Here is a 46,144-nt window from a genome sequence, read left to right on the forward strand (position 1 = left end):
TGGCACCGTACGGCTGGGTGTCGAAGTTGAAGACGATGTAGCGGATCTCACCGCCGGGACCGTCCACGACCTTGACCTTGTCGTCGGTCTTGAGGTCCGCGATGTCCGTCGCCGAGAGGCTGCGGAACGCCACGTCGATGTTCCCCTCCTGGACGTCCAGCTTGAGGTTCGACGAGTCCGCGTAGTACTTGACGTTGACCTCGTCGGTCTTCGCGGGGGGCAGGACGCCCTTGTAGTCGGGGTTCGCCTTGTACGAGACCAGCGAGTTGAAGTCGTAGCCGGTGATCGTGTACTGCCCGGCGAACGCGTTGCCGTCGACGATCGCGTTGTCCGGCGTCACCGCGTCGGGCGAGAAGACCTCTTCGTCGACGATCGGGCCCGCGGGGCTGGACAGGATCTGGGGGAAGATCTGGTCGTTCTCCGACTTCAGGTGGAAGACCACCGTGGTGTCGTCGACGGCCTCGGTGCTGTCCAGGTTGTAGAGCAGCGACGACGGCCCGTTCTCGTCCGCGATCTTCAGCTGCCGGTCGAACGAGAACTTCACGTCGGACGACGTCAGGTCGTGGCCGTTGGCCCACTTCAGGCCCGGCTTGAGCTTGACGGTGTACTCCGTCGGCGCGGTGAACTCCGCCGAGACGGCGATGTCCGGCTCCACGTCCGGGCTGCCGTACGGGGTGTTCATGAGGAACGGGAACACCTGGTTCATGACGGCGAACGAGCCGTTGTCGTACGACCCCGCGGGGTCCAGCGTGGTGACCTTGTCGGTGGTGCCGATGGTGAGGGCACCTCCGGCGGACGTGCTGCCGCCGTCACCGCTTCCGTTGTTGCTGGTGCCCGAGCACGCGGTCAGCACGAGTGCCGTGGCCGCGAGTCCCGCGGTCGCCGCGAGGACGCGGCGACGGGATGGTGCGAGGGAGGACATGCGCTACCTCTTCTGTCGGAGCCGCGGGCACGTTGGGCCACCCGTCGGCTGGGTTCTCAGTGGGCTATGGGTAGCACACAGATGTAACAGGCATCACGAGGGTCTTACCGGTAAGTAACATCCACGTCTCGGGATGGTCACGATCCGTTGGGGATTCTGGGCTCGACGACGCCCGCCAGCTCCCGGCGCATGACGACGCGCGGGCGGCCGCCACTGTGCCCCGTCGTCGGCGCCGCCACGGTGAAACCGGCGGCCTCGAACAGGCGGCGGGTCCCCACGTAACCCGAGATGACGTCCACCCGGTCGCCCGCGCCGACGTCGACGGGGTAGCCCTCGACGACCGTCGCGCCGCACGCCCGGGCGTGGGCGACCGCCCCCTCGAGCAGCTCGTGCATGAGGCCCTGGTGCCGGAAGTCGGGCCGGACGACGAAGCAGACGACGCTCCAGGCGTCCCGCTCGTCGACGAACGGGAGGGTGCGCGAGTGCATGAGGCGCCGGTAGGTGCTGCGGGGCGCCACCGAGCACCAGCCGGCCACCTCGTGGTCGACGTACGCGAGCACGCCCGGCCCGGGCTCGCGGGCGCACTCGTCGCGCATGTACGCGGCGCGCCCCTCGTTCGGCACGCGGCTGTCGCGGTACGACATGCACCAGCACCCGGCGCCGCCCGGCTTCTTGACGCCGACCACCTCGACGAAGTCGACGTAGCGCCCGACCGCGGACAGCACGTCGACCGTCACGGCGCGGCCCCCGCCGTGACCGCCCGGAGCTGGGCGAGCGAGGCCTCGATCGTCGCGGCGAGGGTGTCCGACGACGTGCCCGTGACCCAGGCCTCGAAGCCCACGGAGAACACGGCCACGCCCGCCTGCGCGGCGAGCCCGGCCGCGGGGTCCGGCACGCCCCGGGCCCGCAGCGCCGTCGTCGCCGCGGCGGCCAGGCCGGCCATCTTGAGCAGCTCGCGCTCCTGCAGCGCGGGGTTGGCGGCGATCACGGCGGACCGCCGCCGCGCGTGGTCCCGCCGGTCCTCCAGCATCGACCCCGCGGCCGCGAACGCCCGGCCGACCACGTCGATCGGCGACAACCCGTCCGGTGCGCCGGCGATCGCGTCGACGAGCCCCTGCTGCAGCGCGCCCGAGCCGTCGAACAGCACCTCGCGCTTGTCGGCGAAGTGCCGGAAGAAGGTGCGCTCGGTGACGCCGGCGCGCTCGGCGATGTCCTCGACGGTCGTCTGCTCGAACCCGCGCTCGGCGTAGAGCTCGAGCGCGACCCGCGCCAGGCGGCCCCGCGCGTCCGGTTCCCATCGACCCATGGGCAGGAGTGTAGTGATGACAGCGGCTGTCATCGGGTCTACTGTTGGTGATGACAGCAACTGACATCACCTGCAAGGAGCAGCACATGCGCGTCTTCGTCACCGGGGCCTCCGGCTGGATCGGCTCCGCCGTCGTCCCCGAGCTCCTCGACGCGGGGCACAAGGTGGTAGGGCTCGCCCGGTCCACGCGGTCCGCCGACGCCCTGGCGGCGGCCGGCGCGGAGCCGCACCCGGGCAGCCTCGACGACCTCGACAGCCTGCGCGCCGGCGCCGAGGCGGCCGACGCCGTGATCCACCTCGGGTTCAAGCACGACTTCTCCGACATGGCCGGTGCGTGGCGCACCGAGCGCGCCGTGGTCCAGGGGTTCCTCGACGTGCTCGAGGGCTCCGACCGCCCGTTCCTGCTGGCCTCGGGCGTCGCGGGGCTCACGCCCGGCCGCGTGGCCACCGAGGCCGACGAGGCGCCGATGCACGGGCCCGACTCGCCCCGCGGCGGCGCCGAGAACCTCGCGCTGTCGTACGCCGACCGCGGCGTGCGCGCCGTGAGCCTGCGCTTCTCCCCGACCGTGCACGGCGAGGGCGACCACGGCTTCGTCGCGGCGCTGGCCGGCATCGCCCGCGCGACGGGGGTGGCCGGCTACGTCGGCGACGGCGCCTCCCGGTGGCCCGCCGTGCACCGGCTGGACGCCGCGCGGCTGGTGGCGCTCGCGCTCGAGGGCGCGACCGCCGGGTCGCGGGTGCACGCCGTCGCGGAGGAGGGCGTGCCGTCCCGGGCGATCGCCGAGGCCCTCGGGCGCGGGCTCGGCGTCCCGGCGGTCTCGATCGCCGCCGACGCCGCCGCTGAGCACTTCGGGTGGATCGGCCAGTTCTTCGCGCTCGACATCCCGGCGTCCAGCGCCGTCACGCGCGGCCTGCTGGGCTGGGCGCCGACGCACCCGGGGCTGCTCGCGGACCTCGAGGCGGGGTACTACACCGGCCCGGCCTAGGTGCCAGCCTCCTGGACGCCGCCCGCACGAGAGGTGCAGGCTTGAGGGCGCTCGGGGCGACCGAGAGTCGCCGCTCGGACGACGAAGGTGTTCCGGGATGGCTGAGTTCGTCGACATCGCGTTGACCGATGAGGTACGACTCCCCTACGTCGAGGGCGCCGAGAGCGCGCTGGCCGACCTCGACCCCGCGTTCGCCGCCGCCTGGGACGCCCTGGCCGCCGCGTTCCCAGGCATCACCCTGCAGCCGTTGATCGACGCGCTGCCGGTGGACGACCTCCGGGCGATGGTCGACGGTGCGCGGGAGCGTTCGGGGGAGGAACCGCCGGACCCCGTCGCGTGGTTCGCCGTCCCGATCGAGGACGGGGCGGCGGCCGACGCGCTGGTCGCGGCCATCGTGGAGCTGCCGTTCGTGTCCGAGGCGTCGCGGCGGCTGCCCGTCGTCCCGGCCGCCGTGCCGCTCTGGGGCAGCACCGCCCAGGGCGAGCGCGAGCTGCAGGTCCTGCCACCCCCGCGCGGGGTGGACGCGGTCTGGGCCTGGCACGTGCCCGGCGGCACGGCGCCGGGGGTCCGCATCGCCGACATCGAGACCGCATGGGACCTGACCCACGAGGAGCTCCGGAGCGCCCGGGTCACGCCCTCGTCGGTGTTCGGCGTCGACACCCCGGAGCACGGCACGAGCGTCGCCGGCATCGTGGTCGGGGCCGACGACGGCGTGGGCACGGTCGGCATCGCGCCCGGCGCCGAGCTGCTGCTCGTCACGGCCGACCGCGGTGCGGGGGCCGCGAACACCGCGGCCGCGGTCCTCGCGGCCGCGGCGGCCGTGGGCGTCGACGGGATCGTGCTGATCGAGCTGGCCTCGCCGTTCGGTGCGGACAACGGCCCGGCGGCACCGGTCGAGCTCGACCGAGCGGTCCAGCGCGCCATCCGGTTCGTCGCGCTCTTCGGGGTCGCGGTCGTGGAGCCGGCGGGCAACGGCCACCTCGATCTCGACGACTCCCCGGCGTTCGCGCACCTCAACCCCGCGTCCGGCACGTTCGTCGACTCCCGTGCCGTCGTGGTGGGCGCCGGCCGGCCCGCGGGCGAGCACAACGAGCTCTGGGAGCGGGCGGCCGACTTCTCCAACTTCGGCGCCCGGGTCGACTGCTTCGGACCGGGGCTGTTCGTGCGGGCGCCGGGGACCGCGCCGGACACCTACGTCGACTTCTCGGGCACCTCCGCGGCCTCGGCCGTCGTCGCGGGTGTCGCCGCCGCGGTGCAGGGCATGTCGACGGCCGACGCCGGCCAGGTGCTCGACGTGATCGACCTGCGCCGCGTGCTCAGCGACCCGGCGCTCGGGACGACGATCCCGGACGGGCGCCCCGCCGGCATCGGGCCCATGCCCGACCTGCGCGCCATCGCGCTCAGCCGGGGCTGGCCGCGGATCGTGCCGCCGGCGATCACGACGCTGGGCGGCGACGCCGTGCTCGCGGCGTTCCTCGACACCACCAACCACCTGGTCCGGCGTGGGTGGCAGTTCTTCCTCGACTGGCTGGACCCGGCCGCGTTCTCGCCGGACGAGTTCGACCACGCGGTGACCACCGGTGCCCCGGTGGTGACGGCGCGGCAGGAGCAGGACCCCCTCGCGCGCCTGGTGCAGGACGCGTTCCTGGTCGGCCCGTCCGGCCTCGAGCACATCTGGTGGGACGACCAGGGTCAGACCGGCACCCTGAAGTCCGTCGCCGGCCGGGACCACGTCGCGCAGGGGACCAGGCCCGCGGTCGCGGTCACGGGGGAGAAGGAGGTCGCCGTCGCGTCGGTGTCCCCCGACGGCCAGCTGCTCGCGATGGTCGGCGACGCCGGGCTGCACCTCCCCGGCGGGCTCACCGCCGGCGTCCCGCTCGATCCGGGGAACCTCTACCGGCGCCTGCGCGGCCCGGCGATCTGCAGCCGGGCGGCGGGCACCGCCGACGTGGTGGCCATCGACGACGGGGGCACGTTCCGCTGGTTCACCGGCGTCACCACCGCGACAGTGGGCACGGGGTGGCAGCCCGGCGTGGCCGACACCGGCGGGGCGGTGTTCGACGGCGGCGCGGGCACCGTCGTGCTGGCCGTCGGTCCGGAGGACGCGCGCACGCTCGTGGCGCTCGGGGTGGGCCGGGACGGTCTGCTGCGCGCCGTCGACATCGACCCCGCGCAGGGCGTCGTCTCGTCGGTCTTCCTGGTGGGGACCGCGGACATCGGGCTGGAAGGCGCCGTCGCGCTCGGGCTCGCCGACGAGAGCCTGGTGGCGCTGGCCGTGAACAGCGGCGGGACACTCCTCGCGGCCACCCGGGCCGTGGGCGGAGGGCCCTGGACCGACCAGACGATGGTGAACGACGCGACCGTGATGCCCTCCGCCGGGGTCGTCGCGACCTCGATCGACACCGGGGTCATGGCGCTCGTCGTGGACATCAAGGGCACGGTCATCGCGACGAGCTCGCGCGACGGCCTCGACTGGACCCCGTACCAGGACGTGTCCGAATGACCGAGCTGCTGATCGTGCGGCCCGACGACCTCGTGGTCCTCGGCGTCACCGCGACGGGCTGCACGATCGTCGGCGACAGCCTGGTGGCCGGCGACGGCGCGTCGTTGACGGTCCGCTTCCCGCCGCAGGCCGTGAGCGAGACCAAGGCCGAGGAGGCCGTCATCCAGGGCGGTCTGCAGGCGCGCAGCAGCGAGATCGGCTACGACCTGCCGGTGGGCACCGCGGTCCGGCTCGATGTCGCCGGCGTCCTGGACGCGCTGGCGGGGCTCGACATCCCGGGCGTGGCGAGCACCCGGATCGAGCTGCCCGCCGGCCTGATCCAGCGCCCGGCGGTGGCGGCGCGCGGCTCCGGCCCCTCCCAGCCGCTCGCGCGCGCCGGCGTGACGGCGCTCTGGGAGTACGTGGTCCGGGCCACCGGGCAGGGTCCGCTCCTGCTCCTCGCCCACGACGTGCTCGGCGACGACCAGGGCAGCGACGTCGAGCCTCTCGACTTCAGCGAGCGGAGCACGATCTTGGTCACCGGCGTCGCCGCGGAGGTCGAACGGCTCCGGCTGTCGGCGCTCGGCGGCACCCTCACGTCGCACCTGGCGACGGCTGCGCTGCGGTGGGACCACGTGACGGCGCTCGGCAGGGACCAGCGGGTCCGGTGGGAGCAGCCCGGCGTGCTGTTCCCGTTCGGGCACCCGGCGGTGCTCGAGTCGACCGTCGTGCGCCGCGTCGGTCGCGACCAGACGGCGTCCCTGCACCGCGAGACCGTCCTGCGCGTGGTCCAGCCCGTGCACCACCTGCCACCGGTGGAGTTCCTCGCGGCCCGGGCGTTCCCCTTCAGCCAGGCGGAGATGCTGGTCACCACGCTGGGGGACATCGACCACAGCCAGCCGGTCGACACGTTCACGCGGCCGCCGGAGGTGGTCGACGCGATCACCCAGCGGCGGCGGACCATCGAGGACACGGAGCTGCCGACGGCGCGCGCGGCGTTCGCCGACCGGTTCCGGCAGCCGATCCCGCTCACCGAGTGGGGTCTGGTGGACCACCCGCTGGACACGGGCAACGCCGCGGACGTGCGGGCGGCCGACACGGAGATCGGGGACCTGAGGAGTCAGCAGGATCAGATCCTCGAGGACGGCAAGGTCGTGACCGACGACATCCCGCCCACGTTCTTCATCCCGCAGTCGGTCGCCGACGCGGCGAACGCTCTCCAGCCCCGGATCAACGAGCTCACGGCACAGCGCGAGGCGTCGCACCAGCGGTTCGTCGCCAACGACGTGCCGTTCCTGCAGAGCGCCCAGCCGACCCCCGCGGAGCTGGCCGACCCCGACCTCTACGCCCGCCGGATGATGGACGCGGACATCATCCGCCTCCTGGACGAGCTGGCCGACATCCTGCGGCTGCTGGGCCCCGACGCGACGGTCACCACCGTGTCGCGCGTGCTCGACCCGCCCGGCGGCGGCTCCTGGCCCGTGCGCTGCACGGGGAGCCTGGGCGACGTCGTCCTGCAGGTGCCGCTGTTCTTCGTGCACGACGTGCGCGTGCCGGCGGACGCGTTCTTCGAGGGCTACTCGAGCCTCGACGACCGGTCGGTCCTGGGGCGCGTCCCCGAGGTCACGTGCGCGCTGCCGGGCACCCCGATCGACGTCGTCCGCCGCCCGGAGGGCCCGCGCACGACCGACGTGCAGGAGGTGCACGGGATCAGGCTCCACGCAGAGATGTCGGACCGCGAGCTGCGCCCGGTGCTGCGCTCGTTCGAGGTCGAGCTGCCCGAGCTTCGCACCCTGCTGCCCGAGGGGGCGCCTCAGCGGGTGACCGCCCGGCTGGACTCGCGGTACCTCGAGGGCGGCCCGATCAAGGACGTGATCCGGCTCGACCCGCCCGTCAAGGCCGACTTCGACGCCCAGGCCGACCGCGGCGGCGCGCTGGTCACGCCGACGTTCCACGCCGACGTCGTCTCGGACGAGTTCGGCCCCGTGGACGGGCGGGTGCTCCCGGGTGGCGGCGACCCGCTCGCGGCGCTCGCGGACATGCGGCTGTTCGGCATCCCGCTGGCGTCGCTGCTGAGCGGGTTCGACGCGCCACCGTCGATCCTCCAGATCGCCGGGCCGGACGGCGTCCCGCGCGGCGCGCGGATGACGTGGCCCGAGCAGAGGCTCCAGTCGCGGGAGACCTTCGTCGCCCACGGGCCCGACCCCATCGACGCGCCCGACACGACGACCGTGCGGCTCACGGTCTCCCAGGACCTGGCCGTCCGGAGCACCGAGTGCGTCCTGACCGCGTTCACGCTGCGCCTGCCGACCCCGCAGACCGAGGTGCTGCGCCTGTGGTTCGACGGCCTCACCTTCCGCGAGGGCTCGGGCCGGCCGCCGACGTTCGACGTCTCGCACATGGACTTCTCGTTCGAGGGCTCCCTGCGCCTGCTCAAGGACCTCCAGGAGAAGGCGTCTTCGGTGCTCGGCGCGGCGAAGCCGCAGATCGCGCTGCGGGAGGACGGGGTCACCGCGACCTTCGCGATCCAGGTGCCCGACGCCAGCTCCGGCGCGTTCCTGATGCGCAACATCGTGGTGCACATCCAGGTGCACATCCCCTTCCGGGGCGGCTCACCGGGCGTGCGGCTCGCGTTCGCCAGCCGCGAGGCGCCCTTCCAGCTGAGCATCCCGCCGTTCGGCGGCGGGGGGTACGCGGCGGTCGCCATCGAGGGGTCGACCCTCAAGGAGCTCGACATCTCCATGGAGTTCGGCGGCATGATCAGCGCCGACTTCACGGTCGTGAAGGCCGAGGTGCACGCGCTGGGTGGCGTCCGCACGGCGCTCGTCGGCAACGACGTCCAGATCGGCGGGTACCTGCGTCTGGGCGGCAGCGTGTCGCTCTTCGGGCTCGCCTCGGTGTCGCTCGAGATGAGGATCGAGCTCGTCTACGACGGGGTCCGCAACCAGCTGGCCGGCCGCGCCACGCTGGTCCTCGAGATCGACCTCACGCTCTACTCCGACTCCGTCGAGCTGGACAGCGGCCTGTGGGTGCTCGCCGGTGGCTCGAGCCCGCCCCCGCCGCCGGACCTCGGGTCGCAGGTGGCCCAGGACGGCTGGCACGGCTATCAGCAGGCGTACGCATGAGCCGCGCGATGTGGATCGCGGTGCCGGGCGGACGGACCGCGGACGGCGGCGGCGTGCTGCGGGTGGTCGTCGTCCCGGTGCTCGACGGCGGCGGGACGCTGGCCGAGGAGGGGATGGCGTCCTGGCCGCCGCCCGAGCTGACCGCGGACGACGGGCGCCTCGTGGTCGACGCAGCGACCGACGTCGGCGCGGACCCGGCCGTGAGCCTCTCGTTGCGGCCGTCTGTCGCGGCGGTCCCGGGGCTGTGGGAACGGTTCTTCGGCTCGATCGACGTGCGGCCGCCCGTGGGGGCCGTCGTGCGCGGGCTGGACGTGCAGCCGACGACGATGCAGGCCGACGCCATCATCACCGCGTACAGCGAGGTCGCGCGCGGCCTCACGGACGAGGACGGCCGGGCCGAGTTCGCGACGATGTCGCGCGGCCGCGCGTCGGAGCTCGCCGGCATCGCCCCGCCGCCGCCCCCGACCGAGGGCACGGGCACCCCGTCGGGCCGGCCGATCGACTTCCACCTCGCGACGTCGGTCCTCCGCGAGCACCCCGCGGTGCTCCGGGCGCTCGGGCTGATCCTCGAGCTCACCGTGACGGCGTCCGACGTCGCGCGGCTGCCCGAGCGGGGCGTGCTGCGGGTCGGCTGGCCGACGGCGCCGCCGGGGATCCCCGCGGTGGACCCTCGGTCGACCAGCTACCTGCGCGACCGGTTCCTGCCGGCCCCCGGTCCGGGCTCCGACCTGGCCGACGCCGGCGGCATGGTGGCCCTCGCCCGCGAGACCGGCGACGGGCCTGTCTGGCGGCTCCACACGGTCGACGTCGACCACGCCGCACGCGGTCTGGCCGCGGTCGCGGCGGCCGGTCCGACGCCGGAGTCGGACGGGGCCCTGCCCGCGCTGCGCACGGCCGGCGTGCTGCTGGCGCGCGTGGGCCGGGCCGCGGACCTGGCCGACCGCGGCGCCCGCAACGGTCGACCGGCCGACGACGTCCTCGTCGCGGAGCACCTGACCCTCGGGTACCGGGTCGACGTGCGCATCGTCGGGCTCGACTGGCACTCGCTGTGCCGGCGGGAGGCCCGGTACGCCGTGAACGGGGTCGCGTTCCCGACTCCGCCGACCGAGGAGGGGCACGTCAAGGTCGGCGGCGGCATCGACCGCGGCGACAACATGCTGCGCACCGACGAGGTGGTCGCCCGGTGGGACGGTTGGAGCCTCGCGGTGCCCCGGCCGGAGCTGCGCGACCGCCCGGCAGGCGCGGGGACGCCGTCGGTGCCCCTGCCGTTCGTCCTCGACACATCGGGCGTGACCGTCGAGCCCGGGACCCTGCTGCGCCTGAGGTTCGGCGACGACTACCAGGTGCGCGCCCGAGTCGCGGACGTGGCCGGCGGCGGACCGGTGCTGGAGGAGCCGTCGCTCGACGGGTGCGACTCCGAGCTGGTGAGGTTCCGACGCCACGAACCGGTGCTGCCGCCCGACGTCCGGGTGCCCGCCGGCGCCGGGCCGTTCGGGCCGGGCGCCTCGCCGACCGCGCTGGTCGTCCGCTCGGCGGAGGGGATCGCGGACGCGCTCGCCGACAGCGCCCGGGACCTCGTGCCGCCGTCCGCGACCTTCGAGGTGATCGAGCGGCACGGCCGCCTCGACGGAGACGAGGCCCTCACCCTCCTCGCCCGCACGGACCTGCCCGATCCGGCCGCGGGCGGTGTCGTCGGGTTCGTGCGGGGCGACCCGGGGGAGCCGCCGCGCGACCTCGAGCCGGAGAACTGGACGTCGAGCCGGCCCGGCCCGCACCCGGACGGCACGTGGCCCGACCTGCAGCCCAAGAGCCTGGAGCTGCGCGCGCGGGTGGGCGCCGAGCCCACGCTGCAGTGGGAGGACGGCGGCGTGCTCGTTGTGCGCCTCGCGCCGGCCGAGGAGGCGACGGTGCAGATCTCCTCGCTGATCGGCGAGGATGCACGCGGGGCGTTCTCCATCTCCGACTGGCTCACGGGCGGCGGCGACGGCACCCCGGGTACGACGTCGGCGGCCGAGGACCTGTTCGCGGCCGGGCGGCACCCCATGGCCACGCCGGCGCGCAGCGTCACCGTCCGGCACGCGGTCCGGGCCCCGCGGGGCACGCCGCAGGGCCGGCTCGCGGTGTCGCGGACCGAGGGGGCCACCACGGGGCTGGTCCACGTGGCCGAGGACGGCGACCCGCGCGCCGGCATCGACCCGCCGAGCACGCTCGCGGTCGACGTGGCGGCGTCGTGGAGCCCCGTCGACGACCGCGGCGACCCGCCCGCCGACCGCCGGCCGGTGGGCCGGATCGCCGTCGGTCGCGCCGACGCGCGGCTGGGCACCCTGACCCAGGAGTTCGGCGACACCAAGCACCGCGCGGTGACGTACTCGCTGACGGCGATGAGCCGGTTCCGCGACTGCTTCGCGCCGTCCGAGGACGGCGGAGCGTTCCAGGTAGAGGGCACGATCGGCCCGGTCTCGGTACCCAGCTCGGCGCGCCCGGTGGCCCCCGTCGTGCGCTCGGTGACGCCGGGGTTCCTCTGGCAGGAGGAGCGCGCGGGGACGACGATCGTCCGTCGGCGGCTGGGCAACCGGCTGCGCGTCGAGCTCGAGGCGCCGTGGTTCCTCACCGGCGACGGCGAGCAGCTCGCCGTGGTCGGCACGCCGGGCGGGATCGGCGAGGACGTCGCGCCGCTGGTGACGCAGGCCGGCCGCGACCCGGTGTGGCAGACGGGCCCGCCGCCGCGGTTCCCCGTCCCGGCCGGGACCGCGGTGGGCGTCACGCTGGCGGAGGGGCCGACGGCCGTCGTCGTCGCGCACGGGGTCTTCGAGGTGGGCGGCAGCGCGTTCGCCGATGTCGTGCTCGGCCCGTTCGACTCGTACTCGCCGCTCGTCCAGCTCGCGGTCGCCCGCTACCAGCCCGAGAGCCTGCCCGGCCTGACGATCTCGCCGGTGGTGCGGACGGACTTCGTCCCGCTGCTGCCCGACCGCACGGTGACGGTCGAGGTGGGCGCCGAGCTGGGCGTGACCCTGACGGGCGTGACGCCGGCGGGCCCGAGGCTCAACCGGTGCGACGCGATCCTCGAGGCGACCGGCGACGCGGGGGACGGCCCGCTCGTGCTCGGCGACGGCGGCCCCTGGCACACGGTCGCCACGGCCAGCGGCGCGGTCGGCACCCGGCTCACCCTGCCGAACCCGGGCGGCACGCTGCGCGTCCGGGTGCGCGAGGTCGAGATGATCGGCCGCGACACCGCCCCCTCGCTCGGCACGGTCCAGGAGCTCGAGGAGCGGGTCGTCTTCGCGGACACCGTGCCGCTGTAGCCGACCCGCGACCGGTCAGACGCGCTCGGGCGCCTGCTCGTCGATGCGGTGCCGCTCGTCGTGGACCGTGGCGCCCGCCGCGACCAGCTTGAGCTCGTGCGCGCGGAAGTGGTGACCGCAGAAGAGCAGCTCCAGCCCGTCGGCCGCGGGGAGCGTCGCCCGCACGAACGCCTGCGCACCGCAGCGGTCGCACCGGTCCTGCCGGGTGAGCTGGGCGGTGGTGGTCGGGACGTCGACCGTGGTCGTGGTCATGGGCGGACACCTCGTCTCGCTGGAGGGGAGCGGCGCTCGTCGCACCGCGCGTTCTGCCCATCCGAACCGCCGCGCGGTGGTCCGCCATTCCGGATCGGTGTTCGCTCAGCGGGGAACCGGTCCGGCCGGCCTAGGACGACGGCTCGAACGTGTGGGTCCAGAGCAGCGACCCGTCGGCGTTGAAGTACGTGTACGTCGCCTTCGGCGTCAGGCTGATGCCGGCCTGGGCCATCCCGACGAAGACGGACGAGTCCGCGACTCCCTGCAAGGTCCCAAGGTTCGCCTCGAACCAGGCCACCGAGGCGGCGACGTCCATCTGCTGCGCGTACGTGTAGTCGTACTCGACGGTGTCGGGCTGCACAGCAACGATCTGCAAGTCGGAGTACACCCCGTTCGACATCGACAGCAGCGTGGGGATCTGTGGTCGGGCAGAGTCGACGAGCATCTCGAGCGCGGCGCCCGGTACACCGAAGTAGTCGCGGGGAGTGGGCTCCACCTCTGCGGGCGCGACCGTCTCGGTGCTCTCGGCGCTCTCGACAGGCGCAGCCGCCTCCCGTTCGGTCTGCATGTCGCACCCGGTGAGCGTCCCGACGAGGACCAGCACCCCCGTGACGACGGCGCCGAGCCGTACGAGCAGAACGGTCCGTGCCATCTGTCCTCCGCGCCTGGTGGTGGTGCCATCGTCGCTGTGCGCCGGCTGTGCAGGTGCGCGCATTGGAGTGAAGTTGCTGCACGATGGACACCGACCGGCGCGTCACCGGCACCGGTGCGAGCCGTTCCCTGGCATCGGCGCTGTCGTGGGCCGCTCCGCGGCCAGGACGCCGGGCACCTCGGGAGTGTCCGTTGGGTGGGCCCCGTGGGGATCGAACCCACAACCCGCGGATTAAAAGTCCGCTGCTCTGCCAATTGAGCTAGAGGCCCGGGGGTTGCGGGGTTTGATCCGTGGAACCCTCGGGACAAGTCCCGCGTGGTTCAGCTGACGTCACGTCCGCCGCCTCCGGCACGAAACCCTACGACACCGAGGGTTGCCGCCTGGCGTGTGGTGCGTCAGGACGGGCCAGTGGGGGCTTCGCGTCGTGCGTGGAGGACGACGCGAAGCTCCCCATCCGCGCCGGAGGTCGCGGACGGCACGCCGGCCCGCGTATGACGGCGGCCCGCCCGCTGCGCAGATGAGAGCGGGACACACGTCGGGCGCGCGGGCGTGGCTGCTCCTGTGGTCAGTTCTCCGTGGTGAGTCGCTCGCTGACCTCCCAGAGTCTGCGCGCGTCGTCGGCGTCGAGCATGGCGGAGCTGGCCATCGAGGGGATGCTCTCGGCGTTGAGCGGGTAGTCGCTGTCGTCGAGCTCGGCGACGTCGTTGTCCTTGAGGTAGACGCCGCCGATGCCCTCGAGCAGCGGGCTTGCCGCACCGAACACCAGGTTCGCGGCACCCTGCTCGGTGGTCTTCTTGCCGCCCTCGGGGTCGATGATCGTGTTCCCGTCCTCGTCGACGAGCCCCTGTGCGCGGAATGCCGCGGCCCGCTGCGGGCTGTGCGGTCCGGGGCCGATGATGACGCCCGGGTGGGTCGCGAACGAGCGGATGCCCTCGTCGGCGTAGCGGCGGTCGAGCTCGACCGTGAAGAGCACGTTCGCTCGCTTGGACTGCCCGTACGCGGCTGCGGGGTCATAGCCGGTGGCAAAGTCCAGGTCGTCCCATCGGATCTGGCCGAACCGTGCGGCGCCGGAGGTGACGTTCACGACCCGGGCGCCGTGCGCGGCGCGCAGCGCGGGCAGGAGCCCACGGGTGAGCCGGAAGTGCCCCAGATGGGCAGTGGAGAACGCGAGCTCGTGCCCGCGGGAGTCGAGCTGGAGCTCGGGTCCGAACATGACGGCTGCGTTGTTGACGAGGACGTGCAGCGCGCGACCGGTCCCGAGCCAGCGGGCGACGAAGGCGTCGATCGACGCCGGATCGGTCAGGTCTAGCGCCTCGATGGTGATGCTGTCGACGTGGGCAAGTGCCAGCGCCGCTCGCTCAGGGTCGCGGGCGGCGACGGTGACCGATGCGCCTGCGCTGCTCAGGGCCCGCGTCACCTCGCTGCCGAGGCGGCCGTGCCCACCGGTGACGATCACGTTCTTGCCGGTCAGGTCGACATCGTGGAGGACGTCCGCGGCCGTGGACGAGGCGGTGAACGGGGTGTGGAGTGGAATCTGCTGTTCGATCATGAGATCGAGTGTGCGGCGAACGCGGCGGACTCGGAATAGTTGTGCGTTCGGATTTCATGCTCCAGAGTACGGGGATGGTGGATGCTGCCCCGGTCGACGCCCTCTCCGACCTGCTCGCGAGGGTCGATGTCGAGGGGATCATGACGGGCGGCTTCGCGGTTCGCGGCACGTGGACGTCCCAAGCTCACCTGACGCAGCCCTTCAAGCTAATCGCGCTCGTCGCCGGGACCGCGTGGGTGTCGACCGATGGCCCCGGCGGCCCGGACGGTCCCATGGAGATCGGGCCCGGCGACGTCGTGCTTCTGAACCACCGGACCTGGCTCGACATCCGGGGGGCGGGCACCTCCGACGAACCGCAGGCACTGGTGCCGGAGGAGAGCTTCGACGCGACGACGCTGGCCACGGCGAACCTGGAGACCGACGACGTGCTCGTCGGCGGCTCGATCCGCGTCAGTCCCGTCGGGTCGGAGCTGCTGCGAAACGCGCTGCCCGCCGTGGTGCACATCGCAGCAGGGTCGCCCTCGTCGTCGCGTTCCGCTGCTCTGGTCCAACGACTGTTCGACGAAGCCTCCGGTGCCCGGCTCGGGTCAGCGTTCGCCATCCGTCAGAACGCGCAGCTGCTTCTCCTCGAGGTCCTGCGCGCCTACGTCGGGCAGGGGCAGCCGAAGGTGGGGTGGTTGCGTCTGCTCGCCGACGAGCGCATGGCACCGGCGATGCGCTCGCTGCACGCTGAACCGGGGCACGACTGGGGGTTGGCCGAGCTGGCCTCGGCCGCCGGGATGTCGCGGACGGTCTTCGCGGAACGCTTCCGCGCACTCGCCGGCGAACCGCCGCTGACCTACCTGGCGAACTGGCGGATGACGCTCGCGCAGGAGGCGCTGCGTGATCCCGACACCCGGGTGGGGCAGCTGGCGGCCCAGCTCGGCTACGGCTCCGAGAGTGCCTTCAGCAACGCGTTCAAGCGCATCGTGGGAGAAGCGCCGCTGCGCTACCGACAGCGGGCGGGCGCCGCACGCGCCACGGCCGGGCGACCTCCCCCGAATCTGGCTCATCGAATTCCGACTTCCTCCGCGCAGACGGGCACCGGTGTGCAGGGTTCGGCTGGTCGATCGCAAGCGGGCGCGCTTGGCGACTGACTCCCGACGACGTAACGCCCCGCTGTCGTCGCGCCCGGCGGCCACGGGGCGCGTTCTGGAGGTCTTCGCCTCGCGTTCCCGTCTGAATGGGCCAACGCTCCAGGTCAGGGCGCGTTTTCGCTGGCCCGAGCTAGACCACGCATGCCCCGGAGGCCCGGGGGATGGGGACGACATCCCGTGAGAACCCTCGGGATGACTCCCGTGTCGTTCGGCCAGCACCCTCTGTGCTGCGCCCTCTGCCGTCGGCACCTGGGTATGGTCCCCGACGTGGTCCCCCTTCCTGAAGCACGATGGGCGAGTCCTTCCGACGAGGCCCGCTCCGCGTTGCAGCGCGCCTCGTGGCAACTTCGTCTCCTGGTGGAACCGGAGCCGGACCTGGTCGGGCTCGCGGTCGACGCCCTGATGGCAGGCCTGGATGGCGACGCGCTGGCTGAGCTCGCCGGTGCCGATCCACGCCGCGCCCAGGAATGCCGTGACTTGTTCGCAGAGGTCCTGAACGAGCAGGACCTGGAGTGGCCCGAGGAGCAATCCGCCGTGTGGAACCTTGTGCGGGACACCGCGCAGCGGATTGTCGACGGCGACCTGGACCCAGTCGAGGGGGCGAGGTGGATCACGCGCGTTGCATACCACCGCGCGGAGCCCGAAGGTGACCTTCGCATCTTCGTCGGCATGGCATCGGAAGCCGACGACCCGAACTCGCTTGATCTCTACCGCCCCAGGATCGTGCACGAGGCGGCTGCGCTCCTGGAACGGGACATGCCGCGCCGGTGGCTTCGTGTCCAGGCGGATGCCGAACGCCCACTGTCGATCGCGACGACCCGCGGCGCGGCCCCGCTCGACCACGACGACGTCGACCTCCCGCAGAACATCTCCTCGCAGGTCGGCTCGTGGGCGCGCGAGTGGCGAGATGTGCTCGCAGCCGGCGGTTTCGCGTCGTTGGCCGAGGCCGAGGGCTTCGTCGCAGCCGGCAGCAAACTCGCAACATCCGTGGAGGACCGGCTCGGACCAGGCTGGCGGGTCGAGTACTACCCGGAACCGATCAGGCCCCCGGGGGTTCGGCTCCGCTCGGCCGGGAACTGACTGGCCCGCCGGCCGCGCCGTCCGCCGACCTGCGGGCGATCGCGGTAGCGACGATGTCGGGCCCGCGCGGACCGCTCCGCGGGGCGCGGAAGGGTCGGGAATCTCGGCGCCCCATGTCAGGAACCAGCCTTGCGCGGGCACCCAGACCAGGACAAAGTGGGCGAGGGGCGGCGGGGCCGGCAGCGAAGCCTCCCGGCAGGAGGACCGATGCGTCCGGAGACTCAGTTCACCAGGTCTGGAGAGGTCTATCTCGCCTACCAGGTCCTCGGGCAAGGTGACAGCGAGTTCCTCGTGGTCCATGGCGGACTCACCCACGTCGAGGCGATGTGGGACATCCCCGAGATCTCTGGCTTCATCGAGCAGCTGGCGCGGATCGGCCGGGTCGCCATCTTCGACAAGCGCGGCATGGGTCTGTCCGACCGCGTCACCGAGCTCGTCGAGCTCGACGTCAGCGCACTGGACATCATCGCCGTGATGGACGCCGCCGGGCTCGTTCGGCCGGTGCTGTTCGGCCCCGCGGACGGCGCCTCACAGTGCTTCGCGGCCGCGGCCCTGTACCCCCACCGCGTGACTGGCATCGTCGCCCTGGAGCCTGCACCCAGCTTCGTCGTCGACAACGACGACCCGTGGGGCTTCCCGGAGGACGTCGCGACGTCCATCCGGGAGGTCGTGGACCGAGGCTGGGGTCAGGGCGTCCTCTTGGCGATGGGCGCCGGCGTCGTCGGGCACGATCCGCGCGTCATCGCGGCGTTCCAGCGCTACGAGCGCATGGCTGCGACTCCGGCGACCGCGGCCTGGTGGGTGCGGTGCTTCCTGAACACCGACTCCAGGCCGTACCTCGGGACAGTGCTGGCGCCCGTCGTGGTCATCCACGCGCGGGACAACGCTACGGCGCTGGTCGGGCACGTGCGGTGGGTCGCCGACCATCTCCCGAACGCGCGGATCCTCGAGCTCGACGGGGACCTCGCCGACCTCCTCATGCCCGGTGGGCCTGTCCTGGACGAGCTCGAGGACCTCGCCGCCGGCACCCGCGTGGGCGGCGCCGCACATCGCCAGCTCGTCGCCCTCCTGGTCACCGATCTCGTCGGCTCGACACGATCGATGACCAGTCTCGGCGAGGAGGGTTGGCGACGACTCCTCGAGGACCACCGCAGAATGGTGCGCTCCGCCCTCACCCGTTACGCCGGAACCGAGATCGACACCGCTGGCGACGGCTTCCTCGCGACGTTCCGGCTGGCGAGCCAGGCACTGCGGTGTGCCGTCGACATCCGTGACGGGAGCGCCCCGACCGGCGTGGCCGTCCGGCAGGGTGTGCACGCCGGCGAGGTCAGCGTTTTCGACGCCGGTGTGGCCGGGCAAGCCGTTCATGCCGCAGCCCGAGTCGCCGCCCTGGCCGGTGCGGGCGACGTCTACGTCACCGATGTCGCCCTGGCGCTGTGCACAGGAGAGCACCCACCCGCCGAGATGGTCGGTACGCGTGTCCTGCGCGGCGTCCCGGGCCGCTGGAGGGTGCACCGGCTGACCGACGCGACGGTCCCGATCCCGGAGGCGGCCTTCCCTGCGATGCCAGGCAGCACGCCATGACGGACGATCGGGTGGAAGGCGCTGTCACCTCCGTCAGCTGGATCCCGTCGGAGTCCTTCGATGGCCTCTACCGCGGCGCGATCGCGGTCGGGCTCGGTCACTACGACGCCCCGCCCACCGACCACATCGGCAGCCTGGAGCAGCTGAGGACCGAGGGGCACAAGGACGCCTTCAGGTTCGCCCACCGTCTGGCAGCGTGGGCCGAGTTCGACGAGGGCAGAGTCATCGACGCCGGTTTCAGCGCCGACAGCGCCGGCGTCATGGGCGGCTCGACCGTGCGGATCGGGCTCGCGTCGGTGCGCCTCACCAACGTTGCCCTACCCCTGATCAGGGGTGGCCCGACGCCGAACGGGGCAACGGTGTCGTTCCAGCAGACATTCGGCGGACGCACCAGCGCTCCCTTCCCCCGCATCGTCGCAGGGGCCCCCTATGTGCGAGTCATCGCACCCTGGGTCTGGACCACGTTGCGGCTGGAGCTGCACGCCGACGGGACGAGCGGCGGTGAGCTCGTCGGCGCGAGCACGTTCCCCCGGCACTGGGTCTTCGACCGCTTCGGGCAGCTGGCCGCCAAGAGCGGCTTGGCCGACTTCGGTGCCTGGATCCATCACTCGCAGCCCGACCGGACCCCGTGGGGCTCTGTCGACTCGCCGGCTCTGGTCGCCGAGGTGGAGTCAGCCCTCGAACGACAGCTCTCCTCCTTCATCATGCAAGGCGGCACGGCGCCGGAGGTTCGCCGACTGGCCGAAGGCGAGCTCCTGACCCAACAGGGCGCCCCCGGCACCGATGTCTACCTTGTCCTGGACGGCTGCCTGCGCGTCGACGTGGATGGCGAAGTGCTGGGTGAGGTGGGCCCAGGCGCGGTCGTCGGTGAGCGCGCGGCCCTGGAGCGGGGCGTGCGGACGGCGACGCTCACAGCCACGACACCGGTTCGGGTCGCGGCGGTCGACCACGCGCTGCTCGACATCGACAAGCTCCGTGCACTGACCGTCGACCATCGACGCGAGGAGCCCGACGCCTCCGTCTGACGCAACGCTCGGCGATCACGCCGACTCCCGACCGTCACCACTGAGCGTCGACGTGAGCAGTGGCGTGACGTGGCCCCCCGCCGCGCCCGCCCGATCCCTCAGGCGACGACCGCCGCGCGCTCCCGAGCTGTCTCCTCCACGACCTCGACCGTGCGAGCGACGGCGTCGTAGCGCGCGTACTCGGCGGCGAGCTCGGTCGCACGCCGCCGGTACGACGAGTCGGCCAGCACCTCCAGCACGCCGGCACGGACGGCGGCCGCGGAGGCGACGTCCTGCGCGTCGGTCCGGACCCCGACCCCGGTGCCCGACCAGACGACGCGCGCGGTCACCTCGGCCTTGTCCTCGGTCCGGCCGGCGACGACGAGCGGGACGCCGTGCGCGAGTGCCTGCTGGACGCCGCCGAACCCGCCGTTGGTCACCATCACGTCCACGAGCGGCAGCAGGTGCTCGAACGGCACGAACCGCGCGGCGCGCACGTTCGCCGGCCGGTCCGGCAGCACGTCGTCGGGCTCCCCGATCGCCGTCGTCGCGACGACCAGCACGTCCTCGTCGGCCAGCGCCTCGAGGGTCGGGCGCAGCAGCCGGTCGGGGTCGGTGGCGATCGTCCCCTGCGTGACCAGCACGACCGGACGCCCCGCCTCCCGAGCCGCCAGCACGTCCGACCACCACGCGGGCTCGTCGAACGAGTCCACGCCCCGCGGCATGATCTGGCCGATGAACTCGAGCTCGGGGTGCGGCTCCAGGCGCGGGTACTCGAATCCCGGCACCGACGCCTGCAGCAGACGGTCGGCGAGGGTGCCGACCCAGTCGAAGAAGAAGACGTCCAGGTCGCCTGCACCGACCTGCGCGGCCACGAGCCGCGCCTCGCGCTGGGCCTCGCGGAAGATGACCTTCTGGATCAGGAAGGTGAGTGCCCGCTGCTTGATCCGGTCGAGCGCGTGGCGCGGCGGCTGCAGGCCGGGCCCGAAGGGCGGGACGTCGCGGCCGGAGAGCTGGAGCGGGAGTACCGACAGCTGGACAGCGGGTACACCGTGCCGGCGCGCGGCGAGTGCGCCTGCGACGAATGCGCTCTCGACGACGACGACGTCCGGCTGCTCGGCTGCGATGCAGGCGGAGACGTCCTCGACGTAGGCGGGCACGGGCCGGACGAAGAGGTGCACGACGTCCCAGCGCAGGCGGCGCAGGCCGGGCGCGGGGGCGCCGTTCGCCTCGGACCAGGCGTTGACGTCCGAGTCGTCCTCGTCGCGGCCGAGGGTCATGGGGACGTACTGCGCGCCGGTGGCCTCGACGGCGGTCGCGAACTTGCTGCCGGTGTAGACGCTGACGTCGTGGCCGGCGTCGACGAGGGCGCGCACGATCGGCAGCGCGGGTCGCACGTGGCCGGTGATGGGCGTGAGGGTGAACAGGACCTTGCTCATGACGGGTTGCTCTCCAGGTGTCGCACGTGAGTGGGTGGCCGGGCGGCCGCGGTGTCAGGTGCCCGATCGGATCGGCCTGATACATCCGGTCCGTCCGGTTCTCCCGACGCCACGTGCCGGTTCCCGCGTGCGAACGGCAGGCGGTGTGGTGACGGCCGGCCGGAGATCCGGCGCCGACCGACCTGCTGGTTCAGCGGTCGATCCCGCGCGCGACGTGCTCGGCGACCATGATCGTGGGCACGTGGGTGTTGGCCGACGGGATGTCGGGCATCACGGAGGCGTCGACCACCCGCAGCCCGGCGACCCCATGGACGCGCCCGGCCGCGTCGACGACCGCGCCGGCCGCCGGGTCGGGGCCCATCGCGCAGGTGCCGACGGGGTGGTGGTAGGTCCACACGGCCCGCGGGATCCACGCCCGCAGCGCGGCGCGGTCGCCGGGGCGGAGCGCGTCGCCCGGCCGCAGCTCGTGCCCGCCGGAGAGGCGCCCGACGGCGCTGTCTCGGCAGACCTCCCACGTGCGCGCGAACGCCTCGGCGAGCCGGTCGAGGTCCGTGGGCTCGCGGAAGTAGCCGAGGTCGATGAGCGGTGGCGTCGCGGGGTCGTCGCTCACCAGCCGGAGGCTGCCCCGTGAGCGCGGCTTGAGCAGGGCCGTCCCGACGAAGAAGGCGGCTGCCCCGCCGTCGAGGTATGGCCCGCCCACCATGAGCTGCAGGTCGGGCGCGCCGGCCGGGTCCGCGCCGTCGCTCCGGGCCGTGGCCGCGACCTGGAAGACCGGGACCGGGTCGACCGGACCCGGGTGGTGCAGGTCGACCGACACCACCGGGTGGTCCACGAGGTTCGCGCCGACCCCCGGCAGATCGACCCGCGGCCGGACCCCGACGGCGCGCAGCTGCTCGGCCGGGCCGATCCCGGAACGCAGGAGCAGCAGGGGGCTGCCGAAGGTGCCCCCGCAGAGCACGACCCGGTCCGCGTGGACGACCTCCCCCGAGAGGAGCCGCACCCCGACGGCCCGGTCTCCCTCGAGCAGCAGGTCCCGCGCCTCGGCGTCGCACCGGATCGTCAGGTTGGCCCGGTCCCCGTCGCGGGGCAGGTACGCGATCGCCGTGCTCACCCGGACGCCGTCGACGCAGTTCATCGGGATCCGGCCCACGCCGACGGCTCCCGGCGCGTTGAGGTCGTCGACCGGTGCGCAGCCGAGGTCGCGCAGCGACTCCTCCCCGGCCCGGGCGACGTCGGTCAGCTCGCCGTCGCCGTAGCGGCGGACCGGTAGTGGCCCGCGGTCGCCGTGCCAGGACTCCGAGCCATGGTCGGCGTCCGTCTCCAGCCGGACGAAGTCGGGGAGCACGTCGGCGAACGCCCACCCCGCGTTGCCGGCCAGCGCCCAGTCGTCGTAGTCGCGGGGGTGACCGCGCAGGGCGAAGGTCGCGTTGGTCGACGAGCAGCCGCCCAGCAGCCGACCGCGCGGGAGGTGCCGGGCCGTCCCGTCGGGTCCGGGCACCTCGGTGAAGCCCCAGTCGTGCTGCATGGTCGCGCGGCGGCCGTCGCGGACGTCCTCGGGCGGATCGACCCGATGGTCCGGGCCGGCCTCGAGCAGCAGCACCCGGCGCGCCGGATCCTCGCTCAGGCGAGCGGCGAGCACGCACCCGGCGGCCCCGCCGCCGACGACGACCACGTCCCAGCCCGCGGACACGGCGGCTCACCACGCAGCCGTCGGCACGGGGACGAGCGCGCGAGCGTCGGAGCCCCCCAGCTGGTTCACGCCGAGGGGCGACGTGCGTGCCGGCGCAGCGGACGCGTCCGCCCTCATCCCCACAGTTTCCTGCTCCGGACGGGCCGGCAACAGCCCCCGTCGCTAGGAGCCGCCCGCGGCCTGGGGCTCCGGTCTGGTCTCGCCCTCGGTCTCGCGGCGGATGAAGGGCTTGGTGATCGCCTCGAAGCACCAGAGCGCGTCGGCGATGGCGAAGACCACGAGGCCGACGAGGACACGCTCCGTCTGGTCTGGTGCCGCGACCAGGGTGACGACGACGAGGCCGGTCACGACGACCGAGACGACGAGCTGGAGAACCATGAAGCTGCGGGTCGAGTGGTGCCACTCGAAGAAGTTCGGCTCGCGGTGCTCGTCGGGGCTCACGCGACGATCGCCCAGCCGCGCACGTAGAGCGTGACGAGGCCGACCGCCATGGGCAGTCCCCACAGGACGCCCCACATGAGGCCGCTGTCGGCCGCGGTCCCCATGAAGCGTCGGGCGTCGCTCAGGGTTTCCTGCATCCACACGGTCCGGAGGACCTGGACCGCACTGTGGAGCGTGACCGACGACCCGAGGACCGCCAGGAACAGCAGGCACGCGTTGATGACCCGAACGACGTCCTGTTGCGCCTCGAAGGTCACAGGCGCATGGTCCACCCGGTCGACGTCGCGCAGCAATCCCCCGTCAGCCCGCCCACTGCGTCTGGTGCCCGGGTGGGCGCGGGAGCGTCCCCTCCGCGACGAGCTGCTCGTGGATCTGGTCCAGGGCGGTGCGGAGGGGGTCGAGCAGGTCCGGGTCCAGCCCGTCGAAGAAGAGCCGCCGCACCAGCGCCGCGTGGCCGGGCGTCGCGAGCCGCAGGGCGTCGCGCCCCGCCGAGCTCAGGCCCACCTCGGTGACCCGGGCGTCGGTGGCAGCCGTGCGCCGGCTGACCAGCCCGCGCCGCTCCATGCGGAGCACCTGGTGCGACAGCCTGCTGCGCTCCCAGCCGATACGGACGGCCAGGTCGCCCACCGGGAGGTGCTCGCCGGGGGAGTCCGCCAGGGCGTTGAGCACGTGGAAGTCCGCGTGGGACAGCCCGCCGCGCGCTGCCAGGTCGTGGGCGACCTCGAAGTCGAGGCGCAGCACCACGCGCATGTACGCGAACCAGGTGGCCTCCTGCTCCGGGGTGAGGCCCGGAATATCCCCGAGGCTCCGCGAGTTTGGTGACATGTCACGCAATCTACCGGTCGGCGAGAGGCAGAGCGAGCTCATGGTCGCAGCAGTGGTGCTCCGGGAGTGGGGGCCGCCCGAGGTCCTGGTCCCCGCGCAGGTCGAGGTCGGTGCACCCGGCCCCGGGCAGGTGCGGATCGACGTGCGGTTCGCGGGGGTCGGGCCCACCGACCTCGCGATCCGCGCGGGTCACCTGCCGGGCGCGTTCGGGTCCGGGCCGGGCTCGGTGCTGGGCTTCGAGGTGGCCGGGGTCGTGGAGTCGGTCGGTGACGGGGTCGTCGACGTGCGGCCGGGCGACGCCGTGGCGGCCTTCCTGCCGGAGCTCGGCGGCTACGCGGAGCAGGTGCTGGCTCGGCACTGGGTACGCATCCCGGACGGCGTCGACCTCCAGGACGCGGCGGCGCTGCCCGCCTCGGGCGAGGCGGCGGCGCGGGTTGTCGAGGAGACGAGGATCGCCCCGGGCGAGACGGTGCTCGTCGTCGGCGCGGCCGGCTCCGTGGGCCAGGTGGCCACGCAGCTCGCGGTGGCGCGCGGCGCGCGGGTGCTCGGGGTCGCCCGCGTGCAGGACGCCACGCTGGTCGAGTCGATGGGCGCGGAGCCGGTCGCGTCCGGACCCGGCCTCGCCGCCCGGGTGCGCGCACTGGTGCCCGCGGTCGACGCGGTCATCGACGCCTCGGGCGCCGGCATCCTCGCCGACGCCGTCGACCTGGCCGGCGGGACCGAGCGCGTGGTGACGCTCTCCGACCCCGCGGCCGCCCAGGCCGGGGTGCGCCTGTCCGGCCCCGACGGACCCCGGGTCGCCGACCGGCTGGCGACGGTGATGGCGCTGCTCGCCGACGGTCGCCTGCGCCTGCGGGCACGGACCACGGCCCCGCTGGCCGAGGCGGCCGCGGTGCACCGCGACCTCGAGAGCGGCGCCGTGCGTGCGAAGGTCCTGCTCGTGGTGGGAGGCTGATCGTCCACGCCGAGGTCACGCGGAGGTGCAGCCATGGGCAGCGTGCACATCGACCTGTTCGTCACGCTCGACGGCGTCGCGCAGGCGCCCGGCGCACCCGAGGAGGACACGTCGGGCGGGTTCCCCTTCGGCGGCTGGCAGGCGCCGCTGATGGACGATCTCGTCGGCCGCGAGGTCATGGCGGGCCTCGAGCGCATGGACGCCCTGCTGCTCGGGCGCCGGACGTACGACATCTTCGCGGCGTACTGGCCGCACCAGGAGGGTGACATCGCCCGGCAGCTCAACGCCGTGCCCAAGTACGTCGCCAGCCGCGGCAAGCCGGACCTCTCCTGGGCGGACTCCAGCCTGCTCGGCCCCGACGTCGTCGAGCAGGTCCGGGCGGTGCGCGACCGGCACCAGCACACCCACGTGATCGGGAGCGTCGACTTCGTCCAGACGCTGCTGGCCGAGCGGTTGTTCGACGTGCTGACGCTCTGGGTCTACCCGGTGGTGCTCGGCCAGGGCAAGAAGGTCTTCCCCGACGGCGCCCGGGCGTCCGGACTCACGCTGCTCGAGCCGCCCGTGGCCGGGAGCGCCGGGGCCGTCCAGCTGCGGTACGCCCCGACGGGCGCCGACCCCGGCACGGGCGACATGACGGTCGTCGACGCCCAGGGGTGACCTCGAGCAGGGCGGAGAACCGGCGTCGATGCGCGGATCGATGCGGGACCGGCGGCACACGCGCGGCGAGTCGTTCATCCATCGCCGGGTGCGGGCCGCGTGGGCGCAGCGAACGGCCCCGGGATCGAGCGATCCCGGGGCCGTCGGGCTATGCGGGGTCAGGCAGCCGCGCGGCCCAGCCCGCGGAACGTCCAGCCCGCCTCGCGCCACTGACCGGCGTCGAGCTTGCCGCGGGCGTCGATGACGGCCGGCTGGTGCGCGAGCGTCGCCAGGCGCGCCGGGTCGGCGTCGACGAACTCGTCCCACTCGGTCAGCACGAGCACGACGTCGGAGCCCTCGACGGCCTCGTCCACGCCGGTGGCGTAGCCCAGGGTCGGGAAGCTCGAGCGTGCCGTGTCGCCGGCCTGCGGGTCGTAGACGGTGACCTGGGCGCCGCGCAGGTGCAGGGCCGCCGCCACGTTGAGCGCCGGCGAGTCCCGCACGTCGTCGGTGTGCGGCTTGAACGCGGCGCCGAGGACGCCGATCCGCCGGTTGAGGACGGACCCGCCGCAGGCCTCGATCGCGAGCTCGATCACCCGGGAGCGCTGGCCCATGTTGATCTCGTCGACCTGCTGCAGGAGGCCCGCGGCCCCGCTGGCGCCGAGCTCGTTGGCGCGGTGCATGAGGGCGCGGATGTCCTTGGGGAGGCAGCCGCCGCCGAACCCGAGGCCGGCGTCGAGGAACTGGCGCCCGATCCGGACGTCGTGGCCCAGCGCGTCGGCCAGCACCTTCACGTCGGCGCCCGCCGCCTCGCAGACCCCCGAGATCGCGTTGATGAACGAGATCTTGGTGGCCAGGAACGCGTTCGCCGACACCTTGACCAGCTCGGCCGTCGGCAGGTCGCACACGACGACCGGCGAGCCCTCGGCGATGGGGCCGGCGTACACCCGGCGCAGCAGCGCCTCGGAGTCGTCGGTGGTGCCGCCCAGGACGATGCGGTCCGGGTGCAGCGTGTCCTGCACGGCCTTGCCCTCCCGGAGGAACTCCGGGTTCCACACCAGCTCGGCGCGGACGTCGGCCGGGGCCGCCAGCGCGACGAGCGTGCGCAGCCGGGCGCCGGTGCCCACCGGGACGGTGGACTTGCCGACGATGAGCGCGTCGTGCGTGAGGTTCTGCGCGATCGCTGTGGTCGCCGCCTCGACGAACCGGAGGTCGGCCGCGTGGCTGGTCTTGGACTGCGGGGTGCCGACGCACACGAAGTGCACGTCGCCCCAGCCCACGGCCTCGGCCACGTCGGTGGTGAACCGGAGCCGACCGGTGGCCAGCTGCTCGGTGAGGAGCTCGGGCAGCCCGGGCTCGTAGAACGGGACCTTGCCGGCGGTCAGCATCTCGACCTTGTGCGGGTCGGTGTCCACGCCGACGACCTCCATGCCCAGCTGGGCCATGGCGACGGCGTGCGTGGCTCCGAGGTAGCCGGTGCCGAGCACCACGATCCGCGGCGCGGGGCCGTCGGCGTCGAACGTCGAGCGGGGGAACAGGTCGGTCAGGTCGATCGGGGAGTCAGTCATCACGGCTCCTAGGAGGTGGGGGTGGTGATCGCGAAGTTGGCGGCGGGGTCGTGCAGCCCGTCGGAGAACGCCTTGAGCGAGTCCGCGCGGGAGCCGATCCGCCAGTCGTTGGTGACCAGCTCGCCGCCGCTCGTCGTGGTGACGGTGTGGTTGAACCAGGCGAACCCGATGACGTCGGCGTTCTCCGGCTTGGCGAGCGAGTGGAACAGGTCGGCCACCCAGGCGGGCTTGTTGCCGCCCACCTCCGAGGCTCCGACCTCCGCGAGGAAGATGGGCTTCGTCGTGATCGAGCGCAGCTGGTCCAGCGACCGGTCGTACGTGTACGAGAAGGTCGGCGTCTGGTCCGCCTTGTACGGCGGCCGGTAGTAGCCGGACAGGCCCACCCAGTCGACGTACTCGTCGCCCGGGTACAGGCTCCGCATGTACGTCGCGTCCTGCTTGGCGTACGTGGCCAGCGAGTTGACGATGTTCGGGGCCCAGACCCAGATGACGTACTGGTTGGCGCCCTCGGCCTCGAAGATGTCGTGCACGTGGCGCCACATCTTCACGTAGTCGCCCTGGGCGTTGCCGTTGAGGGAGTCACCGTTCCAGGTGCGCTCGCCCCACGGGTACCAGTCGCCGTTCATCTCGTGGTCCAGGCGGATGGCCATGGGCAGGCCCAGGGCCGCGATGTCCTTCGCGTACTGGTGCAGGTAGGCGTCGTACTGCCCGCCGATGATCGTGGGCAGCGAGTACGCCGGGTCGACGGACTCGTTGTTCCCGGCCGAGAGCGGACGCGACTCCCACGTGAGCAGCGGGAGCATGCCCTTCTGCCACGAGCGCGTCACCGCGTCGGCCCGGAACGGTCCGTCCCAGCCCTGGAAGTACCCCGCGATGGTGGGAGCGGATCCCACGGACGCCGACACGCTGTCCAGCTCGGCCCAGTTGAAGGGCGACTGCGGCGTGTACAGGCCGAACTGGCGCTTCGCGGGTGCGATCAGCGCGGACACCGGCGGCGCGGTGGGCTTCACCGCGGGTGCGGGAGTCGCGGGCTGGGGCGCGCTGGCCTGGACGGCGGCCCGCGCCCGGGCGGCGTCGGCCTCGGCCTGGTCCGCCCGGTCGGCGGCGGCCTGCGCCTTGCCCTTGGCGGCGGCCGCGGCCTTCTCGGCGGCGGCCTTGCCCTGGGAGCGTGCTGCGGCGGCGGCCCGCTCGGCCTCGGCCTTCTGGGCCCCCTCCGCGGCGGCGGCGGCCTGCTCGGCGGCGGCCTTGGCCTTGCCGCTCTCGGACGCGGCCTTGCGCTCGGCGGCGGCCTTGGCCTGCGACCGCTCGAGCGAGTCGACCTCGTCCTGGCGCGCCTGCAGCGAGTTGCGGAGCTTCTCGTTCTCGGCGGCCAGCCGGAGCTCGGCGGCGCTCACCTTCGGGGAGCTGGGGGACGCCACGGACGGCGACAGCCAGACGCCGGCGGTCACGGCGACGAGCGCCAGCGCGATGCCGGCGGCGCCGAGCCGCTTGCGGGGCGAGGGGCGGATGGCGCGGGACCACCACCCGGAGTTCTCGATGTGCTCAGACATAGACCAGGGCCTCCAGGGTGAACAGGGCCAGCGCGATCACGTAGGGGATCGCGGCCAGCGGGTTGAGTCGGCGGCGGCGCGAGGGCGCGGTGACCTTCTCGCGGCGCGCGCGCGTCGGGGCGACCACCGGAGCGGTGACCGGGGCGGTGTCGGTGAGGACGGTGCGGCCCGGCGAGGCCAGGCGCTGCGTCGGCACCACGCCGTCGGGAGCGCGGTCGACCAGGTCGGCCGGTCCGGCGGGGGCGCTCTCGAGCTCGGCGATCAGGTCGTCGCCGCCGCCCGAGTACGCGCCGGCGCGGGTGCCCCAGCCGCTGGCGTGGGCCATGCGGACGAAGCCGAGCAGCCGGATCGGCATGAGGAAGAGGGTCGAGACGATGATGAACACCGGCAGGCGGAAGAAGTCCGACGGCTTCTCGTGCAGGTGCCGGATCTGGCGGATGGCCATCGACAGCACGGACGAGACGATCATGGTCGCGACCACCCAGAACCAGCCGTCGAGCCCCGTGTAGGTGTCCAGGATGGCCTGGTAGAGGTTGGTCCCCGTGTGGGTGACGCCGCGGTAGATCCAGCCGGCGATCGTTCCGAACAGCAGGAACGGCAGCAGGATGTCGACGACGAAGAAGATGGCCAGCACGGGGGCGTGGCCGATCATCCAGGGGAGCATGCGCAGGGTGTTGTACTGGCTGCCGCGGGCCCAGCGGAGCTGCTGCTTGGCCAGCTTCTTCACCTGCAGGGGAGCGTCGGTGTAGCAGAGGCTCGTGTACTGGTAGACGGTGCGGTAGCCCGCCTTGAGCGTCAGGTTGGTCAGGGTCCGGTCGTCGGACACCTCGAGGAAGACGCCCATGAACTTCTGGTGCATGAAGTCGTCCATGACCTGGACCAGGATGTGCCGGCGGAACGCGATGGTGCGTCCGGGCAGGCAGCCCACCTGGCCGAGCGCGGACTGCGCGGGCATCGAGTAGAGCGCCCGGGTGTTCTCCAGCCAGTCGGCCCACCGGGTGATCCAGGAGCGCTCGGGCTCGAGGATGCGCTGCCGGGTGGTGGCCCCACCGACGGAGGCGTCGGCGAACGGCTTGACCAGCTCGGAGAGCGTGCCGTCGGTCCAGACCGTGTCGGAGTCGACCAGCACGGTGATCTCGCCGCGGGAGAGCTCGGTGCCGATCTTGACGGCGTTCCGCTTGCCCGGGATAGGCGTGTGCACCCAGCGCACCAGCGGCGCGAACTCGTCGCTGACCGCCTGGAGCGCGGGGTTGACGGCGCCGTTGATCACGACGATGACCTCGTCGGGACGCTGGTCGACGATGCGCGTCAGCACGTCCCGGAAGAGATCGAGCGGCTCGTCGACCACCGGGATGACCACGCTCGTCGTGCCGTGGAACTCGCCGGTGTAGGGCTTGTAGCGCCTCGACAACAGCACCTTGAGCAGCCACAACGCCCAGATGATGGTGGAGAACAATGCGAACAGATAGAACTCTGATTGGCCTTCGAGCATGTGCCGAAGCTGGAGGACAAAGACGAACATGGCGGTACCCCGCGTATTCGGTCAAAGGATCTTTGTACGACTGACCGGCTCCGTCGGCGATACAGCGAGAACGTCGGGGACGACGCCGGTAGGCGCTTCCCCCGCGTCGATGGTCACAGGGCTGGGCCCGAGGGCACCGTGTGACGTGCGCGTCTGCCCCTCCCCCTGGAGGCGCACAGCTCGAGCCCGCTGCCGCACACCACCTCGTCAGGAGGCGGCGGGCCAGCTCGATGAATCGACCGTACCAGGCGGTAACGGAGGAATCAGACGGACGCTTGTTCAGATGTGACTGCGGTCACTGGAATTGTTCTCCCCTTGCCTACAATAGTCCGGATTGCCCCCCGCGAATATTGCCGAACTTGACATCCGGCACCGCTCCATGTCCGGTGCCGGTTTCGCTGCGGCGGGGGCACGGTGCCCGCTACGGTCGCTGCGTGACGCTGCCGCAGACACCCGCCCTGACGGACGACGCGTTCGTCCGGTCGTTCGCCCCGATCACCACCGCGTTCAGCGGTGCCCTCGTGGTCACCGGGCTGCTCGGGGCTCTCGTCCTGGTCCCCGAGCCGACCGTGACCCCCGTCGGCCTGCTCGTCGGGGCGGTGCTCGGCCTGGTCGCGTGGTTCGCCCCGACGCTCGTCATCCGCAGCCGACTCACGAGCGCCGTCCGCCGGGGGGAGCCACCGGAGCGCGCCCATGCCACCGTGCGGGCCGTCGTGATGATCGGCATCGCGCTCGCGGAGGCGCCCGCGCTGCTCGGGTTCGCGCTCGCCGTCACGGGCGGGCACGACATCGGGTCGTTCGCGCTCAGCATCCCGCTGGCGGTCGCGTCGCTCGTGCTCAACGTGTCCGGTCAGGGCGCGGTGCGCCGCCACCTGGACCGGCTGCGCTCGACCGTCCCGTACTGACCGGCGACGTCAGAGGGCGGGGAGCGTCGCCGCGATCTGCTTGCGCATCCAGCCCGTGTAGATCGCGCCGATCGCCGGGCGGCCCTGGTGGCTGCTGCGCTGCCCGGTGCTCAGGTCGACGGTGACCGGCCAGGCGAACGCGGCGAAGTGGCGCACCAGCTCCTTGCGCGCGTACTCCGCGGCGGCCGGCTCGACGGTCTCGCCGACCAGCACGGCGATCGCCGCGACGCCGGACTGCGCGCCGCGCATGGCCCCCTTGGCGGCCTTGGTGTACTCGAGCGAGGCCGTGGCGAACGCGGACAGCTCGTCGACCGTGACGACCGGCACGGAGCGGACGCAGACGAACGTGTGCAGCTTGGTGGCCATCCACCGGAGCCTGAAGTCGGCCCGGTAGCCGGTCAGCGTCGGCCACCCGCCGATCGCGTGCAGCTCGACCGCGTAGCCGGCCGCCCGCAGGCTGCTGCTGATGTCGTCCACGTACTGGCGCGTCTCGGTCACGCCGCGCATCGTCGCACCGATCGCGGACCGGTGAGGGCGGAACGGCGACCCCGGTTCAGCGGGGCGGCGCGAACTGGCTGACGGTGAGCACCGCGCCCTGCGGGTCCCGGACCGTCGCGGTGCGCGTCCAGTCCGTGTCGTCGGTCGCGAGGACGTCGCCGCCGTGGGCGATGGCCAGCGCGGCGGTCGCGTCCCGGTCGGCGACCGCGAACGACACGTGCCAGTGGGGTGCCTCGCCGGGCCGCAGGGGCTCCACCCAGCCGATGGCGTCGGCGAACCCCGGCGGCGCGGCCACGCCGGCCTGCCGCGCGTGGATGTCCGGGTCCACGGTGGCGGCCAGGTGGTCGCCGTACCCGGGCACGCGGATGAGGGTGCCGAAGCCGAGGTCGTCGATCTGCCACCCGAACGCCCGCGTGTACGTCGCGGCGGCCGCGACCGGGTCGCTGGTGTGCAGGTCGCTGAAGTTCCACGCGCCGGGCGCGTTGACGATCTGCGCGCCGAGCCGGCGCTTGGGCTGCCACAGCCGAAGCGCCGCGCCCTGCGGGTCGGTGAACGCGGCCCACGTGCCGCCCTCGCCGGCGACGGTGGGCCCCGTCGTGACCGTGCCCCCGGCCGCCGCCACCCGGTCGAGCGCGGCGACGACGTCCTCCACCGCGACGTAGGTGTGCCAGGACGTGTCGTGCGGTCCGGGGCCGTCCGCCCGGCCGATGCCCGCCGCGTCGCGGCCGTCGACCTGGGCGATCACGTACCGCGTCGGGGCGTCGGGCGGCGTGGCGTCGTGGAACGTCCAGCCGAGCACCCCGGCGTAGAACGCCTTCGCGCGCTCCACGTCGGGCTGCTCGATGTCCACCCAGGACGTCACGCCCGGCGGATAGGTCCTCGTCTGCTCCATCGCTCCACCGTACGAACCGGCACCTCAGCCGCGCATGTCCAGCACGACGCGGCCGTCGATCTCGCCGCGCAGCATCTCTGCGAAGACCGCGTTGATGTCGTCGAGCGGGCGGACCGTGTACGTCGGCTGGATGAGGCCGCGGGCGTAGAAGTCGAGCGCCTCGGCCATGTCCTTGCGCGTGCCGACGATCGACCCGCGCACCGTGAGCCCGAACAGCACCGTGGTGAAGATGTCGAGCGGGAACTGCTCGGGCGGGAGCCCGACCAGCGACACCGTGCCACCGCGGCGCAGGGCCCCGACGGCCTGGGGGAACGCGTGGGCGTTCACGGCGGTGACCAGCGCCCCGTGCACGCCGCCCGTGATCTCCATGATCCGCGCGGCCGGGTCGTCCTCGAGCGCGGCGTTGACCACGACCTCGGCGCCGTGCTTGCTGGCGAGCGCCAGCTTGGCCTCGTCGACGTCGACCGCGGCGACGCGGCGACCCATCGCGACGGCGTACTGCACCGCGAGGTGACCGAGGCCGCCGATGCCCGAGACCAGCACCCACTCACCGGGCTGGGTGTCGGTCATCTTGAGCCCCTTGTAGACCGTGACGCCCGCGCACAGCACCGGCGCGGCGCCGGCGGGGTCGACACCGTCGGGGATCACGGGGCAGTACCGCGAGTCGACGACCATGTACTGGCCGAACGACCCGTCGACCGAGTACCCGCTGTTGCGCTGGTTCGGGCACAGGGTCTCCCACCCCGTCTCGCAGTACTCGCACTCGCCGCACGCCGACCACAGCCAGGCGTTGCCGACGAGGTCGCCGACAGCCACGCGCGTGACGGCGTCACCCACGGCGACGACGTGGCCGACCCCTTCGTGCCCGGGGATGAACGGCGGCGTGGGCTTGACCGGCCAGTCCCCGCGGGCGGCGTGGAGGTCCGTGTGGCACACCCCCGAGAAGTCGACGCGCACGAGTGCCTCGTGCGGCCCGACCGTGGGGACGGCGACCTCCGCGACGTCGAGATCGGTGGTGAACGACCGGACCACGCCGGCCCTCATGGTGTCCATCTGCGCACTCCCTTGAGCAGTCGTGCCCCCGCCCGGGGGCTCCCCGCGACGTTGCGGGGAACTTCAGCGTCGACCCGGCGCCGCGGGGGCCAGTAGGGCCGGAAGGCCCGGACCGCCGGCTCGCCGGCCCCGCAGCAGCGACGTGGGACCTAGGTCCCTGGTGCTCTGACCTGCGCGAGTAGCGTGAAAGGAGTCGGTCCCATCCACGGGAGGAGGGGCTGAGATGTTGTCCGTCCTCGTCGCCACCGGCGACTCGGTCCGGTACCTGAGCTGGGGCTGGCTCGCGGTCTCCCTCCCGAACCTCGTCGCCATCACGGTGACGGTCGTCCTCGTCGTCCTGGCCCTCGTCCTGCCGTTCCCCCGCGATCGTCGCGACCCGAGGCGTCGGCCATGAGCAGCCACGTGGCACCGGTCGACGACCCGCTCCCGACCTCGTGGATCGGCCGGGTGCGGAACCGGCTCGAGCACGACCTGCCGTACGAGAAGCTCCTGCCCGAGACGCAACCGGCCTACGTCGCCTCGTGGATCTACGTGTTCGGCGTGCTGACCCTCGCCGCGTTCGGCGGCATCGTCCTGTCCGGGGTGGTCCTCGCCTTCGAGGGGCCGAGCTGGTACCACTCGTCGAGCACCGGCCTGTACGTGAACAGCCTGCACTTCTGGTCCGTCCAGCTGTTCTTCCTCTTCATGGTCGTCCACCTGACCGGCAAGTTCTTCATGGCGGCGTGGCGCGGCAACCGCGCGCTGACCTGGATCACCGGCGTCGTCGCGCTGGTGGTCTCCATCGGGGCGGCGCTGACGGGCTACCTGATCCAGACCAACTTCGACGCGCAGTGGATCGCGTTCGAGGCGAAGGACGGGCTCAACGCGGTGGGCATCGGCGCCTGGTTCAACGTGGCGAACCTGGGCCAGAACCTGCTCATCCACGTGTTCCTGATGCCCGCGGTGCTCGCGGTGCTCGTCGTCCTCCACCTGCTGCTCGTGCGGCTCCGCGGGGTCGTGCCACCGATCGACGCGGCCGAGGTCGAGGCCGTCGGGACGGACGGGGGTGCGTCCTGATGCCCGGCACGACGGCGCAGCGCAGGCTCGAGCGTGAACCGTGGACCGGGCCGGTCCGCCACTACGACATCCTCAAGGAGGGCGTCATCGCGACCGTGGTGGTCGCGGTGCTCGTCGTCGTCCTGGCCGCCGTGTTCGGCTCGCCCGACGAGCCTGCGCTGACGTTCCGGGGCTGGGCCCGCAGCGCCCCCGACAACTTCTACGCGGTGACCGTCTCGGAGCTCGCCGGCACGTCCGAGAGCGCCGGCTACGGCCCGCCGTACAACGACGGCGGCGACGGCCAGGTGCTGGGCCCGCTCATGCTGCAGAAGTCGGTGGGGGTCCACATCCCGGTGAACCCGGCCGAGGACTTCGTGGTGGCGCCGCTGCAGCACCAGCAGCAACCGACCGACGTGGCCGCGGCGCTCGTGCAGTGGACGACCGCGACGCCCGCGCAGCAGACGGCGTGGGCGAGGGCGTACGACACGGCCCTGAACGACCCGGCCGGCGCCGACGGCGACGCGTCGAAGGTGGCGCGCGGCGACTACGGGCCGGTGCCGGCGCTCGCCTCGGGCCTCCTGGCGATGGCGTCCTCCGGGGCGCTCGACGGCGTGCTCCCGGCACCCGGGCAGTTCTACACGACCGACAACACCGCGCAGATCCTCTTCCTCGGGGACGGCTCGTACCTCGACGACGCCGGTACCGCGAACCACCTGCAGGGGAACCAGTGGGGGATGATGAACGAGACCGGGAACTTCCCGGGGCAGCAGTGGCTCGCGCCGTTCTCGTTCTGGTACCAGCTGCCCGTGTTCAACAGCGAGGCGGAGAGCGGGTTCGCCGCGACGCTCACGGCGAACGGCGACATCTACATCCTCGCCATCATCGCGGTGATGATGCTCCTGCTGACCTTCCTCCCGTTCATCCCCGGGCTGCGCTCGATCCCGCGGGTCGCCCGCGTGCACAGGATCGTCTGGCGGGACTACTACCGGCGGGGTCGGCCGACCTCCTGACCGCCCCAGGACATCGCGTCGCGCCGCAGCGCTATGTTCCAGGCATGGCTGCTGCGCGGCGTCGTCGCTGGTCGGACCGCATACCCATCGTGGGCGTGCTGCGCACCTACGACCGCAGCTGGCTGCGCACCGACGTGGCCGCGGGGGTGGCCGTCACGGCCCTGATCGTGCCGAAGAACCTCGGGTACGCCGGGATCGCGGGGGTGCCCCTGCAGAACGGCCTCTACGCGGCGGCCGCCGGCGCGATCCTCTACGCGATCTTCGGCACGAGCCGGCAGATCTCGACCGGCCCGAGCTCCGGCCTCGCGGCGGTCGCGGCCAGCGCGGTGCTCGCGGCCGGGCTGTCGGGCGGGCAGGTGGCGCCCTTCGTCGCCGGGATCACGCTGGGGTCCGGGCTGGTGTTCCTGCTCCTCGCCCTGCTGCGGATGGGGTGGATCGCGCAGTTCCTCTCCCGGGCCGTGGTGACCGGCTTCCTGTTCGGCGCCGCCATCGACGTGACCATCGGGGAGCTGCCCAAGCTGACCGGCACCAGCGTGTCGGGGGAGACGCCGCCGCAGGAGCTCGTGTCCTGGCTGGGGACCCTGCCGGAGGCGAACGGCGCGACGGTCGTGGTCGGAGTGGTCGCGCTGGTCACCGTCTTCGGCCTGCGCCGGGTCGCCCCGCGCGTGCCCGGGGCGCTGGTGCTCGTGGTCGGCGGCCTGCTGGCGACGTGGCTGCTCGACCTGGGCGCGCGAGGGGTCGCGCTCGTCGGGGACGTCCCCCGGGGGTTGCCCTCGGTCCAGGTGCCCGACACCGCCCTGCTGCTCGACCACGCGGCGACGGCGGCGCTCGCCTCGGTGGCGCTGGTGATGATCGGCTTCTCGCAGACGGCCGGCGACGCGCGGACGTTCGCCGCGCGCCACCGCTACCGCATCGACATCGACCAGGAGTCGCTCGCCCAGGGCGCCGCGAACGTCGGGGCGGGGCTGCTCCAGGGCATGCCCGTCTCGACGAGCCTCTCCGCGAGCTCGCTCAACGACCGCTCGGGCGCCAGGTCGCCGGTCGCGTCGCTCACGTCCGGCGTCATGGTGATCCTCACGCTGCTGCTGCTCGCGCCCCTGTTCTCGGGCCTGCCCACCGCGGTGCTGGCCGCCGTCATCATCGAGGCCGTCGTGATGGGCATGATGGACGTGCCGGCCATGCGGCGGCTCTACCGGGTGCAGCGGTTCGACTTCTGGATCGCGGTGCTGGCACTGGTCAGCACGCTGGTGGTCGGGGTGCTGGCCGGGGTGCTCGTCGGGATCGGCCTCTCGCTGGTGTGGCTGGTCTCCGTGGCGACTCGCCCGGCGCTCCCCCTCATGGCCCGCGAGCCCGGCACCCAGGTCTTCCGTGAGCTGGACGAGTTCCCCGACGGCGAGCTTGAGCCCGACGTCGTGGTGGTCCGGCTGGACGGCGGGCTCTTCTTCGCCACGGCGGACGCGCTGCAGGACCGGGTACGGGAGGTCACCGACGCCCGTCCGGACCTGGCCGCGCTGGTGATCGACTGCGGCGCGATCACCATCGTGGACGCGCAGGGCGCCGCGGCCCTGCACGAGATCCTCGACTCGGCACAGGACGCGGGGCTGGCCGTGCGGCTCGCGCGGGTCAAGCCGGCGGTGCGGGCGACCCTCGAGCGCGACGGCGTCATCGACCAGCTGGGCGCCGACCGGGTGCACGGCAGCGTGCACCGCGCGGTCGCGGCCCACCGGGCGCAGGCGCCGCCGTCCTGACTCAGCGTCGGCGCAGGTCGAGCTCGAGCAGGGTGCACGAGAAGTCGGCGAAGTCGCGCTGCCCGACCGCCGTGAACCCGTAGGCCTCGTAGTAGGTGCGCAGCACCGGGTTGGTGGTGCGGCAGTCGAGGCGGAACAGGGGGACGCCCGCGTCGCGCCCGCGCGCGACCGCCCAGTCGAGCAGCGCCCGCCCGACGCCCGCGCCGGTGTGCCGCCGGTCGACCATGAGCCCGTGCACGTAGACCGCGGGGGTGTCGTCGTCGCCCCAGAAGTCGGGGTCGGACCACAGCAGCCGGACCGTGCCGACCAGCACCCCGGCGTCGTCGCGCACCACGTGCCACTGGCCGGCGGCGACCTGGGCGGCGATCCGCTCCCGCGGCAGGGACCCCCGCGGCCACTGGACCGTGCCGGTCGCGGCCATCCAGTCCTCGAGCGCGCGGCGCAGGGCGTGGATCGCGTCGACGTCCCGCGGCGTGGCCAGGACCGGGTGCACGGCCGCGCTCCGGGGGCGCGGCGGCCTGCGTGCCCGCACCACCGCGACTGCTGCCAGCCCGAGCCCGAGCAGGACCGCGGGCGCCCCGAGCAGGACGCCGAAACCGGCCATGATCCCGTCCAGCTCGCAGCCCGTCGTCCGGCACTGGACGCTCATGTCCCGCGCGGCAGCGAGCATCATGGCGCCGAAGATCAGGAGCACGGCGGCCGCGACCCCGGCGGCGATGACGCCGAGCGACGAGCGGGGGCGGGCGGTGGCAGCCGTCATGGTGCGGACCCTAGCGGGGGAGTCGGTCACCCGGAGGCGACCTGCGCCCGCTGGTCGATCAGCCGCGCGAGCCGCCCGTAGTCCCCACGGAGGTCGGCGTAGGCGCCGGTGGCGAACGTCGCCCTGTCGAGTGCATGGAAGTACCGCACGATCCCGGCGCGGTAGGCCTCCTCGCCGGCGCGGAGCCGGGCGGCCACGTCGGGGTGGTCGGCGAGCGCGCGGGCGATCACCCGAGCAGGTGCGGCCCGATCTGGTCCACCGACCGCACCCCGCACAGCGCCATGGTGAGGTCGAGCTCGGCCCACACGTGCTCCAGCACCGTGCGGGCACCGTCGGCGCCGGCGAGGGCGAGGCCGTAGACCCACGGCCGGCCGACGAGCACCGCCCCCGCGCCGAGCGCGAGCGCCTTCACCACGTCCGCGCCGCCGCGGATGCCGCTGTCGAACAGGACCGGTACCCGCCCGTCGACGCGCTCCACCACGCCCGGCAGCGCGTCGAGGGAGGCGATCGCGCCGTCCACCTGGCGGCCGCCGTGGTTGGAGACCACGATCCCGTCGACCCCGTGGTCGAGCGCGAGCCGCGCGTCGTCGGCGTGCTGGATGCCCTTGAGCACGATGGGCAGGGACGTCCGCTCGCGCAGCCGGGCCAGGTCATCCCACGTCAGGGAGGACCGCGAGAACACGTCGAGGAACGTCTCGACCGCGGCCCGGGGCAGCGGCGAGCGGAGGTTGGCGCGCAGGTCGCCGGGGTAGTGGCGGGCCATCGAGAGCAGCGCCCGCACGGCGGCGGGCGTCGGGCGCTCGCGGGCCGGGCTCGCGGTCGCGGTCGCGGCGCGGGCCTGCACGAGGCGGCGGAACGCGGGGTCGCTGGTGTACTGCGCGATCCCCTCGGCCCGGGCGAAGGGCAGGTAACCCAGGTCGAGGTCGCGCGTGCGCCAGCCGAGCACGTGCGTGTCGAGGGTGACGACGAGCGCGTCGCTGCCGATCGCGGCGGCGCGCTCGACGAACGAGTCGACGACGTCGTCGTCCTTGCTCCAGTACAGCTGGAACCAGCGCGGTGAGTCGCCGAGCTCGGCGGCGGTCTCCTCCATCGGCACCGAGCCCTGCGACGAGATCACCATCGGCAGGCCCAGCGCGCGGGCGGCCCGGGCGGCGGCCAGGTCGGCGTCCCGGTGGGCCATCTCCAGCACGCCGATCGGGGCGAGCAGCAGCGGGGCGGGCAGGCGGCGGCCGAACAGCTCGACGGAGGTGTCCCGGCTCTCCACGTCCACGAGCATCCGCGGGACCAGCCGGTGCCGCGCGAACGCGTCGCGGTTGGCGCGCGCCGTCTGCTGCTGGCCGGCGCTCCCCGCGACGTAGGCCCAGGCGGCCGGGCTGAGCCGCCGTCGGGCCGCCGCGGCGAGCCTCTCCGGTTCGACGGGGACGACGGGGCGGCGGCCGAACACCCCGGCCCGGTAGATCCGCGACTGCACGTCGCGGCCCGAGAATGCGCTCACGACGCGAGTCTGGCACGCGAGCGGGGTACTCCCAGGGCCTCCCTCGTCCGCGATCCCCGACCTACCGTCGAGCCATGGACACACGCACTCTCGGACAGGGCCTCGAGGTCTCGGCGATCGGCCTCGGCTGCATGGGTATGAGCCAGAGCTACGGACCGAACCCCGGCGACCGCGACGACATGATCGGCGTGCTGCGGGGCGCGGTCGACCGCGGGGTCACGTTCTTCGACACCGCGGAGGTCTACGGGCCGTTCGTCAACGAGGAGCTCGTGGGCGAGGCGCTGGCCCCGGTGCGCGAGCGGGTGGTGATCGCGACCAAGTTCGGGTTCGACCTGCACGCCGACGGGTCGCACCACGGCCTGTCCAGCCGGCCGGAGCACATCAAGGCGGTGGCCGACGCGTCGCTGCGGCGGCTGCGCACCGACGTGATCGACCTCTTCTACCAGCACCGCGTCAACCCGGACGTGCCCATCGAGGACGTCGCCGGCGCCGTCGGGGAGCTGGTCGCGGCCGGCAAGGTCCGCCACTTCGGCCTGTCCGAGGCGGGCGCCGCGACCATCCGCCGCGCGCACGCCGTGCACCCGGTCACCGCGCTGCAGAGCGAGTACTCGCTGTGGACGCGGGACCCGGAGGCCGAGGTGCTGCCGGTCCTGGACGAGCTCGGCATCGGCTTCGTGCCCTTCAGCCCGCTGGGCAAGGGCTTCCTCACCGGCACGGTGGACACCACGACGACGTTCACCGAGAAGGACGTCCGCGCGACGATCCCGCGGTTCACCGAGGAGAACCGCCAGGCGAACCAGGCCCTGGTCGACCTGGTCACCGAGGTCGCGCAGCGCCGGGGGGCGACGCCGGCGCAGGTCGCGCTCGCCTGGCTGCTCGCGCAGCAGCCGTGGATCGTGCCCATCCCCGGCACGCGGCGGCTGACCCGGCTGGACGAGAACCTCGCCGCCGCCGAGCTCGAGCTCACGGCCGACGACCTCGCGCAGCTGAGCTCCGCGGCCGACCGGATCGGCGTGCACGGCAACCGCTACAACGAGGCGGGCATGCGCATGGTCGGCCTCTGAGCCGCGCTCAGCCCGGCCGGTCGAGGTCGAGCTCCAGCCAGCGGGCCAGGTCCTCGATCTCGGCGTCGACCGCCGCGGCGTCGTCGGCGCTCCACGGGCCGTCGCGGTGGACCGCGTGCACGCGCAGCACGCCGGCCTTGACGTCCGCGGCGGCGTCGACCTTGCCCACCAGTCGGTCGCCGACCAGGACGGGCAGCGCGTAGTAGCCCCAGCGGCGCTTGGCGACCGGCTTGAACATCTCGAGGATGTACTCGAACTCGAAGATCTCGGCCATCCGCTTGCGGTCGCTCAGCAGCCGGTCGAACGGGGACAGCAGCGCCGCGCGGCCCTCGAACGGCAGGTCGAGCAGGGTCGGGTCGACGCGCCACTGCCCGCGCACCCCGTCGACCACGGCCGGCTCCCCGGCCTCGCCGACGTCCACCGGCTCGACCGGCTGCTCCGGCCCCTTCGCGCGCGCGATGCCCAGCGCCCGCAGCCTGCGCTCGTCGCGGGTCCGATGCGCCTCCTCGGCGGGGACCACCGGGTCGTCCGGGTAGATCCGCTCGGCCAGGTCCCACAGCCGGTCGCGGCCGCGCCGCCCGGACACGGCGACGTCGCCGTTCTGCATCATGACCTCGAGGATCATGACGACGTTGCGGTTGTCGTTCCAGCCGCTCGAGCGCCACGGCCGCACGCAGGTGTCCGGGAGCTCGCGGGCGGTCAGCGGACCGTCGGTGCGGAGCAGCCCGAGGATGTCCTGGCGGCAGCCCTCGTTGTCGTGCATCCACCTCTTGTTGGCCGCCTGCCAGCCCGTGGCGCCGAACTCGGCCATCTCCGCGCGGAACAGCGCGATGTCCTCCGGCACCCGCACGGTCCCGCGGAAGTCGAGCAGCGTGAGCTCGTCCAGGGCGTCCGCCAGCTCGGTCGGGTCGTACGCCGAGCCGATCCGGCTCCAGAGCACGAGGTCCGCGCTCGGCGCGATCGCGCTGGTGGGCTCGAGCTGGAGCAGGGTCAGCCGGCGCACCGTGTCGTGCACGTCGGTCGGGCGCTCCGCCGTGAGCAGCTGCGCGCGGACCGCGAGCCGGCGGGCGTCGGTGCGGGAGAGCTGGTGGACCTCCATGTCCGCGGACCCTACGACCACCGACCCACACGCGCCCTCGCTAGGGTCGCGGCATGATCCGGACGCTGGCGGTCGAGCGCTACCGCAGCCTCGACCAGCTGGTGCTCGGGCTCAACCGGCTCACCGTGGTGACCGGCCCCAACGGGAGCGGCAAGACGAGCGTCTACCGGGTGCTGCGGCTGCTGGCCGACCTCGTGCGGGACGGCGCGATCCACTCCCTGGCCCGCGAGGGCGGCATGCGCTCGGTGATCCACGCGGGGCCGCGCCCGAAGGGCCCCGTCGCCGTGCGGCTCGGCGTCGCCACCGAGGACCTCTCCTACGCGATCGACCTGGGTCTGCCCCAGCTGGGCCCGTTCCGGCTCGACCCCGAGATCAAGTCCGAGGTGGTGTGGGCCGGCCCGGTGCTGCGGCCCTCGACCCTGCTCACCGAGCGCCGCGGCATGCGGGTCCGCACGCGCGACGACGCCGGCACCTGGCGCGACGCGCCCCTGGCGGTCGGGCAGCACGAGTCGGTCATGGCGGTGCTGGCCGACCCCGCCGCGACGCCCGACCTGTTCGCGCTGCGGGAGCAGGCGCGGCGCTGGAGGTTCTACGACCACCTGCGCACCGACGCGGACGCGCCCGCCCGGCGGCCCGGCGTCGCCACCTTCACGCCCGTGCTCTCGCCCACCGGCGACGACCTCGCCGCGGCGCTGCTGACCATCGGGCTGGTCGGCGACGACGACGCGCTGCAGGCGTCGGTCGACGCGGCGTTCCCGGGGGCCCGGGTGGTGGTCGACGAGGACGACGACGGCGTGTGCCGGGTCGGCATGACCCAGCCGGGCCTGCGCCGCCCGCTGTCCGCCGCCGAGCTGTCGGACGGCACCCTGACCTACCTGCTCCTGCTGGCGGCCTGCCTGGCCACGCGGGCGCCCGACCTGCTCGTGCTCAACGAGCCCGAGTCGAGCCTGCACCCGAGCCTCATGCCGGCCGTCGGCGCCCTGGTCGCGGCGGCCTCCGAGCGGTCGCAGGTGCTCGTCGTCACGCACTCGGGCGACCTGGTGCGCGCCCTGCGGTCGGCGGGATCGGCCACGGTGGAGCTCACCAAGACCGGTGCGGCCACCGGCGTCGCGGGCCGCCACGAGTTGTCCGCGCCGCCGTGGACGTGGCCGCAGCGCTGACCCTCCCGACCCCTTCCCGTCGCGCCGCCCACGGGACTACGGTTTCGAGTGCTGTTCGCGCATCTGACGGGCGATCTCTGCCCTCCGGCTGCATGAGGCCACGAATCCGGTAGGTCGTCACCGCCCGATGCAACGGGGGCTCGGGCCTGAACCGCTGTGAGGTTCCGTGTCTGCTCCCGCCACCGACGCCGCTCCGCTCGGGTTCCCCGAGACCGGCAAGGGACTCAAGGGCGGTGCGCTCGGCCTGCTGTCGAGCGTCGTCGTCGGCACCGCGTCCACCGCCCCCGCGTACAGCCTGGCCGCGAGCCTCGGGTTCGTCGTCGCCGGCGGCGGGGCCATCCTCGCGGGCGTCAAGGCGCCCGCGATCATCCTGCTGGCGTTCGTCCCGATGTACCTGATCGCGGTCGCCTACCAGGAGCTGAACCGCGCCGAGCCGGACTGCGGCACCACCTTCACGTGGGCCGCGCGGGCGTTCGGGCCGATCACGGGGTGGCTCGGCGGGTGGGGGATCATCGCCGCCGATGTGATCGTCATGGCGAACCTCGCGCAGATCGCCGGCGCGTACTCGTTCACGTTCGTGGCGGACCTGGGCTGGACGGCGGTCGGGGACCTCGCCGACAGCACGCTGTGGACGACGGTCGCCGGCCTGCTGTGGATCGCGATCATGACGTACATCTGCTACCGCGGCATCGAGGTGTCGGCGCGGATCCAGTACGTTCTGCTCGCCATCGAGGTGATCGTGCTGATCATGTTCTCGGTGGTCGCGCTCGGCAAGGTCTACTCCGGCAACGGGGAGTCGTACTCGCTGATCCCGTCCTGGGACTGGTTCTGGCCCGGCGGGCTGAGCGTGGCCGACGTCATCGCGCCCGCACTGCTCACCGCCGTCTTCATCTACTGGGGCTGGGACACGGCGGTGTCGGTCAACGAGGAGTCCGACGACCCCGCCAAGACGCCCGGGCGCGCGGCGATCCTGTCGACCGTCCTCCTGCTGGTCACCTACGTGCTCGTGTCGACGGCCGCGGTCGCGTTCGCAGGTGTGGGCACCACGGGCATCGGGCTGGGCAACCCGGCCAACGCCGACGACGTGTTCGCGGCGATCGGGCCGGCGCTGTTCGGCGACTCCGCGCTGGGCCACATCGGGCTCCTGCTGCTGTCGGCGTCGATCCTCACCTCGGCGTCCGCGTCGACCCAGACGACGATCCTGCCGACCGCGCGCACGACCCTGTCGATGGCGGCGTACAAGGCGATGCCCACGGCGTTCGCGAAGATCCACCCCAAGTACCTGACCCCGGGCGTCTCGACGATCGCGATGGGCCTGGCGTCCATGCTCTTCTACGCGATCTTCACGCTCATCAGCCCGAGCCTGCTCACCGCGCTCATCGGGTCGGTCGGCCTGATGATCGCCTTCTACTACGGGCTCACCGGGTTCGCGTGCTCCTGGTTCTACCGGCGGACGCTGCACCACAAGCCGCGCGACTTCTTCATGCAGGGCGTGCTCCCGTCGCTGGGCGGGCTGATCCTGCTGGTCGCGTTCGTGTATGCGCTGCAGTCGTTCGCGGCGGTCGACTGGCTGCAGGACGACAACGGCAACAACGTCACGATCTTCGGGATCGGGGCGGTCGCGGTGGTCGGCGTCGTCGCGATCCTCATCGGCGCCGTCCTCATGGTGATCTGGCGGCTGCGTGCCCCCGCGTTCTTCAAGGGCGAGACGCTGCCCCGCGCGGGATCCCACGACCTGGTGCTCGTGGGTGCCAACGCGGCGGACGAGCCCGTCTTCCGGCTGCCGGACTCCGGGCTGCCGGGCATCGTGATCGCCCCGGACCTCTCCAACCTCCCCGCGGGCGAGCGGGCGATCGACCCGGTCACCGGCGCCGAGGTGCGGCCCGACGACGAGCCCTAGTCGCCCACGACAACCTTCGCCTTGGCGAGCCGGAACTCCTCGTCGTCCAGGTGGCCGTCGGCGTGCAGCCGGCTCAGGCGCTCGAGCCGCGTCGTCACGTCGTCGACGGGCGCGGCGGGGTGCCCGGACACGTGCTCCTGCCTGCTGCGCTGGAACGCGTCGGCCCCGGCCGTCGCGGCGCCCTTGCCGGCCTCGACGGCACCCTTGGTGAGCGCGACGCCCGTCTCGCCCACGATGACGACCGCGGTGGCGCTCTTCGAGGTCAGCGAGTCCTTCGTCGTGTCCTTGACCGGCAGCCTGCCGATGCCCGCGGCCATGAGCCGCTGCACGTCCTGCGCGATCCCCAGGCGCTGCAGCCGCTCCTCGAGGGAGGCCTTCTCGTCGCTGTCCATGGGCCGATCCTCCCCTACGCCGCGGCCAGCGTGGTCACCGTCCCGGCGGACCCGCGGTACTTGAGCGCCCCGTCGGCGACGAACAGCACGCCGCCCGTGCTCGCGGTGTCCGGCGTGCTGCTGCTGCGCAGGAAGACCCCGCCGTCGGTGCCCAGCTGGTTGGGCGCGCGGCGGTAGAGCTGCGTGTCGCGGACCGCCGCACCCGTGCCCCACTGGAGGGTGCCGTCGACGAGGGCGACGAACCGGCGCTGCGCGTCGCCCGTCACCTCGCCCTGGAGCATGCGCGCGGTCGGGTCGGTGCCGGCGACGAGGATGCCCTGCCCGCCCGTCGCCAGCGGCGTCACCGTGATCGCCACGCCGCCGGCCTGCGTGACCTTGAGGCCGGCGGAGGTGCCGGTCGCGCCGCCGACCGACACCAGCCCGGTCTGCCGGTCGAGGGCGAGCGGGGAGTCCTGGTAGGAGTTGCCGGCCTTGTAGCGGCGGAACTCCAGGTTGGCGTCCGTCTTCGTCGCCCGCAGTGCCCAGCGGGGCTGGCGCGCGCCGACCTCGGTGGAGAACACGAGGTCCTTGGGGTGCTGGTCGGTGCCGACGATGCGCAGCTGCTCGTCGGCGGCCCCCACCTGGAACTCGAAGTCGGCCATGTTGGTGCGGACGGCCGACCGGTCGGTGCCGATCTTCCCCGTGACCGGGTCGACGAGCTTGATCTCGAACCGGGTGCGCAGCGCGCCGGAGGCGTCGGGGACCTCGAAGTTGATGTGGCCGTGCCAGAGGTTCTTCTCGAGCGAGCTGGGGTCGTCGTTGTTGAGGAAGTGCGCGCCGATCCACGCGATGGTCACCGGCTTGGTCGGGTGCGTGGCCAGCCAGGTGTAGTCGCCGTCGGGGTAGTGCGGGGTCGGCCAGCTGCCCTGGTACGTGAGCATCCCCTTGGCGCGGGCGTCCTTGAGCTGCACCCGCACCGACTCTCCGAACGAGCCGAAGTGCGGCTGGTACGTCTCCAGCACGATCCGGCCCGTGGAGTCGTAGATGTTCGGGCCGCCGCTGACGCCGCCCGCGGACGACGACTTGACCAGCAGCGTCGACGGGTTGGCGGTGGTGCCCAGCTGCAGGTCGTCGTCGAACACCGTGGT

At 73.2% G+C, this 46,144-nt stretch carries 41 protein-coding genes and 1 tRNA gene (1 of these 42 running past the window's edge); 18 read left to right on the forward strand and 24 right to left on the reverse strand.

The window, feature by feature from the left end; all coding sequences use genetic code 11:
• The 3 genes from AB5970_RS04970 to AB5970_RS04980 all read right to left on the reverse strand — a co-directional run.
• Positions 1 to 922 carry the 5' portion of an ABC transporter substrate-binding protein gene (locus tag AB5970_RS04970; protein ID WP_370502796.1) on the reverse strand. Its footprint begins 725 nt before the window's first position, so 922 of the gene's 1,647 nt are visible here — the first part of the coding sequence; its start codon is at positions 920 to 922; its stop codon lies beyond the left edge, outside the window.
• Between the two features lie 137 nt (positions 923 to 1,059).
• Positions 1,060 to 1,659 (reverse strand): GNAT family N-acetyltransferase, encoded by a 600-nt coding sequence (locus tag AB5970_RS04975; protein WP_370502797.1) that lies wholly within the window; start codon positions 1,657 to 1,659, stop codon positions 1,060 to 1,062.
• A complete protein-coding gene (locus tag AB5970_RS04980) occupies positions 1,656 to 2,228 on the reverse strand; it encodes a TetR family transcriptional regulator (protein WP_370502798.1) in 573 nt (190 codons plus the stop codon). The genes AB5970_RS04975 and AB5970_RS04980 overlap by 4 nt, the downstream gene beginning before the upstream one ends.
• An 86-nt stretch (positions 2,229 to 2,314) precedes the next feature.
• Here AB5970_RS04980 and AB5970_RS04985 point away from each other — a divergent pair, with 86 nt between their 5' ends.
• From AB5970_RS04985 to AB5970_RS05000, 4 genes are all read left to right on the forward strand, one after another.
• Positions 2,315 to 3,214, forward strand: coding sequence for an SDR family oxidoreductase (locus AB5970_RS04985; protein WP_370502799.1), 900 nt, complete (start codon positions 2,315 to 2,317; stop codon positions 3,212 to 3,214).
• 97 nt (positions 3,215 to 3,311) lie between these two features.
• Positions 3,312 to 5,717, forward strand: a complete 2,406-nt coding sequence (locus tag AB5970_RS04990; RefSeq protein WP_370502800.1) for a S8 family serine peptidase — start codon at positions 3,312 to 3,314, stop codon at positions 5,715 to 5,717.
• Positions 5,714 to 8,821, forward strand: coding sequence for a hypothetical protein (locus AB5970_RS04995; RefSeq protein ID WP_370502801.1), 3,108 nt, complete (start codon positions 5,714 to 5,716; stop codon positions 8,819 to 8,821). The genes AB5970_RS04990 and AB5970_RS04995 overlap by 4 nt, the downstream gene beginning before the upstream one ends.
• Positions 8,818 to 12,123, forward strand: a complete 3,306-nt coding sequence (locus AB5970_RS05000) for a hypothetical protein (protein WP_370502802.1) — start codon at positions 8,818 to 8,820, stop codon at positions 12,121 to 12,123. Before AB5970_RS04995 ends, AB5970_RS05000 begins: the two co-directional genes overlap by 4 nt.
• A 15-nt stretch (positions 12,124 to 12,138) precedes the next feature.
• Here AB5970_RS05000 and AB5970_RS05005 read toward each other — a convergent pair whose 3' ends face one another.
• From AB5970_RS05005 to AB5970_RS05020, 4 genes are all read right to left on the reverse strand, one after another.
• The gene (locus AB5970_RS05005) at positions 12,139 to 12,375 is read right to left on the reverse strand and encodes a DUF7455 domain-containing protein (RefSeq protein ID WP_370502803.1); all 237 of its coding nucleotides are present in this window, start codon (positions 12,373 to 12,375) and stop codon (positions 12,139 to 12,141) included.
• A 130-nt stretch (positions 12,376 to 12,505) separates the two neighbouring features.
• On the reverse strand, positions 12,506 to 13,027 hold the full coding sequence (locus AB5970_RS05010; RefSeq protein WP_370502804.1) for a hypothetical protein: 522 nt from the start codon (positions 13,025 to 13,027) through the stop codon (positions 12,506 to 12,508).
• Between the two features lie 196 nt (positions 13,028 to 13,223).
• Positions 13,224 to 13,296, reverse strand: a tRNA-Lys gene (locus tag AB5970_RS05015).
• 296 nt (positions 13,297 to 13,592) lie between these two features.
• Complete coding sequence (locus AB5970_RS05020; RefSeq protein WP_370502805.1) at positions 13,593 to 14,576, reverse strand: SDR family NAD(P)-dependent oxidoreductase; 984 nt, start codon at positions 14,574 to 14,576, stop codon at positions 13,593 to 13,595.
• A 74-nt stretch (positions 14,577 to 14,650) separates the two neighbouring features.
• On the opposite strand from AB5970_RS05020, the gene AB5970_RS05025 reads away from it, so the two are divergent.
• The 4 genes from AB5970_RS05025 (at position 14,651) to AB5970_RS05040 (ending at position 19,401) form a co-directional block, all read left to right on the forward strand.
• Complete coding sequence (locus AB5970_RS05025) at positions 14,651 to 15,712, forward strand: AraC family transcriptional regulator (protein WP_370502806.1); 1,062 nt, start codon at positions 14,651 to 14,653, stop codon at positions 15,710 to 15,712.
• 267 nt (positions 15,713 to 15,979) lie between these two features.
• Positions 15,980 to 16,792, forward strand: a complete 813-nt coding sequence (locus tag AB5970_RS05030; RefSeq protein ID WP_370502807.1) for a hypothetical protein — start codon at positions 15,980 to 15,982, stop codon at positions 16,790 to 16,792.
• Positions 16,793 to 16,999: 207 nt separating this feature from the next.
• Positions 17,000 to 18,376 (forward strand): adenylate/guanylate cyclase domain-containing protein, encoded by a 1,377-nt coding sequence (locus tag AB5970_RS05035; RefSeq protein ID WP_370502808.1) that lies wholly within the window; start codon positions 17,000 to 17,002, stop codon positions 18,374 to 18,376.
• The gene (locus tag AB5970_RS05040; protein WP_370502809.1) at positions 18,373 to 19,401 is read left to right on the forward strand and encodes a cyclic nucleotide-binding domain-containing protein; all 1,029 of its coding nucleotides are present in this window, start codon (positions 18,373 to 18,375) and stop codon (positions 19,399 to 19,401) included. Before AB5970_RS05035 ends, AB5970_RS05040 begins: the two co-directional genes overlap by 4 nt.
• A 98-nt stretch (positions 19,402 to 19,499) precedes the next feature.
• Here AB5970_RS05040 and AB5970_RS05045 read toward each other — a convergent pair whose 3' ends face one another.
• The 5 genes from AB5970_RS05045 to AB5970_RS05065 all read right to left on the reverse strand — a co-directional run bounded on the left by AB5970_RS05045 (position 19,500) and on the right by AB5970_RS05065 (position 23,775).
• Positions 19,500 to 20,819, reverse strand: coding sequence for a glycosyltransferase (locus tag AB5970_RS05045; protein WP_370502810.1), 1,320 nt, complete (start codon positions 20,817 to 20,819; stop codon positions 19,500 to 19,502).
• 190 nt (positions 20,820 to 21,009) lie between these two features.
• On the reverse strand, positions 21,010 to 22,509 hold the full coding sequence (locus AB5970_RS05050; protein ID WP_370502811.1) for a GMC family oxidoreductase: 1,500 nt from the start codon (positions 22,507 to 22,509) through the stop codon (positions 21,010 to 21,012).
• Between the two features lie 162 nt (positions 22,510 to 22,671).
• On the reverse strand, positions 22,672 to 22,950 hold the full coding sequence (locus AB5970_RS05055; protein ID WP_370502812.1) for a hypothetical protein: 279 nt from the start codon (positions 22,948 to 22,950) through the stop codon (positions 22,672 to 22,674).
• The gene (locus AB5970_RS05060; RefSeq protein ID WP_370502813.1) at positions 22,947 to 23,207 is read right to left on the reverse strand and encodes a hypothetical protein; all 261 of its coding nucleotides are present in this window, start codon (positions 23,205 to 23,207) and stop codon (positions 22,947 to 22,949) included. Before AB5970_RS05060 ends, AB5970_RS05055 begins: the two co-directional genes overlap by 4 nt.
• 43 nt (positions 23,208 to 23,250) lie before the next feature.
• Positions 23,251 to 23,775 (reverse strand): MarR family winged helix-turn-helix transcriptional regulator, encoded by a 525-nt coding sequence (locus AB5970_RS05065; RefSeq protein ID WP_370502814.1) that lies wholly within the window; start codon positions 23,773 to 23,775, stop codon positions 23,251 to 23,253.
• A 40-nt stretch (positions 23,776 to 23,815) separates the two neighbouring features.
• Here AB5970_RS05065 and AB5970_RS05070 point away from each other — a divergent pair, with 40 nt between their 5' ends.
• Together AB5970_RS05070 and AB5970_RS05075 are read left to right on the forward strand one after the other, a co-directional pair.
• Positions 23,816 to 24,730: a quinone oxidoreductase family protein gene (locus tag AB5970_RS05070; RefSeq protein ID WP_370502815.1), complete on the forward strand. Its 915-nt coding sequence runs from the start codon at positions 23,816 to 23,818 to the stop codon at positions 24,728 to 24,730.
• A gap of 33 nt (positions 24,731 to 24,763) precedes the next feature.
• Positions 24,764 to 25,387 (forward strand): dihydrofolate reductase family protein, encoded by a 624-nt coding sequence (locus AB5970_RS05075; RefSeq protein ID WP_370502816.1) that lies wholly within the window; start codon positions 24,764 to 24,766, stop codon positions 25,385 to 25,387.
• A 158-nt stretch (positions 25,388 to 25,545) separates the two neighbouring features.
• Here AB5970_RS05075 and AB5970_RS05080 read toward each other — a convergent pair whose 3' ends face one another.
• Genes AB5970_RS05080 through AB5970_RS05090 form a run of 3 tightly spaced genes read right to left on the reverse strand, consistent with a single transcriptional unit; the run spans position 25,546 to position 30,006 of the window.
• Positions 25,546 to 26,934, reverse strand: a complete 1,389-nt coding sequence (locus AB5970_RS05080) for a UDP-glucose dehydrogenase family protein (RefSeq protein ID WP_370502817.1) — start codon at positions 26,932 to 26,934, stop codon at positions 25,546 to 25,548.
• 8 nt (positions 26,935 to 26,942) lie between these two features.
• Entirely contained in the window at positions 26,943 to 28,484 is a 1,542-nt protein-coding gene (locus AB5970_RS05085) for a glycoside hydrolase family 26 protein (protein ID WP_370502818.1), read from the reverse strand.
• Positions 28,477 to 30,006: a glycosyltransferase gene (locus tag AB5970_RS05090; protein ID WP_370502819.1), complete on the reverse strand. Its 1,530-nt coding sequence runs from the start codon at positions 30,004 to 30,006 to the stop codon at positions 28,477 to 28,479. The genes AB5970_RS05085 and AB5970_RS05090 overlap by 8 nt, the downstream gene beginning before the upstream one ends.
• 434 nt (positions 30,007 to 30,440) lie before the next feature.
• Here AB5970_RS05090 and AB5970_RS05095 point away from each other — a divergent pair, with 434 nt between their 5' ends.
• Positions 30,441 to 30,911: a hypothetical protein gene (locus AB5970_RS05095; RefSeq protein ID WP_370502820.1), complete on the forward strand. Its 471-nt coding sequence runs from the start codon at positions 30,441 to 30,443 to the stop codon at positions 30,909 to 30,911.
• 9 nt (positions 30,912 to 30,920) lie between these two features.
• Here AB5970_RS05095 and AB5970_RS05100 read toward each other — a convergent pair whose 3' ends face one another.
• From AB5970_RS05100 to adhP, 3 genes are read right to left on the reverse strand one after another with little or no spacing between them, the layout of a single operon-like run.
• Entirely contained in the window at positions 30,921 to 31,409 is a 489-nt protein-coding gene (locus AB5970_RS05100; protein ID WP_370502821.1) for a hypothetical protein, read from the reverse strand.
• Between the two features lie 55 nt (positions 31,410 to 31,464).
• Positions 31,465 to 32,301: a VOC family protein gene (locus AB5970_RS05105; protein WP_370502822.1), complete on the reverse strand. Its 837-nt coding sequence runs from the start codon at positions 32,299 to 32,301 to the stop codon at positions 31,465 to 31,467.
• Positions 32,302 to 32,325: 24 nt separating this feature from the next.
• Positions 32,326 to 33,354 carry an alcohol dehydrogenase AdhP gene (gene adhP, locus AB5970_RS05110; protein WP_370502823.1) on the reverse strand — a complete coding sequence of 343 codons (1,029 nt, stop codon included), beginning with the start codon at positions 33,352 to 33,354 and terminating at the stop codon, positions 32,326 to 32,328.
• 223 nt (positions 33,355 to 33,577) lie between these two features.
• On the opposite strand from adhP, the gene AB5970_RS05115 reads away from it, so the two are divergent.
• From AB5970_RS05115 to AB5970_RS05130, 4 genes are read left to right on the forward strand one after another with little or no spacing between them, the layout of a single operon-like run.
• Positions 33,578 to 33,748 (forward strand): hypothetical protein, encoded by a 171-nt coding sequence (locus tag AB5970_RS05115; RefSeq protein WP_370502824.1) that lies wholly within the window; start codon positions 33,578 to 33,580, stop codon positions 33,746 to 33,748.
• On the forward strand, positions 33,745 to 34,410 hold the full coding sequence (locus tag AB5970_RS05120; RefSeq protein ID WP_370502825.1) for a cytochrome b N-terminal domain-containing protein: 666 nt from the start codon (positions 33,745 to 33,747) through the stop codon (positions 34,408 to 34,410). Before AB5970_RS05115 ends, AB5970_RS05120 begins: the two co-directional genes overlap by 4 nt.
• Positions 34,410 to 35,399, forward strand: a complete 990-nt coding sequence (locus tag AB5970_RS05125) for a hypothetical protein (protein ID WP_370502826.1) — start codon at positions 34,410 to 34,412, stop codon at positions 35,397 to 35,399. The genes AB5970_RS05120 and AB5970_RS05125 overlap by 1 nt, the downstream gene beginning before the upstream one ends.
• 44 nt (positions 35,400 to 35,443) lie before the next feature.
• Positions 35,444 to 37,147 carry a SulP family inorganic anion transporter gene (locus tag AB5970_RS05130; RefSeq protein WP_370502827.1) on the forward strand — a complete coding sequence of 568 codons (1,704 nt, stop codon included), beginning with the start codon at positions 35,444 to 35,446 and terminating at the stop codon, positions 37,145 to 37,147.
• 1 nt (position 37,148) lies between these two features.
• Here the strand turns inward: AB5970_RS05130 and AB5970_RS05135 are convergent, their stop codons facing one another.
• From AB5970_RS05135 to AB5970_RS05145, 3 genes are read right to left on the reverse strand one after another with little or no spacing between them, the layout of a single operon-like run.
• Positions 37,149 to 37,907 (reverse strand): GNAT family N-acetyltransferase, encoded by a 759-nt coding sequence (locus tag AB5970_RS05135; protein WP_370502828.1) that lies wholly within the window; start codon positions 37,905 to 37,907, stop codon positions 37,149 to 37,151.
• Positions 37,908 to 37,933: 26 nt separating this feature from the next.
• Positions 37,934 to 38,137, reverse strand: coding sequence for a hypothetical protein (locus AB5970_RS05140; RefSeq protein WP_370502829.1), 204 nt, complete (start codon positions 38,135 to 38,137; stop codon positions 37,934 to 37,936).
• A complete protein-coding gene (locus AB5970_RS05145; RefSeq protein WP_370502830.1) occupies positions 38,134 to 39,402 on the reverse strand; it encodes an alpha-hydroxy-acid oxidizing protein in 1,269 nt (422 codons plus the stop codon). Before AB5970_RS05145 ends, AB5970_RS05140 begins: the two co-directional genes overlap by 4 nt.
• A 74-nt stretch (positions 39,403 to 39,476) precedes the next feature.
• Between AB5970_RS05145 and AB5970_RS05150 the strand changes: the two genes are divergently transcribed.
• Positions 39,477 to 40,466 carry an aldo/keto reductase gene (locus AB5970_RS05150; RefSeq protein WP_370502831.1) on the forward strand — a complete coding sequence of 330 codons (990 nt, stop codon included), beginning with the start codon at positions 39,477 to 39,479 and terminating at the stop codon, positions 40,464 to 40,466.
• A gap of 7 nt (positions 40,467 to 40,473) precedes the next feature.
• Here the strand turns inward: AB5970_RS05150 and AB5970_RS05155 are convergent, their stop codons facing one another.
• Positions 40,474 to 41,565, reverse strand: coding sequence for a DNA glycosylase AlkZ-like family protein (locus AB5970_RS05155; protein WP_370502832.1), 1,092 nt, complete (start codon positions 41,563 to 41,565; stop codon positions 40,474 to 40,476).
• Positions 41,566 to 41,618: 53 nt separating this feature from the next.
• Between AB5970_RS05155 and AB5970_RS05160 the strand changes: the two genes are divergently transcribed.
• Positions 41,619 to 42,725, forward strand: coding sequence for an AAA family ATPase (locus AB5970_RS05160; RefSeq protein ID WP_370502833.1), 1,107 nt, complete (start codon positions 41,619 to 41,621; stop codon positions 42,723 to 42,725).
• 166 nt (positions 42,726 to 42,891) lie between these two features.
• Positions 42,892 to 44,625, forward strand: coding sequence for an APC family permease (locus AB5970_RS05165; RefSeq protein ID WP_370502834.1), 1,734 nt, complete (start codon positions 42,892 to 42,894; stop codon positions 44,623 to 44,625).
• On the opposite strand, the gene AB5970_RS05170 is transcribed toward AB5970_RS05165, so the two are convergent.
• Both AB5970_RS05170 and AB5970_RS05175 read right to left on the reverse strand, forming a co-directional pair.
• Positions 44,622 to 45,017: an SHOCT domain-containing protein gene (locus tag AB5970_RS05170; protein WP_370502835.1), complete on the reverse strand. Its 396-nt coding sequence runs from the start codon at positions 45,015 to 45,017 to the stop codon at positions 44,622 to 44,624. The two genes, AB5970_RS05165 and AB5970_RS05170, sit on opposite strands and share 4 nt — an antisense overlap.
• Positions 45,018 to 45,031: 14 nt before the next feature.
• Positions 45,032 to 46,144 (reverse strand): hypothetical protein (locus AB5970_RS05175; protein ID WP_370502836.1); only part of this gene is annotated, 1,113 nt, incomplete at its 5' end.

The organism is Cellulomonas sp. ICMP 17802 (genome assembly GCF_041295535.1).
Classification (GTDB): Bacteria; Actinomycetota; Actinomycetes; order Actinomycetales; family Cellulomonadaceae; genus Cellulomonas.

Excerpts from the sequence above, each read along its gene's own strand:
- AB5970_RS05160 (WP_370502833.1), top strand. The coding sequence starts at position 41,619 with ATGATCCGGACGCTGGCGGTCGAGCGCTACCGCAGCCTCGACCAGCTG.
- AB5970_RS04990 (WP_370502800.1), top strand. The coding sequence starts at position 3,312 with ATGGCTGAGTTCGTCGACATCGCGTTGACCGATGAGGTACGACTCCCC.
- AB5970_RS05170 (WP_370502835.1), bottom strand. The coding sequence starts at position 45,017 with ATGGACAGCGACGAGAAGGCCTCCCTCGAGGAGCGGCTGCAGCGCCTG.
- AB5970_RS05010 (WP_370502804.1), bottom strand. The coding sequence starts at position 13,027 with ATGGCACGGACCGTTCTGCTCGTACGGCTCGGCGCCGTCGTCACGGGG.
- adhP (WP_370502823.1), bottom strand. The coding sequence starts at position 33,354 with ATGGACACCATGAGGGCCGGCGTGGTCCGGTCGTTCACCACCGATCTC.
- AB5970_RS04985 (WP_370502799.1), top strand. The coding sequence starts at position 2,315 with ATGCGCGTCTTCGTCACCGGGGCCTCCGGCTGGATCGGCTCCGCCGTC.
- AB5970_RS05080 (WP_370502817.1), bottom strand. The coding sequence starts at position 26,934 with ATGACTGACTCCCCGATCGACCTGACCGACCTGTTCCCCCGCTCGACG.
- AB5970_RS05025 (WP_370502806.1), top strand. The coding sequence starts at position 14,651 with ATGGTGGATGCTGCCCCGGTCGACGCCCTCTCCGACCTGCTCGCGAGG.
- AB5970_RS05090 (WP_370502819.1), bottom strand. The coding sequence starts at position 30,006 with ATGTTCGTCTTTGTCCTCCAGCTTCGGCACATGCTCGAAGGCCAATCA.
- AB5970_RS05120 (WP_370502825.1), top strand. The coding sequence starts at position 33,745 with ATGAGCAGCCACGTGGCACCGGTCGACGACCCGCTCCCGACCTCGTGG.
- AB5970_RS04980 (WP_370502798.1), bottom strand. The coding sequence starts at position 2,228 with ATGGGTCGATGGGAACCGGACGCGCGGGGCCGCCTGGCGCGGGTCGCG.
- AB5970_RS05085 (WP_370502818.1), bottom strand. The coding sequence starts at position 28,484 with ATGTCTGAGCACATCGAGAACTCCGGGTGGTGGTCCCGCGCCATCCGC.
- AB5970_RS05075 (WP_370502816.1), top strand. The coding sequence starts at position 24,764 with ATGGGCAGCGTGCACATCGACCTGTTCGTCACGCTCGACGGCGTCGCG.
- AB5970_RS05125 (WP_370502826.1), top strand. The coding sequence starts at position 34,410 with ATGCCCGGCACGACGGCGCAGCGCAGGCTCGAGCGTGAACCGTGGACC.
- AB5970_RS05155 (WP_370502832.1), bottom strand. The coding sequence starts at position 41,565 with ATGGAGGTCCACCAGCTCTCCCGCACCGACGCCCGCCGGCTCGCGGTC.
- AB5970_RS05065 (WP_370502814.1), bottom strand. The coding sequence starts at position 23,775 with ATGTCACCAAACTCGCGGAGCCTCGGGGATATTCCGGGCCTCACCCCG.
- AB5970_RS05000 (WP_370502802.1), top strand. The coding sequence starts at position 8,818 with ATGAGCCGCGCGATGTGGATCGCGGTGCCGGGCGGACGGACCGCGGAC.
- AB5970_RS04995 (WP_370502801.1), top strand. The coding sequence starts at position 5,714 with ATGACCGAGCTGCTGATCGTGCGGCCCGACGACCTCGTGGTCCTCGGC.
- AB5970_RS05070 (WP_370502815.1), top strand. The coding sequence starts at position 23,816 with ATGGTCGCAGCAGTGGTGCTCCGGGAGTGGGGGCCGCCCGAGGTCCTG.
- AB5970_RS05105 (WP_370502822.1), bottom strand. The coding sequence starts at position 32,301 with ATGGAGCAGACGAGGACCTATCCGCCGGGCGTGACGTCCTGGGTGGAC.
- AB5970_RS05115 (WP_370502824.1), top strand. The coding sequence starts at position 33,578 with ATGTTGTCCGTCCTCGTCGCCACCGGCGACTCGGTCCGGTACCTGAGC.
- AB5970_RS05035 (WP_370502808.1), top strand. The coding sequence starts at position 17,000 with ATGCGTCCGGAGACTCAGTTCACCAGGTCTGGAGAGGTCTATCTCGCC.
- AB5970_RS05135 (WP_370502828.1), bottom strand. The coding sequence starts at position 37,907 with ATGACGGCTGCCACCGCCCGCCCCCGCTCGTCGCTCGGCGTCATCGCC.
- AB5970_RS05040 (WP_370502809.1), top strand. The coding sequence starts at position 18,373 with ATGACGGACGATCGGGTGGAAGGCGCTGTCACCTCCGTCAGCTGGATC.
- AB5970_RS05130 (WP_370502827.1), top strand. The coding sequence starts at position 35,444 with ATGGCTGCTGCGCGGCGTCGTCGCTGGTCGGACCGCATACCCATCGTG.
- AB5970_RS05150 (WP_370502831.1), top strand. The coding sequence starts at position 39,477 with ATGGACACACGCACTCTCGGACAGGGCCTCGAGGTCTCGGCGATCGGC.
- AB5970_RS05005 (WP_370502803.1), bottom strand. The coding sequence starts at position 12,375 with ATGACCACGACCACGGTCGACGTCCCGACCACCACCGCCCAGCTCACC.
- AB5970_RS05020 (WP_370502805.1), bottom strand. The coding sequence starts at position 14,576 with ATGATCGAACAGCAGATTCCACTCCACACCCCGTTCACCGCCTCGTCC.
- AB5970_RS05045 (WP_370502810.1), bottom strand. The coding sequence starts at position 20,819 with ATGAGCAAGGTCCTGTTCACCCTCACGCCCATCACCGGCCACGTGCGA.